The 57,671-nt window shown below is 44.6% G+C and carries 51 protein-coding genes, 1 tRNA gene, 3 pseudogenes, 1 CRISPR repeat array and 1 riboswitch (1 of these 57 running past the window's edge); of the genes and pseudogenes, 28 read left to right on the forward strand and 27 right to left on the reverse strand.

The genetic code is table 11. The annotated features are described in order from the left end of the window. Positions 1-186 precede the first annotated feature (186 nt). Both QTN95_RS09835 and rnt read right to left on the reverse strand, forming a co-directional pair. Positions 187-1,512: a Na+/H+ antiporter family protein gene (locus QTN95_RS09835; protein ID WP_331417352.1), complete on the reverse strand. Its 1,326-nt coding sequence runs from the start codon at positions 1,510-1,512 to the stop codon at positions 187-189. A 28-nt stretch (positions 1,513-1,540) separates the two neighbouring features. Then, positions 1,541-2,200 (reverse strand): ribonuclease T, encoded by a 660-nt coding sequence (gene rnt / locus QTN95_RS09840; RefSeq protein ID WP_138972075.1) that lies wholly within the window; start codon positions 2,198-2,200, stop codon positions 1,541-1,543. Between the two features lie 236 nt (positions 2,201-2,436). Between rnt and motY the strand changes: the two genes are divergently transcribed. After that, positions 2,437-3,282 (forward strand): flagellar protein MotY, encoded by an 846-nt coding sequence (gene motY, locus QTN95_RS09845; protein WP_331417398.1) that lies wholly within the window; start codon positions 2,437-2,439, stop codon positions 3,280-3,282. A gap of 66 nt (positions 3,283-3,348) precedes the next feature. On the opposite strand, the gene QTN95_RS09850 is transcribed toward motY, so the two are convergent. The 13 genes and pseudogenes from QTN95_RS09850 to QTN95_RS09910 all read right to left on the reverse strand — a co-directional run bounded on the left by QTN95_RS09850 (position 3,349) and on the right by QTN95_RS09910 (position 13,581). After that, positions 3,349-3,786, reverse strand: coding sequence for a DUF2753 domain-containing protein (locus QTN95_RS09850; protein WP_331417353.1), 438 nt, complete (start codon positions 3,784-3,786; stop codon positions 3,349-3,351). 116 nt (positions 3,787-3,902) lie between these two features. Beyond that, positions 3,903-4,319: a lactoylglutathione lyase gene (gene gloA, locus QTN95_RS09855; RefSeq protein WP_269376200.1), complete on the reverse strand. Its 417-nt coding sequence runs from the start codon at positions 4,317-4,319 to the stop codon at positions 3,903-3,905. Positions 4,320-4,331: 12 nt separating this feature from the next. Then, entirely contained in the window at positions 4,332-4,973 is a 642-nt protein-coding gene (gene nth, locus QTN95_RS09860; protein WP_331417354.1) for an endonuclease III, read from the reverse strand. Positions 4,974-5,027: 54 nt separating this feature from the next. Continuing rightward, positions 5,028-5,720: an electron transport complex subunit E gene (locus QTN95_RS09865; RefSeq protein WP_138973628.1), complete on the reverse strand. Its 693-nt coding sequence runs from the start codon at positions 5,718-5,720 to the stop codon at positions 5,028-5,030. Beyond that, a complete protein-coding gene (rsxG, locus tag QTN95_RS09870) occupies positions 5,713-6,348 on the reverse strand; it encodes an electron transport complex subunit RsxG (protein WP_269376197.1) in 636 nt (211 codons plus the stop codon). The genes QTN95_RS09865 and rsxG overlap by 8 nt, the downstream gene beginning before the upstream one ends. A 9-nt stretch (positions 6,349-6,357) precedes the next feature. Beyond that, the gene (rsxD, locus tag QTN95_RS09875; RefSeq protein WP_138973626.1) at positions 6,358-7,404 is read right to left on the reverse strand and encodes an electron transport complex subunit RsxD; all 1,047 of its coding nucleotides are present in this window, start codon (positions 7,402-7,404) and stop codon (positions 6,358-6,360) included. Further along, entirely contained in the window at positions 7,404-9,593 is a 2,190-nt protein-coding gene (gene rsxC / locus QTN95_RS09880) for an electron transport complex subunit RsxC (protein ID WP_331417355.1), read from the reverse strand. Before rsxC ends, rsxD begins: the two co-directional genes overlap by 1 nt. An 8-nt stretch (positions 9,594-9,601) precedes the next feature. After that, positions 9,602-10,186: an electron transport complex subunit RsxB gene (gene rsxB / locus QTN95_RS09885; RefSeq protein ID WP_138973624.1), complete on the reverse strand. Its 585-nt coding sequence runs from the start codon at positions 10,184-10,186 to the stop codon at positions 9,602-9,604. Further along, positions 10,186-10,767 (reverse strand): electron transport complex subunit RsxA, encoded by a 582-nt coding sequence (gene rsxA, locus QTN95_RS09890; protein ID WP_006878603.1) that lies wholly within the window; start codon positions 10,765-10,767, stop codon positions 10,186-10,188. The genes rsxB and rsxA overlap by 1 nt, the downstream gene beginning before the upstream one ends. Before the next feature lie 114 nt (positions 10,768-10,881). Next, positions 10,882-11,130, reverse strand: a complete 249-nt coding sequence (locus QTN95_RS09895) for a hypothetical protein (RefSeq protein WP_331417356.1) — start codon at positions 11,128-11,130, stop codon at positions 10,882-10,884. A gap of 54 nt (positions 11,131-11,184) precedes the next feature. Beyond that, positions 11,185-11,991: an Ig-like domain-containing protein gene (locus QTN95_RS09900; protein WP_331417357.1), complete on the reverse strand. Its 807-nt coding sequence runs from the start codon at positions 11,989-11,991 to the stop codon at positions 11,185-11,187. An 8-nt stretch (positions 11,992-11,999) separates the two neighbouring features. Further along, entirely contained in the window at positions 12,000-12,992 is a 993-nt protein-coding gene (locus tag QTN95_RS09905) for an OmpA family protein (RefSeq protein WP_331417358.1), read from the reverse strand. A gap of 257 nt (positions 12,993-13,249) precedes the next feature. Further along, a pseudogene (locus tag QTN95_RS09910) lies at positions 13,250-13,581 on the reverse strand (PBPRA1643 family SWIM/SEC-C metal-binding motif protein). Positions 13,582-13,853: 272 nt separating this feature from the next. Between QTN95_RS09910 and QTN95_RS09915 the strand changes: the two are divergent. The 3 genes from QTN95_RS09915 (at position 13,854) to QTN95_RS09925 (ending at position 16,210) form a co-directional block, all read left to right on the forward strand. Next, positions 13,854-14,885, forward strand: a complete 1,032-nt coding sequence (locus tag QTN95_RS09915; RefSeq protein WP_331417359.1) for a M23 family metallopeptidase — start codon at positions 13,854-13,856, stop codon at positions 14,883-14,885. Continuing rightward, entirely contained in the window at positions 14,771-15,226 is a 456-nt protein-coding gene (locus QTN95_RS09920; protein ID WP_138973620.1) for a bactofilin family protein, read from the forward strand. Before QTN95_RS09915 ends, QTN95_RS09920 begins: the two co-directional genes overlap by 115 nt. A gap of 114 nt (positions 15,227-15,340) precedes the next feature. Further along, complete coding sequence (locus tag QTN95_RS09925; protein WP_331417360.1) at positions 15,341-16,210, forward strand: mechanosensitive ion channel family protein; 870 nt, start codon at positions 15,341-15,343, stop codon at positions 16,208-16,210. A gap of 111 nt (positions 16,211-16,321) precedes the next feature. Here QTN95_RS09925 and QTN95_RS09930 read toward each other — a convergent pair whose 3' ends face one another. Then, the gene (locus QTN95_RS09930) at positions 16,322-17,188 is read right to left on the reverse strand and encodes a universal stress protein (RefSeq protein ID WP_331417361.1); all 867 of its coding nucleotides are present in this window, start codon (positions 17,186-17,188) and stop codon (positions 16,322-16,324) included. Between the two features lie 529 nt (positions 17,189-17,717). Here QTN95_RS09930 and QTN95_RS09935 point away from each other — a divergent pair. The 7 genes from QTN95_RS09935 (at position 17,718) to cas6f (ending at position 27,025) form a co-directional block, all read left to right on the forward strand. Then, positions 17,718-18,554, forward strand: a complete 837-nt coding sequence (locus QTN95_RS09935) for a WYL domain-containing protein (protein ID WP_331417362.1) — start codon at positions 17,718-17,720, stop codon at positions 18,552-18,554. A gap of 114 nt (positions 18,555-18,668) precedes the next feature. Continuing rightward, positions 18,669-19,658, forward strand: a complete 990-nt coding sequence (gene cas1f / locus QTN95_RS09940) for a type I-F CRISPR-associated endonuclease Cas1f (protein ID WP_331417363.1) — start codon at positions 18,669-18,671, stop codon at positions 19,656-19,658. After that, a complete protein-coding gene (cas3f, locus tag QTN95_RS09945) occupies positions 19,655-23,044 on the forward strand; it encodes a type I-F CRISPR-associated helicase Cas3f (RefSeq protein ID WP_331417364.1) in 3,390 nt (1,129 codons plus the stop codon). Before cas1f ends, cas3f begins: the two co-directional genes overlap by 4 nt. Continuing rightward, complete coding sequence (gene csy1 / locus QTN95_RS09950; protein ID WP_331417365.1) at positions 23,029-24,381, forward strand: type I-F CRISPR-associated protein Csy1; 1,353 nt, start codon at positions 23,029-23,031, stop codon at positions 24,379-24,381. The genes cas3f and csy1 overlap by 16 nt, the downstream gene beginning before the upstream one ends. Position 24,382: 1 nt before the next feature. Beyond that, positions 24,383-25,375, forward strand: a complete 993-nt coding sequence (gene csy2, locus QTN95_RS09955) for a type I-F CRISPR-associated protein Csy2 (protein WP_331417366.1) — start codon at positions 24,383-24,385, stop codon at positions 25,373-25,375. An 18-nt stretch (positions 25,376-25,393) separates the two neighbouring features. Then, the gene (csy3, locus tag QTN95_RS09960; protein ID WP_331417367.1) at positions 25,394-26,377 is read left to right on the forward strand and encodes a type I-F CRISPR-associated protein Csy3; all 984 of its coding nucleotides are present in this window, start codon (positions 25,394-25,396) and stop codon (positions 26,375-26,377) included. A 9-nt stretch (positions 26,378-26,386) separates the two neighbouring features. Continuing rightward, complete coding sequence (cas6f, locus tag QTN95_RS09965; RefSeq protein ID WP_138973612.1) at positions 26,387-27,025, forward strand: type I-F CRISPR-associated endoribonuclease Cas6/Csy4; 639 nt, start codon at positions 26,387-26,389, stop codon at positions 27,023-27,025. 154 nt (positions 27,026-27,179) lie between these two features. After that, positions 27,180-29,608: direct repeats of the CRISPR family, unit length 28 nt; unit sequence GTTCACTGCCGCACAGGCAGCTTAGAAA. A 209-nt stretch (positions 29,609-29,817) separates the two neighbouring features. Here cas6f and QTN95_RS09970 read toward each other — a convergent pair. The 3 genes and pseudogenes from QTN95_RS09970 to QTN95_RS09975 form a co-directional block, all read right to left on the reverse strand. Next, positions 29,818-30,513 carry a tyrosine-type recombinase/integrase gene (locus tag QTN95_RS09970; protein ID WP_331417368.1) on the reverse strand — a complete coding sequence of 232 codons (696 nt, stop codon included), beginning with the start codon at positions 30,511-30,513 and terminating at the stop codon, positions 29,818-29,820. A 30-nt stretch (positions 30,514-30,543) separates the two neighbouring features. Continuing rightward, positions 30,544-30,753, reverse strand: a pseudogene (locus tag QTN95_RS21255) (Arm DNA-binding domain-containing protein); the annotation flags it as partial. 35 nt (positions 30,754-30,788) lie between these two features. Beyond that, a tRNA-Asn gene (locus QTN95_RS09975) sits at positions 30,789-30,864 on the reverse strand. Positions 30,865-31,401: 537 nt separating this feature from the next. Between QTN95_RS09975 and uvrB the strand changes: the two genes are divergently transcribed. The 3 genes from uvrB to luxU all read left to right on the forward strand — a co-directional run bounded on the left by uvrB (position 31,402) and on the right by luxU (position 35,433). Continuing rightward, complete coding sequence (gene uvrB, locus QTN95_RS09980) at positions 31,402-33,432, forward strand: excinuclease ABC subunit UvrB (RefSeq protein ID WP_331417369.1); 2,031 nt, start codon at positions 31,402-31,404, stop codon at positions 33,430-33,432. 265 nt (positions 33,433-33,697) lie between these two features. Then, positions 33,698-35,092 carry a quorum-sensing sigma-54 dependent transcriptional regulator LuxO gene (luxO, locus tag QTN95_RS09985; protein WP_331417370.1) on the forward strand — a complete coding sequence of 465 codons (1,395 nt, stop codon included), beginning with the start codon at positions 33,698-33,700 and terminating at the stop codon, positions 35,090-35,092. Further along, positions 35,092-35,433: a quorum-sensing phosphorelay protein LuxU gene (gene luxU, locus QTN95_RS09990; protein ID WP_331417371.1), complete on the forward strand. Its 342-nt coding sequence runs from the start codon at positions 35,092-35,094 to the stop codon at positions 35,431-35,433. Before luxO ends, luxU begins: the two co-directional genes overlap by 1 nt. Here the strand turns inward: luxU and QTN95_RS09995 are convergent. Continuing rightward, on the reverse strand, positions 35,419-36,306 hold the full coding sequence (locus tag QTN95_RS09995) for a YvcK family protein (RefSeq protein WP_331417372.1): 888 nt from the start codon (positions 36,304-36,306) through the stop codon (positions 35,419-35,421). The genes luxU and QTN95_RS09995 overlap by 15 nt on opposite strands. Positions 36,307-36,474: 168 nt before the next feature. Then, a riboswitch (molybdenum cofactor riboswitch) is annotated at positions 36,475-36,611 on the forward strand. Here QTN95_RS09995 and moaA point away from each other — a divergent pair. The 9 genes and pseudogenes from moaA (at position 36,600) to udp (ending at position 43,972) form a co-directional block, all read left to right on the forward strand. After that, positions 36,600-37,589 (forward strand): GTP 3',8-cyclase MoaA, encoded by a 990-nt coding sequence (gene moaA, locus QTN95_RS10000; RefSeq protein ID WP_331417373.1) that lies wholly within the window; start codon positions 36,600-36,602, stop codon positions 37,587-37,589. It overlaps the preceding riboswitch by 12 nt. Positions 37,590-37,665: 76 nt before the next feature. Next, a complete protein-coding gene (moaB, locus tag QTN95_RS10005) occupies positions 37,666-38,178 on the forward strand; it encodes a molybdenum cofactor biosynthesis protein B (RefSeq protein ID WP_138973605.1) in 513 nt (170 codons plus the stop codon). Positions 38,179-38,193: 15 nt separating this feature from the next. Next, positions 38,194-38,673, forward strand: coding sequence for a cyclic pyranopterin monophosphate synthase MoaC (gene moaC, locus QTN95_RS10010; protein ID WP_331417374.1), 480 nt, complete (start codon positions 38,194-38,196; stop codon positions 38,671-38,673). Continuing rightward, positions 38,670-38,915 carry a molybdopterin synthase sulfur carrier subunit gene (gene moaD, locus QTN95_RS10015; protein ID WP_331417375.1) on the forward strand — a complete coding sequence of 82 codons (246 nt, stop codon included), beginning with the start codon at positions 38,670-38,672 and terminating at the stop codon, positions 38,913-38,915. The genes moaC and moaD overlap by 4 nt, the downstream gene beginning before the upstream one ends. Before the next feature lie 2 nt (positions 38,916-38,917). Next, the gene (moaE, locus tag QTN95_RS10020) at positions 38,918-39,376 is read left to right on the forward strand and encodes a molybdopterin synthase catalytic subunit MoaE (RefSeq protein WP_331417376.1); all 459 of its coding nucleotides are present in this window, start codon (positions 38,918-38,920) and stop codon (positions 39,374-39,376) included. A gap of 317 nt (positions 39,377-39,693) precedes the next feature. Further along, on the forward strand, positions 39,694-40,110 hold the full coding sequence (locus QTN95_RS10025; RefSeq protein WP_138973601.1) for a CBS domain-containing protein: 417 nt from the start codon (positions 39,694-39,696) through the stop codon (positions 40,108-40,110). Positions 40,111-40,297: 187 nt separating this feature from the next. After that, positions 40,298-40,600 (forward strand): annotated as a pseudogene (locus tag QTN95_RS10030) (MATE family efflux transporter); the annotation flags it as partial. 57 nt (positions 40,601-40,657) lie between these two features. Further along, entirely contained in the window at positions 40,658-42,958 is a 2,301-nt protein-coding gene (locus tag QTN95_RS10035; protein ID WP_331417377.1) for a zinc/cadmium/mercury/lead-transporting ATPase, read from the forward strand. A gap of 255 nt (positions 42,959-43,213) precedes the next feature. Beyond that, the gene (gene udp, locus QTN95_RS10040) at positions 43,214-43,972 is read left to right on the forward strand and encodes a uridine phosphorylase (RefSeq protein WP_045953819.1); all 759 of its coding nucleotides are present in this window, start codon (positions 43,214-43,216) and stop codon (positions 43,970-43,972) included. Between the two features lie 95 nt (positions 43,973-44,067). Here udp and QTN95_RS10045 read toward each other — a convergent pair whose 3' ends face one another. The 4 genes from QTN95_RS10045 to metG form a co-directional block, all read right to left on the reverse strand. Continuing rightward, positions 44,068-45,267: a type III PLP-dependent enzyme gene (locus QTN95_RS10045; protein WP_331417378.1), complete on the reverse strand. Its 1,200-nt coding sequence runs from the start codon at positions 45,265-45,267 to the stop codon at positions 44,068-44,070. A gap of 87 nt (positions 45,268-45,354) precedes the next feature. Beyond that, positions 45,355-45,558, reverse strand: coding sequence for a hypothetical protein (locus tag QTN95_RS10050; protein WP_331417379.1), 204 nt, complete (start codon positions 45,556-45,558; stop codon positions 45,355-45,357). Between the two features lie 184 nt (positions 45,559-45,742). After that, positions 45,743-46,555 carry a hypothetical protein gene (locus QTN95_RS10055; RefSeq protein ID WP_331417380.1) on the reverse strand — a complete coding sequence of 271 codons (813 nt, stop codon included), beginning with the start codon at positions 46,553-46,555 and terminating at the stop codon, positions 45,743-45,745. 199 nt (positions 46,556-46,754) lie between these two features. Next, positions 46,755-48,830: a methionine--tRNA ligase gene (gene metG, locus QTN95_RS10060; RefSeq protein ID WP_331417381.1), complete on the reverse strand. Its 2,076-nt coding sequence runs from the start codon at positions 48,828-48,830 to the stop codon at positions 46,755-46,757. A gap of 157 nt (positions 48,831-48,987) precedes the next feature. On the opposite strand from metG, the gene apbC reads away from it, so the two are divergent. The 4 genes from apbC to QTN95_RS10080 all read left to right on the forward strand — a co-directional run bounded on the left by apbC (position 48,988) and on the right by QTN95_RS10080 (position 55,349). Next, on the forward strand, positions 48,988-50,061 hold the full coding sequence (gene apbC, locus QTN95_RS10065; protein ID WP_138973595.1) for an iron-sulfur cluster carrier protein ApbC: 1,074 nt from the start codon (positions 48,988-48,990) through the stop codon (positions 50,059-50,061). A 247-nt stretch (positions 50,062-50,308) separates the two neighbouring features. After that, positions 50,309-50,950: a uridine kinase gene (udk, locus tag QTN95_RS10070; protein ID WP_331417382.1), complete on the forward strand. Its 642-nt coding sequence runs from the start codon at positions 50,309-50,311 to the stop codon at positions 50,948-50,950. Between the two features lie 154 nt (positions 50,951-51,104). After that, positions 51,105-53,258 (forward strand): AsmA family protein, encoded by a 2,154-nt coding sequence (locus tag QTN95_RS10075; protein WP_331417383.1) that lies wholly within the window; start codon positions 51,105-51,107, stop codon positions 53,256-53,258. Between the two features lie 480 nt (positions 53,259-53,738). After that, on the forward strand, positions 53,739-55,349 hold the full coding sequence (locus QTN95_RS10080) for a methyl-accepting chemotaxis protein (RefSeq protein WP_331417384.1): 1,611 nt from the start codon (positions 53,739-53,741) through the stop codon (positions 55,347-55,349). A gap of 48 nt (positions 55,350-55,397) precedes the next feature. Here QTN95_RS10080 and cobO read toward each other — a convergent pair whose 3' ends face one another. Further along, positions 55,398-56,003, reverse strand: coding sequence for a cob(I)yrinic acid a,c-diamide adenosyltransferase (gene cobO, locus QTN95_RS10085; protein WP_331417385.1), 606 nt, complete (start codon positions 56,001-56,003; stop codon positions 55,398-55,400). Between the two features lie 110 nt (positions 56,004-56,113). On the opposite strand from cobO, the gene QTN95_RS10090 reads away from it, so the two are divergent. Further along, positions 56,114-56,566 (forward strand): low molecular weight protein-tyrosine-phosphatase, encoded by a 453-nt coding sequence (locus QTN95_RS10090; protein WP_331417386.1) that lies wholly within the window; start codon positions 56,114-56,116, stop codon positions 56,564-56,566. 42 nt (positions 56,567-56,608) lie between these two features. Here the strand turns inward: QTN95_RS10090 and QTN95_RS10095 are convergent, their stop codons facing one another. Both QTN95_RS10095 and QTN95_RS10100 read right to left on the reverse strand, forming a co-directional pair. Further along, complete coding sequence (locus tag QTN95_RS10095) at positions 56,609-57,271, reverse strand: SDR family oxidoreductase (RefSeq protein WP_331417387.1); 663 nt, start codon at positions 57,269-57,271, stop codon at positions 56,609-56,611. A gap of 206 nt (positions 57,272-57,477) precedes the next feature. Continuing rightward, positions 57,478-57,671, reverse strand: the end of a protein-coding gene (locus QTN95_RS10100; RefSeq protein ID WP_331417388.1) for a VC2046/SO_2500 family protein. 310 nt of this gene lie beyond the right edge of the window; only the last 194 of its 504 coding nucleotides appear in the window; its start codon lies beyond the right edge, outside the window; the stop codon is at positions 57,478-57,480.

Below are 57,671 nucleotides of genomic sequence, written 5' to 3' on the forward strand. Positions count from 1 at the left end.
TGAGAGTTGCTCAACAGAGAATTGATGAACTTGGTTAAGTGCTTGTCTTAGAAACATAAAAAAATCCGAGTGTCTGGAATACACTCGGATTTTGACACCTTGAAAGGATCGTTCAACCGATCATTTAAGCCTTAACTGATCGGCATTAGACCTAAGGTCAGCTTTTTTTGTATGTGTTTGTCGTGATTACAACACCATTGCTGCAATCCAACCAAATACAATCAGTGGGATATTGTAGTGGATAAAGGTTGGTACCACGGTTTCCCAGATATGTTCGTGTTGACCATCAGCATTTAGACCAGATGTTGGGCCTAAGGTTGAATCAGAAGCCGGAGAACCTGCATCACCCAAAGCTGCTGCGGTACCAACTAGTGCGATAGTGGCCATCGGTGAGAAGCCGAAAGCTGCAGCGAGTGGTACGTAAATAGTGGCAAGAATTGGAATGGTTGAGAATGATGAACCAATCCCCATTGTTACCAACAGGCCAACAACCAGCATCAGTAGTGCCGCCATAGGTTTGTTATCACCAATACTGGTTGAAAGTGCTTCAACGAGAGATTCAACACCACCCGTTTGTTTCATCACTGCGGCAAAACCTGCCGCTGCAATCATGATAAAGCCGATCATTGCCATCATGTGAACACCTTTAGTGAACACGTCATGGGTTTCTTTCCACGCAATCACACCGCGGAAAGTAAACACCATGAAGCCAGCAAGGCCACCAATAATCATAGAACCAGTTGAAAGCTGAACGCTAAGAGCGGCAACAATACCGACAGCGGCAACCAATACGTTTTTCTTGTTGATCTCCTTTGGACCTTCTTCAACATGAGTCAGCTCAGTTTCTTTGTACTGGCGAGGCTTGCGATAGCTAAAGAAAATCGCAGTAACAAGACCAAACACCATACCAGCAGCAGGAAGCAGCATAGCAACAGGCACTTGGCTTGCAATGACGCTTTCTAGGCCGTTCTCGTGCAAGTTTTTCAGCAGAATGTTGTTGAGGAAGATACCGCCAAAACCAATCGGTAGCACCATGTAGGGTGTAACGAGACCAAACGTCAGTACACAAGCAATCATACGACGATCGAGGTTTAGCTTGGCAAACACGCCTAGTAGAGGTGGAATAAGAATTGGGATAAAGGCGATGTGAACAGGAATAATGTTTTGTGATGACATAGTCACCAAAACTAATGCAACCAGCACCGCGTACTTCAAGCCAGTTGACGCCGATGCGTTTTCTTTACCGTGAATACGTTTAATCACGCTATTTGCTAGCAGGTCTGTGATTCCAGAGCGAGAGATAGCAACAGCAAAAGTACCGAGCATTGCATAGCTTAGAGCGATGGTAGCGCCACCACCTAGACCACTTTCAAATGCGGAGATAGCTTGATTCAGTTCCATACCTGAAACCAAGCCACCGACGATAGCACTGAATGTCAGTGCGACCACGACATTGACTCGCATCAGTGCTAAAGCAAGCATGACACATACAGAAATGACAACAGGGTTCATAATTTACTCGTAAGTTGTGTTTACATTTTTATTTTATTGTTTCAGCATCCGATGCAACGAGTGGCCAGCCACCAAGAGCTTTCCATTTATTGACAATGCCGCAAAAGAGCTCAGCCGTTTTTTGAGTATCGTATAGAGCTGAGTGGGCTTCTTTATTGTCAAATTCCATCCCAGCCGTTTTGCACGCTTTAGCCAAAACAGTCTGACCGTAGGCCAAACCACTTAGTGTTGCAGTATCAAAGGTAGCGAAGGGGTGAAATGGGACACGCTTTAGCTTGCAGCGCTCACTCGCTTCCATCACGAAATTGTGATCGAAAGTTGCGTTGTGAGCGACCATGATGGCGCGGCTACAATCTGCAGCTTTTTGTTCCTTGCGCACAAGCTTGTAGATTTCCTTGAGAGCATGGTCTTCTGTCACAGCACCACGCAGCGGACTATATGGATCGCGAATCCCATTAAAGTCGAGCGCTTCTTTTTCAATGTTAGCGCCCTCAAAAGGTTCGACATGAAAATGAATGGTTGACGCGGGGACAAGATCGCCGTTTTCGTCCATCTTTAGAGTAATGGCACAGATTTCCAGTAGGGCATCTGTTTTGGCGTTGAATCCCGCAGTTTCCACGTCAATAACGACGGGAAAGTAACCACGGAATCGTTTTTTTAGCGTCAATGCTTCGTTTTCTATAGTCATGTGTGCTTCGTATTATGTGACAGGGCAGGCATTATTGCAGATTCTTTCAGCAAGAAAAACCGTTAATGCTGATTGAAAAAGAAACATTGGAAATTTGTACTATACAAATGTGTTGGCTAGATTTTTGCATTGTATTTGTCGCGGGCGATTGAGCGGCAAAAGCCACCTCGCTAGAGTTCAGTTAAGAGAAGAAGTATCGTATGAAGAAGTTGTTTGCAACCAGTTTAGCCTTGTCCATGACAGCGTTTACTGCCCAAGCGTATGCGTTGGATAAGCAGTATGTTGCAAAGCCTCAGCAATCGACGTGGCAAATGGTTGCCAATACACCATTGGAATGTCGACTCGTACATCCTATCCCTAATTATGGTGATGCGGTGTTTTCTTCTTACGCCAGTAAGAAAATCAATCTCGACTTTGAGCTCAAGATGAAACGCCCTATGGGGCAAACTCGTGATGTTAGCCTTGTCTCTATGCCTCCAGCTTGGCGACCAGGAGAAGGTGCAGACCGGATAACCAGTATCCGCTTTTTCCAACAGTTTGATGGCTATGTTGGCGGACAAACTGCGTGGAATATTCTGGGTGAGTTAGAGAAGGGGCGATACCCGACATTCAGTTATCAAGAATGGCGCAGCCGTGACGAAAGAATAGAGGTTGCACTCTCATCGGTGCTTTTCCAACGTTCTTACAATGTCTTTAGTGATTGTATTGCCAATTTACTGCCTTACAGCTTCGAAGATATCGCATTTACTATTCTTCACTATGACCGTACTAGCGTAGAGCTGAATAAACAGTCACAGAAACGCTTGGCGCAAATTGCTGAATATATTAAGCACAACCGAGATATCGATTTAGTGCTTGTCTCAACCTATACCGATGCCGATGATAGTAAGAGTTCGAGCCAAAACTTATCGGAACGACGTGCAGAAGTGTTGCAAGAATACTTTAAGTCGTTAGGCTTGCCGGAAGATCGTATCCGGGTTCAAGGTTATGGTAAACGTCGACCGATTGATGATAACTCATCACCAATTGGCAAAGACAGAAACCGCCGTGTCGTTATATCCTTGGGTCGTACTCAGGTTTAAACCGCTGAGCAACTCAATAGCTAAAAGCCAGCATATCGCTGGCCTTTAGCTATTGAGGGCACCAGATCAGTTTAATCTGAATTTAGCAATCAGATTACAATTGGTAGCAGTATCAATATCTTGCACCATTCTAGCGATGTTTGGATTAGGGTGTCTTTTCATAAATTCGATCAGGGCTTTCTTACAGCATCCCATCGAGTCAATGAAAGCATCGCACTGGGTATTTGGGCATTGTGGGACGAGAGTCAGTACTTTTTCTGATGCTAGTTGAAGATACTTCAGTTCATATTTCTCGTCGCCAATATTGCGCCAGAACATCGCCATGTTGTGGCACGATATCACTGAAATCATCAAACGATCTTCTACATCGACCTCGTCTTGCTCACTAATACGTTCACTCAGAGTGAGCGCTTGTTGGTAATGAAGTATGCCACGTAGATGGTCATCATCACTCATGGCTAGATCAGCCAGCAAGGTATGCTTCTCCCATTCGGTAATGTCCATGTTATCAATCTCCTCGGTGCGAACAGTTAGAGATTAAGTGATAATCATTATCAAGTAAAGTCTAAAAATTAGGACAGCGAGTTGCTGTCCTAATGTTTGATTGATGTTAGGGCGTTTTAGCCTTCCAAACCTGCAGAAGCTTGCTTGTTTTGGATCAGCTCGATCATGTAACCGTCTGGGTCTTTAACAAACGCGATATGTGTTGTACCGCCTTTAACAGGGCCAGGTTCACGAGTCACATTGCCTCCTGCAGCTTTGATCGCATCGCAAGTTGAGTAAATGTCGTCGACGCCAATAGCGATGTGTCCAAATGCTGTGCCTAGGTCGTATTCCGTCGTTCCCCAGTTGTAGGTCAGCTCAATCACAGCGCCTTGAGATTCGTCACCAAAGCCAATGAAGGCTAGCGTGTATTCGTACTCTTTATTTTCATTAGTACGAAGTAGCTGCATTCCCATTACTTCAGTGTAAAACTTGATTGATTTATCTAAGTCACCAACACGAAGCATCGTGTGTAAGATGCGTCCATTTGACATTGTTATGCTCTCCTAGTTTTCTGGATATACTTTTTCTTTAAATTCACAAAGGTCTTCTATGATACAGCTGCCACAACGTGGTTTGCGTGCTACACAAGTGTAGCGACCATGGAGGATTAACCAATGATGAACATCGAGTTTGAATTCTTTAGGCACAACTTTGAGTAGCTTCTCTTCCACTTGGTCAACGTTTTTCCCCATTGCAAGCTTGGTGCGGTTGGCAACGCGGAAGATATGAGTGTCGACAGCAATTGCTGGCCAGCCAAACGCGGTATTGAGAACGACGTTGGCGGTCTTTCGTCCCACCCCTGGCAGTGCTTCTAACGCTTCTCTATTTTCAGGTACTTCGCCGCCGTGCTGTTCGATTAAGATCTTACAAGTCTTGATAACATTTTCGGCTTTGGAGTTGAACAGACCGATGGTCTTAATGTACTCCTTGACGCCATCAACACCGAGATCGAGCAGCCCTTGTGGCGTGTTTGCAACCGGATAGAGCTTGTCTGTGGCTTTGTTGACACTGACATCCGTTGCTTGTGCTGATAACAGAACGGCAATTAAAAGCTCAAAAGGTGTGTTCCAGTTCAGCTCTGTTTGAGGGTTCGGGTTATCTTCCCTCAAGCGTTCCAGTATTAGTATTCGTTTCTCTTTGTTCATTTGAGGCTGCTTTCCAGTGTTTTATGCCACGCGAATAAAAGAATGCGCGGTTTTTTATTGGTTGGTTACGCGAGCTCGTTCAATAGTCTGTTTTTGTTGTTTTGGCTGACGAGCTTGGACTTGTTTGTCGATGACGTTTTTCGCTGCGATCAGTAGTCCCACGCCGATGAAGGCACCCGGTGGTAACAGCGCCAGTAGGAAGCTGTTATCGAAATGGAAAATTTCTATGCGCAAAGATGTTGCCCATTCACCCAATAGCAAATCTGCACCATCAAATAGAGTGCCGTTACCGATGATCTCACGCATAGCACCCAACACCACCAGTACACTCGTCATGCCTAAGCCCATCCAAAACCCATCTTGTGCAGAGGGCAGAACATCGTTTTTCGACGCAAAAGCTTCAGCGCGACCAATGATGATACAGTTGGTCACAATTAAAGGGATGAAGATGCCTAGTGATAGGTATAAACCGTAAGCATAGGCGTTCATCAACAACTGCACGCAAGTCACCAATGCGGCAATGATCATCACAAACACCGGAATACGTACCTCTTTAGGCACGTAATCACGGACTAATGATACGGTGACGTTTGAGCCAACCAGCACCAATAGCGTTGCGATTCCAAGTCCAAGTGCGTTGGTCACGGTAGAAGAGACCGCTAACAGTGGGCACAGACCAAGAAGTTGAACTAACGCAGGGTTGTTATCCCACATGCCGTTCTTAATCAGTGTTTTATGATCACTCATTGTTGCCTCCACATGTGAGTGGCTGAGCCAGTATTTGATCTCGGTGAGTATTGACGTACTCAGCCGTCTTTTTGACCGCTTTCACAACGGCTCGTGGTGTAATGGTTGCACCGGTAAACTGATCAAATTGACCGCCATCTTTGCGAACTTTCCAATCGGCTTGATTGCTATCAGTCAAAGACTTACCCGCAAACCCTAAAATCCAGTCGCTGATGCGTAGATCAATTTTATCACCAAGCCCAGGTGTTTCTTGATGGCTAAGAACACGAGTACCAGAAATCGTACCATCTTGTTTGATACCGACGATGATTTTAATCGCTCCGTTATAGCCATCTGGTGCGATAGCTTCAATTGCCATGGCGGAAGGTTGACCATTTAGTGTCGCCATGTACACAGGCATGTCAGCATCAGTGCCCAGAAGTGGGCTATTGACCAGAGTACAGGCCTTATAGAGCTCATTATCGTGCAGATCGTGAGGGATCACCTGATTGAGTACTGATAGCAATTGTTTCTGTTGCTGCAAGTTGATCTGATCTTTAGTCAGATAGTTTGTCAGTGCCACCACACCTGTAGAAGCGCAGGCAAAAATAGCCAGTACGGCACCATTTTTTCGAATAGCGTTTAACATGACGTAACCTTAATGCCCATAAGTTCTTGGTTTGGTGTAGTAATCAATCAGAGGTACACACATGTTGCCAAGCAGTACAGCGAACGCCACACCATCAGGGAATCCACCCCAACTGCGAATAATAAACACCATAGCACCGATAAAAGCACCGAAGATGAGACGCCCCTTAACTGTTGTTGACGCTGAAACGGGATCGGTTGCGATAAAGAAGGCGCCAACCATGGTTGCACCAGATAACAGATGTACGATAGGCGAAGCGGTTGTGCCAGGCATAAACAGCGCAAATAGGCTGCTGATTAGCGTTAAACCGATCAGAAAACCTACTGGGATGTGCCAATTAATGACTCTTAGTTTAATTAGCAATAGTCCACCAGCGAGATAGGCGAGGTTAACCCACTCCCAACCAATGCCAGCCAGACCACTAAATTGAGGTTGACTCAAAGCTTCGCTGCTCGTGTGGCCGGCTAAAAGTGAAGTTTTAAAGGCATCAAGTGGCGTCGCCATGGTAATACCATCAATGCCACTACGAATTTGCTGCAGCGACAGCCCTTCTAAATTTAGGCCTGTAAAAATCAGCGATAATGCATCACCACTGGAGATTGGTGTGGCTTGTAACTCGGCTGGAGAGATCCAACTGGTCATCTGTACTGGGAATGAAATCAGCAGTACAACGTAAGCAACCATAGCTGGGTTAAACAGGTTTTGACCGATACCACCGTACAAATGTTTTGCAATGATGATGGCAAAGATAAGGCCAATGGTAATCACCCACCAAGGAGACAAAGGTGGAATCGCGATGGCTAATAGCCAAGCCGTGACTAACGCACTGTTGTCTCTCAAGGCAGACATAGGATGGCGCTTTCGAGCGACCATCACCAAGGCTTCTAACGATAAACCAATCACAATTGCCATCATCAATTGGATGATGGTTCCCCAACCAAAGAAGTAGGTTTGGGCAGCCAAACCGGGTAGGGCGCAAAGCGCGACCCATTTCATAAGATCAGGAGTGCTTCTACGACTGTGCGCATGGGGTGAGCTGGCAATAAAAAAGGCCACTACTCTTTCTCCTCAAATTGTTTTTGTTGTTCTTGCTGTGCTTTACGAGCTTTAGCTCGGGCAATAGCCGCGGCAACCGCTGCCTTCTTAGGATCTTGCTCGGTTGTCGTACTTTCCTGAGATGGTTCCGGAGGTGTTTCAGATGGTAGCTCAGTCTCAGCACTATTTTGCTGCGCCTTACGTGCTTTAGCGCGAGCGATAGCGGCCGCAACGGCGGCTTTCTTCGCATCGCCAGCATCGGCAGATTCATCTTGTGCAGGTTTGTCAGCTTCGCCACTGTCTTGCTGCGCCTTACGTGCTTTAGCACGAGCGATAGCGGCCGCAACGGCGGCTTTCTTCGCATCGCCAGCATCAGCAGATTCATCTTGTGCAGGTTTGTCAGCTTCGCCACTGTCTTGCTGCGCCTTACGTGCTTTAGCACGAGCGATAGCGGCCGCAACGGCATCCTTTTTATCTTCTGATGCGCCCTCGACGTGTTGCGATTTCTCGGCTTTGCGTTCGCGGGCTTGACGTTTACGCTCTTCACGCAGTTTTGCCATTTCGCTGTTGTCTGGCTCAGATTTACCTTGTTGTTGGGCGGCAGCTTGCTTAGCTTTCGCTTTGGCAATGGCAGCGGCAACAGCAGGTTTGACCGCTTGACCTTCTTCAGCGTCAGCAGATTTCTGAGCTTTTACGCGAGCAATGGCCGCCGCAATGGCATCATCTTCGCCGCTGTTTTTCATCTCTTTACGACGATCTTCAGCCGCTTTCTTGAAGCGATTTTCACGTTGAGCTTTATCTCTTTCAAGACGAGCCTTCTTCTCTTCAAAGCGAATTCTGGCGCGTTCGGCCGCTTCAGATTCTTCTTTGCGAGTACGAATTTCGGCTTTAGCTTGGCGGTAATATTGAACCAGAGGTATTTCACTTGGGCAGACAAAAGCACAAGCACCACATTCAATACAATCCTTAATATTTTGCTCTTCACACTTATCGTACTCTTCCGCCTTGGCGTGCCAGACCAATTGCTGAGGAAGAAGTGAGGCAGGACAAGCTTCCGCACACTGACCACAACGAATACACGCCATCTCATATTGATTTGGCGAAATTTCTTTGCGCGTTGGTGCCAGAATACAGTTCGATGTCTTAGTGATAGGAACCTGTGCATGAGGCAAGGTAAAGCCCATCATCGGTCCACCCATGATCAAGCGTGGCAGCTTCTTATCAGCTTTGTAGCCAAATTCATCTAACAAAGCCTGAACTGGCGTTCCAATCAAAGCCCAGACGTTTCTAGGCTGCTTGAAGGTATCACCAGTTAACGTCACTACACGCTCAACCAATGCTTCACCATCACAAATGGCTCGTTTGATAGCCTGAAGTGAACCTACGTTTTGTACCAAGATACCGATATCTGCTGGGATACCACCATTAGGAACTTCTTTATTGGTCAGAATCTTGATTAACTGTTTCTCACCACCAGAAGGGTATTTGGTCGGAATAACACGGATGACAATATCTTTATCTTCGGCGGCTTGCTGAAGGGCCTCAACCGCTTGAGGTTTATTATCCTCAATCCCGATCACGGTCAGTTTTGGCTTTAGAATATGTTCAACAATTTCAATGCCTTTGATGATTTCATCTGCATGCTCACGCATCAGTACATCATCGGCGGTAATGTAAGGTTCACATTCAGCGGCATTGATGATTAAGATTTCAGTACGAGCAAGTCCAGATTGAATTTTCTTAGCCGTTGGGAAACCTGCGCCACCCATGCCGGAAACACCCGCCTGACGGATCTTTTCAATCAGTTCATCTGGCGTTCGCTGAGCGAAATCAGGCCAAGCCTCGCGTTCTTGCCATTGGTCTGTGAAGTCCGGTTCGATAACGATACAAACTTCGCTTAAACCCGACGGATGCGCGGTGGTTCGTGGTTCAATCGCCACCACAGTACCTGAGGTTGGCGCGTGAACAGGTAACATAAAGCTGGAGTCATACTTGGTGAGTGGCTGCCCTTTGAGAACCTTAGCTCCAACCTCAACTGCAAGGTTGCCCGGCTTACCGATATGCTGTTTGATAGGCAGGATAATTTGTGCCGGAACAGATGCGCGACTCAGCGGCAGCGAGACCGATTGAGCTTTGTTTTCCGCTGGGTGCACACCACCAGGGAAGCTCCAAAGTGCACCTGATTTTATTTTTTCGATTAGTGACAACATGCCAGTCCTTAATTCACACTTTTCTGCGCTGGCGCAGAATCGGTAATATCAACAACAGGAATGGCGTCCATCTGCCACTTCCAGCTCGCTGTAGTCGTTTCTACAGGGATCATTTCAATACAGTCAGTTGGGCACGGTGCGACACAAAGGTCACAGCCAGTGCATTCATCCTTAATGACTGTGTGCAGCGCTTTTGTACCGCCGACAATCGCGTCAACAGGGCACGCCTGAATACACTTAGTACAGCCGATACACATATCTTCATGGATAAAGGCGACGGTTTTTACCGCGTTCTCAAGGTCATGAGCAGAGTCTGTCGCTTCCACCCCCATTAAATCAGCCAGTTTTTCTATTGTCGCTTGGCCGCCTGGAGGACATTTGTTGATGTCATCACCATTGGCGATGGCTTCCGCGTAAGGGCGACAGCCAGGGTAACCACACTGACCACACTGGGTTTGAGGGAGAATGCTATCGATTTGATCGACAATAGGATCGGCTTCTACTTTGAAGCGAATCGAAGCAAAACCAAGCACGGCACCAAATACCGCCGCCAGCACAGCAATGGCTATAATCGCGATTAATATTGAGCTCATTACAACTTCACCAAACCTGTAAAGCCCATGAAGGCAAGCGACATCAGTCCTGCGGTAATCATTGCGATCGAGGCACCTTTGAAAGGCATAGGTACATCGGCCGCTGCAATTCGCTCACGCATAGAGGCAAACAAAATCAGAACCAGTGAGAAACCAACCGCAGCACCAAAGCCGTAAATGATCGATTCAATAAAGTTGTGGTTTTCATTGATGTTTAACAGAGCGACACCTAACACGGCACAGTTGGTGGTGATTAGGGGTAAAAAGATACCAAGCAGGCGATAAAGTGTTGGGCTGGTTTTGTGCACCACCATCTCTGTGAACTGCACAACGACTGCAATAACCAGAATGAAACTCATGGTTCTTAGGTATTGAAGATTGAGCGGATCAAGGATGTAGCTCTCCACGAGATACGCACACACTGACGCTAAGGTTAAAACGAACGTAGTCGCTAACCCCATTCCAATTGCTGTTTCTAGCTTTTTCGATACGCCCATGAATGGACATAAACCCAGAAACTTCACCAGTACAAAGTTGTTGACCAGCACAGTGCCAACCAACAACAAAAGATATTCGGTCATAATTATATAGTGTTGAAATTCCGATCCCGACATTATCCTGCTTTGCTCGTCCAATAACAACCAACGAAAGATAAGGTTTTCTATTGTTGAGTAAAAATTATACGGGATATTGAATCATTTGTGGGTAAATTGCTGGCATTTATCAACTAATGAATGCAAGGTTAACCACTGCTGGTTAATCTGTTTTGCCAGTTGAGCGGGCAGAACCTTAAACAGCCGTTCAATACCTTGTTGATCGGCGGTCAGACCAAGTGTTTTCATGGCCTGACTCCGTATATTTGCATGATGCTCTAACTGTTTAAGCAGTGGCGCTTGCTGATCAATGTTGTATTGCAAGCTGGTCGCATCGAAGGTCAGATACACATTGTAAACCTCCCCTAATGAGCGACTTTCTTGTTTTTATACTGAATGAGTTAATTAAGGCTCTGAGATACAGGATACGTAGAACGTGACACTTGGGTTTATGCTGATGATGATACCAGAGTTAAGATCTACTTCGTAATAAAGAGATCCGTCAGGCGTAATTGACCAGTAACTTTGGTAGGTCGGCCAACCATGCGCAGTAAACATGTTACCAAATCTATCAAACAGCTCCACTTTTAACTCGTCTTTTGTTGCTAGGCGCCAGTTAGTACGCCCACCGATACTATAGGTGTTATAGTTAACACATAGAGTGTTGGCGTTAGCCCAGTTGAATTGATAGAAATCACCTGTGGGGCCGTAACTCCCATTTTCAGTATAAGTTCCATTAGTTATGGCACCTACACTAATACTGTCTAAATAAGCTACAGATGGGGAGTTGGTAAACAATTTTCCATTACCGACATCGAAAATATCAATACATGCACCAGCTAGATCACACACATTGACATTCACCGTATTACTTATAACGCCACCTTTCATGGCAGTGACCGCGGTACTACCTTTAGCGATACCGGTTAATAAACCTGAAGCTGAAATTGATGCGATGGTTGGATCTCCAACTATCGCCCATGTCACAGAATCACTTATATCAAATTCAGTTCCATCGTCAAATTTGGCCAGAGCTACTAACTGTTTCGTGCGTCCTTTTAACACCGAAATAGGTGAAGGAGTTACTGAAATCTCTATCACTGTCGCGTCGACTGACGACTGAGGTAACGAATTGAATGCCCCCTCAGAATTACAGCCAACCAACAATGTCAAGCCCACTAGGGTAAAAAAATTATTAAAAAACTGAATCATAATTTCCGTTAAATTTTAAAATTGGTGATAGTAATTTCAACTCTGCGGTTTTTGGCTCTCCCATCTTCTGTATTGTTGTCAGCAATAGGTCGAGATTCCCCTTCTCCTTGCCATTCAAGTTGTGTCGGTGCTACTCCCAATTCAATCAGTTTACTGACGGATGTTTGTGCACGATATTCAGAGAGTTTTTGATTGTAAGATGCTGAGCCTGTCGAGTCAGTGTGTCCAACCACAACAGCTTTAGCGTTGGGATAAGTTTTTAACACTGCAGCAACTTCAGCTAACTGGTCAATAAAATCATTACTGTGCTTAATAGAATCCAAATCAAATAATCCACTCGTGCTTTTCGACGAAAAAACAAGCGTTTGAGGGGGGGGGTTAACAGTGGAAGTTTCCTTAACCGGAGTTTCTTCAATCATAGAAGTGGAAGTGTCCCCGACTAACGTAGGCTGACTTGTAACATCAAATGTGTACATAAGACCAAAAATCATTCCTTGACTATCATACCTTCCCGTATTTAACTTACCTATACTATCAATATACTGGTAGCCTGCTGATAAGCTGACGTTAGAATTAAAGTGATAGTGCACCCCAACCTCGCCGAGAGGAGAAAAACCAGAGGCCTCGAGCTTATCAGATAAGTTGATTGTTTTTTCCATATCCCAATAAGCAACGCCTAGTCGACCATATAAGCTCAAATTGTCTTGTAGATACCAATCGTAACGCAGGGCACTTTCTATTAACCAAGTTTTTACGTCAACTGATGTGGCAGTAGCTTTTAATTTCTCATGATGTTGATAGCCGACATCCCAACTCCAAGATGGAGTAAACTGCAATCCACCATATACACCAACGATTGTTCCTTCTGGATTTGATTGATTGTAAGTATCGTCTAGAGCCCATTGGTATCCGCCCTTTAGTCCAATGAAAAACCGAGGAGACTCATCCGTAGCCAATACAGGAACACTTAACATACTTGCGAGTAATATCATATTTTTCATGGCTTTTATAATTCAAATAGTAATTAACCGTAATATTAACGCTATTATATAGAAATATCATGACGTTTAATGAAAACACAGATTATTCCTACGCGCGATGTCGGTGAGTTCGGTTATAAGTTATTTAAATTATAAGGTTGAGGTTTAAACATAGGCTTTGATGCGTAAGTCAATGCAACTAGGGGGCTTAGGCGTCAATATAGGCAGGTTGGAGGTTTATAAGCGTTATACCGCCGCGTGAGGGCGGTATTAGGAATCTAAGCGCAGCACTTCTTGTATTTTTTGCCGCTACCACAACTACAAAGGTCGTTTCTGTTTGTTTTTTTTCGAAAACCGTTGTTTTTGCCTTGTTCAGGAGCGTATCTAGCTCGATCGTATTTTCCTCTTGGCTTTCATCTACAGTGATGTTAGCGACAATCGAATGCTCCTGAGTGATGGTCTCGATTTCTTGTTTGCGTAACTCTGTCGGAACAACGATATTGATCGGTGCTTCTTCAGTACCTGCTTTGATGGCACGATTAACGTTGTAGCCTGACAGTACGTGATTTTGTCGAGTTTCGATTCGACCTTTAAAAAACAGCTTAGACATGCAGATACTCTTTACTTGGTATGTAAGAAATTGAGCAGGGATTATACGTATCGTATTAAAATGATAAAGCTGAAATTGGTGAAAATTTAGTGTCGTAGAAAAGCGGTATAGCAATAAACTTGGCACAGTATCGGAGCTATGCTTGCCAATAGGCGACAAGTTTAAATCTGATATTAAACGGATTTTATAAGACTGGAATCGAGTCAACGAATTTGCCCTTCCAATCTGATTTAGAGGAATTAGATTGCTAGAATTGCCAGCCTTGAGAACAAATGAATGTAACCCCTTGTATTTTTGACGTTATGAAATCCAGTAATTTTACAGTGGCGGTCTCTAGTGTAACGGGAACTCAATTCCTAAACCTATCGCCGCAAACTATTCGTCGCATCAAACTCAGCTTATTATTTGTTGCGCTGGTGTTTGGCGCTCTGGTCACTGTACTGGTGATACAACTAACTAATGTTGCAGACTCTCAATATCAAGCGCAGCAGCTGGCAGATAAAACCCAGCGGCTTGAGCAGCAATTGGCAGATAAAACCCAGCGGCTTGAGCAGCAATTGGCTGCTAAAGAGCAACAATTGAAACAACAGGTTCAAGATGCTGAGTCGCTCAAGAAAGAGCTGGTGTATGTCGAGCAGAAACTGAGTGGAATAGAGAAAGCGATGTCACTGCCGGACGAAGAGTTAGAATTGCGTGAGCGCGCGGATCTCGCAGCACTCAGCACCGCTGCTCGTCACCAGATGTTGCAATTAATTCCCAGCGGCAAGCCAGTCAAAATTGGTTACCTGTCGTCTAAATTTGGCACGCGTACTCATCCAGTGAAAAAGACGCGATCTATGCACCGTGGTATAGATTATGCCGTCAACATTGGTACGCCAATTTACGCACCTGCTGATGGTGTTGTTGAGTTAACACGCAAGAGTAATCAGGGCTCAGGTAACTTTCTGCGCATCATTCACTCATTTGGTTTTACGTCATCGTATTCCCACTTAAAAGCTTTCAAAGTGAAGCCTGGAGAATACGTTAAAAAAGGCGACCTGATTGGTTTGTCTGGAAATACTGGCCTGTCGACGGGTTACCATCTCCATTATGAGATCCGTATGGTAGGACGCGCCCTTGACCCACTGCCATTTACTCAATGGGAAATGAATAACTTTGCCGCGATTTTTGAATCGAATAAGGACATAGAATGGGATTATTTAGTAAACAAAATAGAGAATCGAATCGCCACCTCACACAGACTGTCATCGCTGACGGAGCCGACATCAGCGGAGAACTCAAACTTACTTGTAATATCCAAATAGATGGCCGAGTCACAGGCAGTATTGAGACAGACCAAACCGTGACTATCAGCGCAACTGGTTCGGTTGAAGGTTCAGTGAAAGCGGATCGTTTGGTCGTTAATGGCCATTTTCGTGGCAAAGTGTACACCAAGAGTGTTGAGATACTGGGTGACGGTCGCCTAGAAGGTGAGGTTTCTGCGGGAGAGTTTACGATTCAAAAAGGCGGTGTATTCCTAGGTAACTCGAAAAACGTTACCGCAGAAGAAGTGGTCACCATTGATTCGGTAAAAAAGATTAACACCAGCCAAGCTAGTAAAGACAAACGCAACGATAACAAAGAAGCTGTCGGCCAGTGTGCTTGATTGCGCCAAAAGCAAAAGTTGTTACGGCGCATACCAATACCCCGCAGCGATAATCATGAGTTCATGATATAGATAACGACAAAACAAATAGGTGATGTACTAAGAGGGATGAGTATGTTGGAAAAGGTAATTTCTTGGTTGGAAATGACACTTTTTACCTTTAACGATCAACCAGTGACACTATGGGCTATTCTGGCGGTACCCACTTGGGTTGTGGTCAGTTTATGGGTCTCTAAGTTACTCATAAAAGGCGTTCGCGCAAAACTAACATCATCGGGTAAGGACCCAAATATTGTGCACTTAATCGAGCGAGTGCTCTTTGTTTTCGCACTTGGTGTTATTTTCCTTACCACGTTATCAATGCTGAACATTCCTATCACCGCATTTGCCTTTCTTTCCGGTGCTATAGCGATTGGATTTGGTTTTGGTGCGCAGAATATCATTAACAACTTTATCAGTGGCTGGATATTGATAGGTGAAAAACCGATTCGTATTGGTGACTTTCTGGAGGTTGAAGGGGCAAAAGGAACAGTGGAACAAATTAACACTCGCTCGACACGAATTCGACGTGTTGATGGGGTTCATATGCTGATTCCTAATAGTAAACTGCTTGAAAATACGGTGATTAACTGGACTCTGAGGGATAAATTGGTAAGAGGTTCAGTCATTGTTGGAGTGGCGTACGGAAGTGATGTTCGGTTAGTTGAGAAGTTAATGCGTGATATTACCATCAACCACCCCAAAGTACTTTCAACCCCTGAAGTTGCGGTTTTTTTCCAGGATTTTGGAGACAACGCATTAGTCTTTGAAACGTTTTTCTGGATTAACTCACAGGTAGAAGGCGGGGTTCGGGCAGTAACCAGCGATATTCGTTTTGAAATTGACGCTATGTTCAAACAGCACGACATAACAATCGCTTACCCACAACGTGATATACATCTAGATGGTGCCCTCACCATCGTTAGAGAGTCGAAAAAAGCCTAAGCGGAGTTGACGCCAAAAGAGTTACCATGCTCTTTTGGCGTTTTTTAATCGTATTGATAGCAATGATCGCTATGGTTGATCCATAGGCTTTGCCATCGTGCTTTAGGTTGCCTACTTGGTGATAAGCAATAAATCACATGGCGGGTTGGCTATCAAAACATCCACGGTGCTACCAGACCAATAGCGAGACAACGCGGTCCGTTTACACGCCCCCATTGCCAAAATAGAAGCGTCGAGTGAGTTTGCCGCATTAGGCAAACCTTCTTCTGGGTTCGCTTCAATCAGTCGCAAAGGAAGCTGATAAAACTTATTGAGATTGAGAAATTCTTGTATCGCTAGCTTTTGGTTGGAGAGAATCTCTTTTGAGTAACGATATAGATAAGGTGCGACATACTGACAGTAGACGAGTGTGGTACTGGCGTTGAGTCTAGAGCCAATGTCTAAACTGCGGTTGATAATCGCTTTATCAATTTCGGCGTTTTTGTCCCCACGATGAAGTGGGTCAATAGCGGTGGCGAGCTTCAATTTCTGTGACCATTTTTTTTCGGTCAGCAGTAGTATGTCGTTACTTTGACTAGAGAGCTTTCTAAGTATCTGTGGTGCCAGTACGCCTTTGGCGTAATCAATAAGAAACAGATCGTTGTATCCCTGACATTGGTGAGTGAGTTGCTTCTCCCAGTTACTGCCCGAAAGTAGTTCGAAATTTACTTCGAGTGCGGCCAGTTCATACTCTGCTCGAATCTCTTCGATTTGCTCTAAGACAGAATCACACCACTGCATAAAGTAATCATCGTAACGAACAGAACTTTCTTCAGAGTGAAGGAGAAAGTCTAGAAAGGTGTGCTCCTCACTGCGCCTGTAGTCTTCAGCGTAGATACGCAAGGACTTGTTGGATGCCAGAGCAAAAAGAACCGCTTTCTTTAACACCCGACGTGATGGTTTGGCACTGACCTTGGTCAGTAGGTAGACTGCATTCATTTCAATATCCATTTGCGATTAAATGCGACAATAAGTCTTTGTATAGAAGGGATTTAATCCTGTAACTAAGCTTAGTCAAGTTTTAATTGGTACACCAATAGAAATATTGGTGACCAGCCGATTGATATCATACTTCACCTAGCCTCATGACCTCGACCAATAGCAAAGCATGTTTTCCGCTAACGATAGGGGAAGATATAGAAACGTTTAATAATGGCTAGATTCACTTTAGCCAGTCGGCAAGGAACGAAGCTTACCTTCTACCTCCTTTTAAGACCAATTCTAACTCAACGAATGGTGCATCCAGTTTCGAATGCTTCAGTAAAAGTTGTGCCACTCTAAAATTCTCCATTATGGCTTTGGAGCAAAGTTGCAGTCGTTTTCAAAGTTATACTTTGAAATACATTCCTTGCTCGATATCCCTCATTCCATTATTGTGAATTTCGATGTGTAATGTCGAAATAATCACGAACACATCTTATTGATTATGTTACGTTATGCTCATTGTTAGACGATAGGCATATTCAGCGTGACCATACACACTCTTCAAGAACGGCATCGATTTTTAGAAATGCTTGCCGTGTGGCAAGGCTATGTTCGTAACAAAGATCTGGTCGATCAGTTTTCGATTACCCGCCAACAAGCCTATCAGGATATCCGAGCCTACCAAGAGCAACATCCTGAACGGTTAAAGAAGATGGTGTCTGGTCCTTATCAATTTAGCGCGCAATATCTCTTTGAAGCCCCCAAACACTCGCTTGAGCATTATTTGCAGTGGTTCAGCACGGGTCAGTTTTATGCACCTCAGTCATCATTCAATGCAGCACTGGGTGAGCACAGCTCCGTTCCACAGCGTTATGTTGCACCACAGGTGATTGCAGCGCTAACGGCAGCGATTCGTCAGCAAAAACGCCTTGAGCTTGGCTATGTGTCACTGTCCAATCCCGAATGGGAAGGGCGAATTTTCCACCCCCATACCTTGGTTAAAACTGGTTTGCGTTGGCATGTTCGTGGCTACTGTGAAAAATCGCAGGACTATCGCGATTTGGTCTTAAGCCGCTGCCGCGGTGATGTTGAGTTACTCGATGCTTCAGATCACACCAAAGAAGATGATCGGGTTTGGAATACGCAGGTGGGGTTAATTTTCGCCCCTGATCCACGCTTAAATGACGAGCAAAAAGAAGTCATCGCCCACGATTACCAAATGGAAAACGGACAACTGCGTATAACCACACGTGCCGCATTGGTTGATTACCTACTCAAAGAGATGCAAGTCAAAACCCACTATCTCGAAGGCACGCCAGAAGCCCAACAACTGATTTTGCTTAACCCACGTGACGTCAAACCCTGGTTATTTGAACGTTAAAACTCAGCCAAGTCACGCTTAGGTAAAGTTACTTTACCTGAATAAATGTGCAGGATTGAGCTTTAGCAACAATCACATAAAGTGTATGCATAACCGTGAAACATGGAGCAAGTTATGGACGATCTCTCACCCTCCGATCTTAAAGTCATCCTACACTCAAAGCGCGCCAATATGTATTACTTGGAATATTGCCGAGTGATGCAAAAAGATGGCCGCGTGCTCTATTTGACCGAAGCCGACAAAGAAAACCTCTACTTCAATATTCCGATTGCTAATACCACCGTACTCATGCTCGGCAACGGCACCTCCATTACTCAAGCCGCAATGCGCATGCTCTCACAGGCCGGCGTATTGGTCGGATTTTGTGGCGGCGGCGGTACGCCACTGCACATGGCTTGCGAGGTGGAATGGTTCACGCCACAGAGCGAGTATCGCCCAACAGAATACTTACAAGGCTGGCTCTCATTCTGGTTTGATGATGAAAAGCGCTTGGCCGCCGCCAAACAATTTCAAAACGCACGGATTGATTATTTGCAGCGTGTTTGGCGCTCCGATCGAGAATTAACCCATGAGAAATTTAATCTACAAGATGAAGTCATCAAGCAATCCCTTGATACCTTTTACCAACGTACTGAAGCCGCGAGTAAACCAGCCGATCTGCTCCTCACTGAAGCGCAACTCACCAAAGCTCTGTACAAGTACGCCGCCAATAACACAGGCAAAGAAGGCTTTACGCGTCAGCATCAGCCGGATAAAAAATGCACCGACAAAGCCAACGATTTTCTCAATCACGGCAACTATTTAGCCTACGGGCTTGCGGCAAGCTGCCTGTGGGTGCTGGGCATTCCGCACGGCTTTGCCGTCATGCATGGCAAAACCCGCCGTGGTGCCTTAGTATTTGATGTCGCCGACTTAATCAAAGATGCGATTGTGCTGCCGTGGGCGTTTGTTTGCGCCAAAGAGAACGCCAGCGAACAAGAGTTTCGCCAACAAATTCTGCAAGCCTTCATCGAACACAAAGCGCTCGACTTCATGTTTGACACAGTGAAACACGTCGCACTGAAAGGCAAAGAGGAAGAAGAGCGCGAGGCACACCAATTATGATGGTCACCTTTGTTAGCCAATGTGAGAAAAACGCTCTCAAGAAAACCCGCCGTGTACTGGATGCCTTCGCCAACCGCATTGGCGATAACACCTGGCAAACCCTCATCACCGAAGAAGGGTTACTCACGGTGAAAAAAATGCTGCGCCAAACCGCCAGCCGCAGCACTGCAGTGAGTTGTCACTGGATCCGCTCCCGCTCGCGCAGCCAGTTTTTGTGGGTAGTGGGTAATAGGCGGAAATTTACTTTGGAAGGTGTGGTACCAGTCAATAGAACCGCGCTAAATCTTGAACACAAAGAATGGGAACAAGGGTGGCAGCTTAATGAAGTCATATTGCTGGCAGCAAGCATAGCAGGTTTGTTTCATGACTTCGGTAAAGCCAACAACTTATTTCAAGCTAAACTAGCCGGAAAAACCAAGCAAAAAGGTGAACCGTATCGCCATGAATGGGTATCACTGAGGTTATTTGAAGCCCTTGTCAAAGGTAAAGCAGATGAAGCTTGGCTCACAGAATTGGCAACGCTTTCTGCTACAAAAGCGGCAGAGTTAGAGCAATCTATGCTCAGAAACCTGTGCAAGGATCACGAAAAGCAACAACGTGTGTTTGAGCATTTATCGCCTTTGGCAAAGCTTGTCGCTTGGTTAGTGGTGTCACACCACAGACTGCCCTTAGATCACCGTTGCGAATCACGAATAGAACAAATGGATCAATGGTTAAACACATGCGCTTCCAGCCATTGGAATTCAGCGAATGCCCTTGATCTAAATGTTTACAGTGCAGAAGCGGTTACGCAAAACTGGCTGTTTAAATTTGGCACACCTTTATTAAGCCGTACTTGGCAAAATAAGGCACAAAAACTGGCGATAAGAGCACTAAAAAATCCGATTTTTAGCGCTAAGAACTCAGATTGGTTAGGCCAAAGCTTTGTTTCCCATATTGCGCGAATGAGTTTGATGCTGGCAGACCACTATTATTCATCATTGCCTATTGAAAAATGTAAAACGGCATGGCGTGACATAAATTACCAACCTATTGCAAACACAGATAAAACAGCAAGCTCGGGAAAAAGTTCGGCGAAGCAACAGCTTGATGAACACAACATTGGCGTAGCGTCTAATACGCAGCGTTTTATTCAAAATTTACCAGCGCTTAAAATGACTTTGCCCGCTATTACGCAACACAGGTTGTTTACTAAAAGTGCCGAACAAGCAAAGTATCGTTGGCAAGATAAAGCGTTTGGCGAAATTAAAACGGTTGCAAAAGAATCCGAAAAAAGAGGTTTTTTTGGAGTCAATATGGCGTCAACTGGCTGCGGTAAAACCATTGCAAATGCTCGTATCATGTACGCTTTGGCTGACGAAAGGGAGGGTTGCCGATTTTCAGTAGCATTGGGATTGAGAACGCTCACTTTACAAACGGGAGATGCCTACAGAGATCTTTTAAAATTAGGCGATGATGAATTGGCGGTACTTGTTGGCTCTCAAGCGGTAAAAACCCTTCATCAGTTAAGCAAAGAACAAGAAATCGTTGGGTCTGGGAGTGAATCGGCGGATGACTTATTTGCTGACCTTTATGTTAGCTACCAAGGTCAAATTTACGATGGTCGGCTCAAGCATTGGCTAAGTAGTAGCCCCAAGCTAGAGCAGCTAGTTAGTGCTCCTGTTGTTGTCAGTACGATAGATCATTTAATGCCAGCGACTGAAAGTAAGCGTGGCGGTAAGCAGATCGCACCTATGCTACGTTTGTTAACCTCCGATTTAGTGCTCGACGAGCCAGATGACTTTGGTTTAGAAGATTTACCAGCACTATGCCGGTTGGTGAACTGGGCGGGGATGCTTGGCTCTCGAGTGCTACTGTCATCGGCTACCTTGCCACCAGCATTGATTAAAAATCTATTTGATGCCTATCAAAGTGGAAGGCAACAGTTTAATCAAGCGCAGTTTGGCGACAATCAAAATGGCTCTGTGGTGTGCGCATGGATTGACGAGTTTTCGAGTATAACAAAAGAAATCAGTGACAAAGACAGTTACCTTGAGCAACACAAAATCTATGTAGATAAACGCATTGCAAAACTGCAAAAACAGCAGAAAGTGTTGAGGAAAGGCCAGATTATTAAACTAGAGCCAGCTAAAGCGAGTTCCGTGTATCAACAAGTCGCTCAGACGATTTACACCAACATGCATCGACTACACGCTGCGCACCATACACAAAGCCCATGTGGTAAAAAGGTGTCGCTAGGGGTCGTGCGACTGGCAAACATTAATCCGATGGTCACCACGGCAAAAGCACTGCTTGCGATGCCAGCCATACCAGATCATGAAATATATTATTGTGTGTACCATTCTCAATATCCTTTGGCACTTCGCTCTTATAAAGAAACACGCCTCGATAATATATTGTCACGACATAATGAGAGTGATCTTTGGCAGCAGCCAGAAATTAACAAGGCATTAAAAGCCAGCAAAGCAAATAACTTAGTTTTTGTGGTCATGGGTACGTCGGTAGTAGAAGTTGGACGTGACCACGATTATGACTGGGCAATAGCTGAGCCAAGCTCAATGCGATCATTGATCCAACTGGCAGGCCGTATTCAACGCCACCGCCAACAAGTGCCAAGCGATAATAATTTGTATGTGCTGAATCAGAATATTCGCGCTCTGAATGGTGAATCAACGGCCTATTGTAAACCCGGTTTTGAAAGTAAAGCCTTGCCGCTTGCTGAGCACGATCTTAATCATTTGCTGGATACGGAGCTTGAAAATATATCGGCGATATCGCGAATCACTGAGCCTAATTTCAAGGGTGGAGATTTTATGTTTGACGTCCACAGCACTGGTAAACAAGCCAATAAAGTGACGAACTTTTTGGTACAAGAGCATAGAGCGCTTAGATTTACGTTAGAAAAGATAGGCGGAGATAATTATCAAAAGCAGTTTTACCGCAACGACAAAGAAGCCAACCTTTGGTGGCGCTCAACTCACCCACATGATGCCCACTGGAATGCCGAATTTATTCGCCAAACGGAATTCAGACAATCGCAGCCACAAGAAGCGTTTGTTTTGCGCGTCGAAGATGAGGCGCTATGTTGGAGCCAACTTGATACCAGCAAAAAACCGTATTGTTACGTCAGCAAAGAAACGCGTTTTACACAAGATAACCCCCCTTTAGCACAAGGGTGTCATTGGTGGTTTTCACACAGTGTGCTCGATACTTACCAGCATTACGCTAATGCACTTAATTCAACCTTACAACGGGCCAGTGAACAACTCGGCGAAGTGAGTTTGCGGGCAGAACAAAATGAACAATCTATTACCTGGAGTTGGCACCCACAACTGGGTATTTATCAGGATATAACAACGAAGGAAGACGAATGGACAACACCTTGAGCGATGCCATTGCCGATTATATCGAGCAACGCAAGCAAACTAAGCTCGAGCCACTTTTAAAAGCCTTAAACAAAGTGCTCGATAAAAGCGACGATCCGGTTGAGATAGCAAAAGCTAAAGCCGATTATGCAGAGCAAGCAACGCCAATTGAAGAGGCGTTTAAACCTGCTATCTGGTTAACTGATGCAGCAAAACGTGCCAAGCAAATCAGTTTGGCAACTCACGCTGCAAAATTTACTCACAGTGATGCTAAAGCTAGCAGCATATTAGTGACACAGTATGAGGTGAATAGCAGTTACGTAACAACAAGTTGCCTTAAAACAAAAACCATTGATGCGGTAGGTAATGCGGCTGCTCTTGATGTGGCAAAATTGTTAAAGATAGAAGTAAAAGGCGAAAGTTTAGTAACACAATTACAAGCGAATCACCTTAGTGCTTTAAAACCGTTTACCCAAGATGAGTGGTTGTTAAACGAATGGCAATCGGGCTTTAACGAAGCGCTGGGCGATGCAAAACTCGCCGGGCATACTTTAACCAAGCAGCTTTATTACCCAGTGAAGCAAGGTAACCAAGATGCACAGGCATATCACTTATTAGTGCCATTAACCTCTTCAGCGCTTGCCCATAAACTGCATAATGCAATTACTCAAACCCGTTTTGGCGATGAAGCTAAAGCAATAAAAGAAGCGCGTAAAAAAGGGCATTATCACCCACAAGATTCTGTCAGTTTTGTCGCGACTGCTATTCAGAATTTTGGAGGCTCAAAGCCACAAAATATCTCGCAGTTAAATAGCGAGCGTTATGGGCAAAGTTTTTTACTCAATTGTGCGCCGCCTACGTACCAAGCCCAGATCACATCACCAGCGCAACACACTAGCTTTTTTAATCGAGAGTTCAGTTATCAAACTGCGCAACACATTAAAGAGTTTAAAGCATTTTTAGCCAACTCAAAGGACAGTGACCGTAACTTTAAAACCCGTTACAAGCGTGACTTCTGGTACACACAGCCCATATTAGACACCATGTTTGAACGTGCTGCTTTACTACAAAACCAAACCGAAATAACAGGCTGGTCGACAGAGCCTTCAGCCAAAATGAAAAAAGCACATCGTTTGTGGCTTGATGTATTTAATCGTCACCCTGCGTTTCAAGCAGAGCGCGAAAAAGGTGAATGGTTAGAGGAAGTTGCCAACGATTTTGCCACTTGGTTGCTGAGAAAGTTAGAAAACAAAGATGTCTATATCCTAGGAGACAAAGAGCATCACTACTTCAAAAAATTGTGTTTTCAGCAGTTAAAAGCGTTTGAACGGCACACGCCAAAATGGGGAGGTCAATAAAATGAGCCAATATGTATTAATCAAAAAGCTCAATGTGCAAAACGCTAACGCCATTGCAGGGCTTACCTATGGTTTTCCAGCAATCACCAACTTTTTAGGTTTCGCACATGCCCTTTCTAGGAAGTTACCGTCAATCTTGAATGTTCATTTAGGTGGTGTCGTGGTAGTGAGTCACAAAAATCAAGTCCATGCTCGTCAACCCAAAGGGTGGGGAGATTTTGTTTTTGCACTAACACGTAACCCGCTTTCTCACCAAGGTAAAACGGCCCCGATTAATGAAGAAGGCCGCATGAACATGCAAGTGTCTTTATTGGTTGAAGTCAAAGGGCTAGTGGCAGGCGACACACTCACAGAAGCCGAGCTTAAAGCTCAGCTTAATCAGTTGATCCCAACCTTAAGGTTGGCAGGTGGGCAAATACTCGGCTTTGAATCTTGCGAGCTGTTAAATACCGAAGAAAAGCAAGCCTATGCAGTGCGCCGTTTAATGCCGGGGTTTGTGCTTATCGATCGCCATGACTATCTTGCTGAGCACTATGAGCAATTAAAAGCGGAACAAGATGATGCTTGTTTATTCGATGCATGGTGCGATTTTGCTCAGTTAACCTATCGTGCCAGTCAAACTGAATCCGAACAATTTGAAGAAAATCGCGATATAGAGGCGACAGCTATCAAAGCGCAATGGAGCTATGTAGCCAAGCCAAAGCCGGGCTATCTAGTACCAATTGCTACAGGATATTGTGCCATTTCCCCCTTATATGCATCTGGCGAAGTGGCCAACGTCCGAGACAACACTGTACCTGTGACTTTTGCTGAAACAACATACAGTGTGGGGGAGTGGCTAAGCGTACACCGCCTGCAAAGCATCGAAACTGCACTATGGCATTACGTGGACAATCACCCTTGGTACATTGCGACCACAAATAACTTTATACAACCCATCATTGAGCCTGACTTCATCGATAGCGAAGCGGCGTTTAACCCAGATGATTTTTAAGAATATGGAGATTTAACTATGGCAGACGTAAAACTAACAACGCCTTCGGTATTGGCTTTTGAAGCGAAATTACTCCCTTCTGATGCACTAATGTTTGCGGGCAATATGAATGAAGCCACTTGGCTGCCTATTCTCGTGGGTGAAAAAGCCGTTCGAGGCACGATTTCTAACCGTCTAAAGGCGGCAACGGCCAATGACCCTGCAAAATTAGATGCCGAAGTATCAAAAGCGAATTTACAAACCGTTGATGTCGCCGCATTACCTCATAATTGCGACACGCTTAAATTAGTTTTCACCCTACGTATATTAAGTGGTTTACATGTGCCGTCTACCTGTAATAACCCTGCTTACCAAGCGGCACTCGGTGAGATCGTAAAGCAGTACCAAATAGAAACGGAATTTAAAGAGCTGGCAAAGCGCTATGCCCACAATATCGCAAATGGGCGCTTTTTATGGCGTAATCGCGTTGGCGCTGAGCAAGTTAAAGTTGTCGTGAGCGTGGGTGAAAAGCAATTTAGCTTCGATAGCTACGAGTTTAGTTTAAGAGACTTTGACAGCGGTGAAAAACTGAACGAGTTAGCTCAAATTATTCAGCAAGGTTTGATTGAGCGTCATGCATTGATCAAAGTCGAGGCTTATAGCCAATTAGGGCAAGGTCAAACGGTTTTCCCTTCACAAGAGTTAGTAATGGGGGCAGGTAAAGGTGATAAGAGCAAGTTTTTATATCAACTTGACGGTCAGGCAGCAATGCACTCGCAAAAAATTGGCAATGCCCTAAGAACCATTGATACATGGCATCCGCAAGCTGATGAAATAGGCGCGATTGCCGTAGAACCTTACGGCTCAGTCACGAATCGTGGCGCAGCATATCGCCAGCCAAAGGAAAAAACGGATTTTTATAACTTGTTAGATGCGTGGCTACTAAAAGGGAAAACACCATCGTTGGAGTCGCAACATTATGTCATGGCGATGTTGATCCGCGGTGGTGTGTTTGGTGAATAAGGAGTTGTCATGAACTACTACCAAGAGATCACTCTATTGCCAGATGCCGACATTGCCTTGGGCTTTCTCTGGCAAAACGTCTTTCAACAGGTGCATATTGCTTTGGTGGAGCACAAAGTGGCTAGTAACCAATCTTTGGTTGCGGTCGGTTTTCCTGATTATCGTCAAGCGCAGTTTCCGCTTGGCAGTAAGTTGCGTCTCTTTGCAAAAGAGCAAGCGACATTGGAAAAGTTGGATATCCACCGCTGGCTAACTCGGCTAGAAGACTATGTGCACATCAAAGGGGTCAAACCCGTACCAAACGATGTGACTTACGTAAGCTTTGTACGCAAGCAGGTGAAATCGCCCGAACGAATAGAGCGGGATATGCAGCAAAAAGCCGAACTATGGGCAGCAAAATCCGGTAAACCGCTGGTGGAATGTTTAGCGGATTTGCAACAAAGCAAGCCGAAAGCTTTGTGCTCCTTGCCCTTTATTTACTTGCATAGCCAGCAAACCAAGCAACGCTCACCAGAAAGAAACAGCAAGTTTCCGCTGTTTATTCAGATGCAGCAGCAAAGTACATCACAAGATGGGAGCTTCGATTGCTATGGTTTGAGCAGCAAAACGCATGGGCAGTCAGTATTGGCGACCGTACCGCACTTTTAAATTGAACGAAAAAAGGTAGTTTTACCCTTTATTTTTACTCTTTAAAAATGTGCTTTAAATACAAATGGTTGCAGCAGGCGGTTTTTAACAAGGTAAAATGACAATTTTTATCCTAATAGCCTGTTGCAGCTTATTTTTATTGGTTTATTCTATTGTTCACTGCCGCACAGGCAGCTTAGAAATTCAGCGTCATTGTGGGTATGGCTAATCACTGGTTCACTGCCGCACAGGCAGCTTAGAAATAACCCTGCCGAACGGAAATTATCCCTATAGAGTTCACTGCCGCACAGGCAGCTTAGAAAAGGGACAAACCAAGCATCATTAATCGAAAATTGTTCACTGCCGCACAGGCAGCTTAGAAAAAACCCAGAACACTTTGAAGAAGGCCATACAAGTTCACTGCCGCACAGGCAGCTTAGAAATATAGACTCCATCAGTGGCGGCTGCGTCAGATGTTCACTGCCGCACAGGCAGCTTAGAAATTGATAGCGGATTTAGTTGGATCGTCCAAATAGTTCACTGCCGCACAGGCAGCTTAGAAACCGTTGCGCCTGTTGTATGGCCTTCTTCAAAGGTTCACTGCCGCACAGGCAGCTTAGAAAATTTACCTGACGAGATTGGATCATTACCTTTGGTTCACTGCCGCACAGGCAGCTTAGAAATGCGATAAATATTGCTCGGGAATGGTTTTAATGTTCACTGCCGCACAGGCAGCTTAGAAAATAGCCGACGAACGATTGCCAGCTCGCGTATTGTTCACTGCCGCACAGGCAGCTTAGAAATTTCAGTTGTGCCGGGGCCTCGGCTGTGCCTAGTTCACTGCCGCACAGGCAGCTTAGAAATTATCGATGGAGCTACAGACCAAGGCCAATTTGTTCACTGCCGCACAGGCAGCTTAGAAAAATAACCATTACTAGGAGGTGAAAGCCTCCTTTGTTCACTGCCGCACAGGCAGCTTAGAAATGCTACGCCGTTGTTGTTGATTAATCCTGATTGTTCACTGCCGCACAGGCAGCTTAGAAAAGATAGCTCTGTCGTTGTGTCTCTTAGTGGAAGTTCACTGCCGCACAGGCAGCTTAGAAATAAGATAAAGAACGCACCATCAAGCTCAGTCTGTTCACTGCCGCACAGGCAGCTTAGAAAAGTTGGTGAAAAACCAACGTCCGGCATCGTTCGTTCACTGCCGCACAGGCAGCTTAGAAATTCTGGTGCTCCCTTGATCGCTCTGTATCCAGGTTCACTGCCGCACAGGCAGCTTAGAAAACATAGCATCACGAAACTCTGCTTCGTTAGCGGTTCACTGCCGCACAGGCAGCTTAGAAAAAGAGTCTGGTTCTTTGAAAGAACGTCCTTATGTTCACTGCCGCACAGGCAGCTTAGAAAGTACATTCTTATGATTTCGTCGAATGATTCATGTTCACTGCCGCACAGGCAGCTTAGAAAAGAAGAGTTCTCAACTCAAGGATTTACTAACTGTTCACTGCCGCACAGGCAGCTTAGAAATGGTATGATTGCGGCTTACATCATTTCAATGAGTTCACTGCCGCACAGGCAGCTTAGAAATGAAGGTCAGCAGCAGATGATTGACAAGGTTCGTTCACTGCCGCACAGGCAGCTTAGAAAAGTGACGTTACGGATTTCTAGGTCTTTATCAAGTTCACTGCCGCACAGGCAGCTTAGAAAGGAATCAATAAGCTTCAAGCAGTTCTGCGAAGGTTCACTGCCGCACAGGCAGCTTAGAAAGATAACTGTATCAACTGAAGCTCGTACAGTTCGTTCACTGCCGCACAGGCAGCTTAGAAAACGCAGTTAAAAACAGTAGTCACAAGAAAAGAGTTCACTGCCGCACAGGCAGCTTAGAAAATCCAAGTATGCCAGTTACATCACGTATTGGTGTTCACTGCCGCACAGGCAGCTTAGAAATTCCAGACGGAAAGGCAGCAGCTAACATTTCAGTTCACTGCCGCACAGGCAGCTTAGAAAGCTATATTGGCGCATCAATGGAACGTTTTCACGTTCACTGCCGCACAGGCAGCTTAGAAATTATGGATTCTGGTTATTCAATTGATGAAATCGTTCACTGCCGCACAGGCAGCTTAGAAAATCCGCATGCGTTAACTATGACGAATTTTCCAGTTCACTGCCGCACAGGCAGCTTAGAAATTACCACCGCAAAACGGACACGGTTTTAATTCGTTCACTGCCGCACAGGCAGCTTAGAAACCAATCACATGTTTAATCTTATCCAACAAATAGTTCACTGCCGCACAGGCAGCTTAGAAAGTACACGATAATCTCGTTTGTCGCTGGAATACGTTCACTGCCGCACAGGCAGCTTAGAAAGTCCGTAATGTCGCGGAAATACTCAGCGTAAAGTTCACTGCCGCACAGGCAGCTTAGAAATAAAATCATGGGTAAAAACAATGCGAGCAGATGTTCACTGCCGCACAGGCAGCTTAGAAAGCTAACCGTGTCTTATGATAGGATTGACGACTGTTCACTGCCGCACAGGCAGCTTAGAAATGTTAGCATTCCTAGTTGTTTTTTCATTTAGTGTTCACTGCCGTATAGGCAGCTTAGAAACCTAGTGATCAAATATGAGACGGATGGAGCTAGCGAAACACGCCAATCTGACCTAAGAAATAGGTATCTCTGCCTACTTTTTTGAGTTTGGAGTATGACAGAGAAAGAGAAGTACATTCACAAATAGTTAATATTGTTATAATTCTGATACCTATACAAATCAGGTTGTCAGCGATGTTGGCAGCCTAATTCACGATGAATGTTATTGACTAGCTAGTTGCACAAATGGAAAAGTTCCCCTTCGAAGCCTCTTCGATATGGTTACTCCACCAACTTAGCATTTCTCGACGTTGATTAAGATATAATGCCCGGTTGTAAATACCTCGAACCTGGTTTTTGTCCACGTGAGCTAGTGCTAGTTCAATTACGTCATTATGAAAGAGTTTAGTTTCATTTAGCGTAGTGCTAGCCAGAGCTCTTAGACCATGGGAAACCAAACGGTCTTTAAGGCCCATACGTTTAAGGGCGATGTTAGCAGTTTGGCTGTTACTCGGCCTCATCGGGTCTTTATAGGAAGCGAATATGTATTCGCTTCCACCATTTATTTTTTTCATCTCATTCAACAGATTTAAAGTCTGCGGGGTTAGAGGCACTAGGTGATCCCTTCTTTTTTTCATTCTATCTGCTGGAATAACCCATAGATTTTCATCCCAATCAATTTCGTCCCAACGAGCTTGCGCTGTCTCAATAGGTCGGGTCATGGTATGCAGTTGCCATTCAATCATACATCGAGTGGTATACATGATACTGGCCCGTCCTAGGGTTCTCATTAACTCAGGAAGTTCGTCGGTACTTATTGATTTCATATTGGTGACGGTAGGTTTCAAGAACGCAGAACTGATTTTGGCTAAAGGGTTGTACTCAATAAGTCCCTTATTCTGAGCAAAACTCATAATTTCGTTCACACGTTGGCAGATCCTTTTCAGTGTTTCTATCGCACCTAGAGCCTTCTTTCGTGCATTTGTTAGGAAAAGGCTAGGGTAACTACCAAACGTCATGTTGGCGCGTTTACCGTTATGTAGACATGTATAGTTGAATAACCACGTTTTTGTACCTATTTGTGTACCTAAACTTCTAAGCCAGTACGAGTCAGGAAAAGACGTTAAGAGAACGCAATCCCTTGAAATAGCTAGCTTTAGATACAAAAAAAGACGTCCTAGGACGTCTTTCTTCTTGAATTTGGCTCCCCCTGCGGGACTCGAACCTGCGACATACGGATTAACAGTCCGCCGTTCTACCAACTGAACTAAGGGGGAATTGCATTTTGCGCTGCGAATGTTAGCGAGCACCTATTCAGGTGTCAACTATCAAACGGCAAAATAAGTGAATTAAAATGTAGAAAAAAGTCTTTACTTTTCTGTAGCCCTTATCCACCAAGGGCTATATTTACTTATCCACCAAAATTGTGGATAAGTGTGTGTGTTAAATTTGAGTAAGTCAGATTTATGCAAACTTGATGGAATTGATACTCAAAGAACACGGGATCTAATCGCTTGCTAAATAAGGACTTTTAGAATTTATTCACTTAGATTACCGACGTGAAAATCTCGGCTGTAATTGTGGATTGAATGCAAAAATGACGAAAAATGTGAATAAGCTGTGAGTATTTATTCGGGGTTTTTAGAGGGAGATCTCTAGCAGGGCGAAGAATAATATCAGGATTGAAGTGAATGATCTAGCCATAAGGTACGACTTTAAGCAAAACAGCGATTAATTTTATAATCGGCTCTTGAGTCTGTATATATATACAGACACAATAGAAGCCTTCCCTCAGCCAAGGACAGAGATGCGTCATGAGTAAAGTATTTGATTTAGTGTCTGATTATCAGCCTTCTGGTGATCAGCCGACTGCGATCAGCCAGTTGCTAGATGGGCTAGATGCGGGTTTAGCTCACCAAACTTTGCTGGGTGTGACAGGGTCGGGTAAGACATTTACGTTAGCTAATGTTATTGCGACGGCGCAACGTCCCGCTATTTTACTTGCCCCGAATAAAACGTTGGCCGCCCAGTTGTATGGCGAAATGAAATCCTTTTTCCCTAACAATGCTGTTGAGTTCTTTGTCTCTTACTACGATTATTACCAGCCAGAGGCTTACGTTCCAACGACAGATACGTTTATTGAAAAAGATGCTTCCGTCAATGCTCATATTGAGCAGATGCGTCTCTCAGCAACAAAAGCGCTGTTAGAGCGTAAAGATGCCATCATTGTAGCATCAGTCTCTGCGATCTATGGTTTGGGTGATCCTGAGTCTTATCTAAAGATGATGCTTCACATTCGTCGTGGAGACATGATGGATCAGAGGGATATCCTGCGTCGTTTAGCGGAGCTTCAGTACAGTCGTAATGATGTCGCATTTGAGCGAGGTCAGTTTCGAGTCCGTGGGGAAGTGATTGATATTTTTCCGGCAGAATCGGATCAGGACGCAGTGCGTATCGAGATGTTTGATGACGAGATTGACTGTATCAGTGTCTTCGACCCGCTTACTGGGGCGGTCAAGCAACGTGACTTAGCGCGATATACCATCTATCCCAAAACCCACTATGTTACGCCGAGAGATCGAATTCTTGATGCCATCGAAGAGATTAAGGTCGAGCTGGAAGGGCGCAAAAAATATTTACTGGAAAATAATAAATTGCTAGAAGAGCAGCGTATTTCCCAGCGTACCCAGTTTGACATTGAGATGATGAATGAGCTTGGGTTTTGCTCAGGTATCGAAAACTATTCCCGTTATCTTAGTGGCCGCAAAGAAGGCGAGCCGCCTCCGACGCTCTTTGACTACTTACCTCACGATGGCCTGCTCATCATTGATGAGTCCCATGTGACTGTGCCGCAAATAGGCGCAATGTTTAAAGGTGATCGCTCTAGAAAAGAAACGCTGGTGGAATTTGGCTTTCGTTTACCTTCCGCACTGGACAACCGCCCACTGAAGTTTGAAGAGTTTGAATCTTTGGCTCCCCAAACTATCTTTGTTTCTGCGACTCCTGGTAACTATGAGCTGGAGAAGTCGGATGGCGAAGTGGCCGATCAGGTAGTGCGTCCAACGGGTTTGCTTGATCCCGAGTTGGAGGTTCGTCCGGTTGTAACTCAGGTTGATGATCTTCTCTCAGAAATTCGTATTCGTTCGGCCAAGGATGAACGAGTACTTGTGACGACGTTAACTAAACGTATGGCTGAGGATCTCACAGAGTACCTCACTGAGCATGATGTAAAGGTTCGCTACCTTCACTCAGATATTGATACTGTAGAACGGGTAGAAATCATTCGTGATTTACGTCTTGGTGAGTTTGATGTGCTTGTCGGTATCAACTTATTGCGAGAAGGTCTTGATATGCCTGAAGTCTCTTTAGTGGCGATTTTGGATGCGGACAAAGAAGGCTTCTTACGCTCCGAGCGCTCACTGATTCAGACCATAGGTCGTGCAGCGCGAAATGTTGCTGGCAAAGCGATTTTGTATGCGGACCGGATCACTAAATCGATGGAAAAGGCGATGGATGAGACCAACCGTCGTCGAGAGAAGCAGCAAGAGTACAACCAGAAAATGGGTATTGAGCCTCAAGCGCTTAAGCGTAATGTCAAAGACATTATGGAACTGGGTGATATTGCTAAGAGCAAGAAGCAGCGAGTGAGCAAAACCGTGCCGTTGTCTAAAGTGGCTGAGCCCTCACAAAGCTACGATGTAATGACACCTCAGCAGCTTGATAAAGAGATCGCGAAGCTCGAAGCGCAGATGTATCAACATGCTCAAGATCTGGAGTTTGAACTGGCGGCGGAGAAGCGTGATCAGATAGATCGGTTAAGACAAAAGTTTATTACTAACAGCTAATTGGTTGGTGCAGGACTAAAAAAATAGCCAATAGAAATCTTTAATCTATTGGCTGTAATTTGTGAATATAAAATTCACTAACAACGTCAGTTGGCTAGGTGACCCGTTAGGGTCATTGAAATTGATAGCATATAGTGTGCCAAAATTTTTGCGGTCAAAATGAGCCATATTTCACTCAAATAGGTCATTTTTGGGTATTTGAATTGCAAATTGCAAAGCGCAATGCAATGATTGTACAAGATGCAAACAAACCATTGGCTAGGTTATGCAACATAATACTCAAACACAAAAATCAAAATATCTGCTTATGGTAGAGGATACGGCTTCCGTGGCTGCACTCTACCGCTCATATCTTACTCCACTTCAGATCGACATCAACATCGTCGGCACTGGGCGTGATGCTATCGAAAGTCTCAACTTTCGAACCCCTGATTTGATCCTTCTTGACCTACGTTTGCCTGATATGACAGGCATGGATGTACTTCATGCGGTCAAAGAGAAGAACCCAGATGTTCCAGTTATCTTTATGACTGCACACGGTTCAATTGATACTGCGGTTGAAGCAATGCGCCATGGCGCTCAGGATTTTTTGATTAAGCCCTGTGAAGCGGACCGTTTGCGTGTCACCGTGAACAATGCTTTACGCAAAGCGAATAAGTTAAAGAACGAAGGTGACAGTCTTTCAAGCCAAGGTTATCAAGGTTTTATTGGCAGTAGCCAAACCATGCAAGCGGTCTATCGAACCATAGATTCCGCAGCGGCGAGTAAGGCGAGCATCTTTATTACTGGCGAAAGTGGCACCGGTAAAGAAGTGTGTGCAGAAGCGATTCACGCGACAAGTAAACGTGGGGATAAACCTTTTATAGCGATTAACTGTGCTGCAATCCCGAAAGATCTGATTGAAAGTGAGTTGTTTGGTCATGTTAAAGGGGCATTTACTGGTGCTGCGACTGACCGACAAGGTGCGGCTGAGTTGGCAGATGGAGGTACGCTATTCCTCGATGAGTTGTGTGAGATGGATCTAGAGTTGCAAACGAAACTGTTGAGATTCATCCAGACAGGTACCTTCCAAAAGGTCGGATCCTCTAAGATGAAAAGTGTCGATGTACGTTTTGTATGCGCAACGAACCGCGACCCTTGGAAAGAGGTGGAGGAAGGGCGTTTTCGCGAAGACTTGTACTACCGCCTCTACGTTATCCCACTTCATCTACCTCCTTTGAGAGAACGTGGTGATGATATCATTGAGATTGCGTACTCTCTATTGGGCTTTATGTCTAAAGAAGAGGGGAAAGATTTTGTCCGGTTAGCACCGGATGTTGTTGAACGTTTTGCTCGCTACGAATGGCCTGGTAACGTGCGTCAGTTACAGAACGTATTGCGCAACGTTGTAGTGCTCAACAACGGCAGGGAAATATTGTTAGAGATGTTGCCACCACCGTTGAATAAGCCTGCGACCAATGAGATTAGAGTCCCATTAGCTCAAAGCGAAACGGTCTCGGTACAAGATATCTTCCCTCTATGGTTGACCGAGAAAAATGCGATAGAGCAAGCCATTAAAGCGTGTGATGGCAATATTCCCAAAGCCGCTGGCTATTTAGATGTCAGTCCGTCGACTATCTACCGTAAGCTACAGGCTTGGAACGCGAAGGAAGTGCAATAGTGGATATTTTGAACCAAAGTAAGATTGACAGGCTGGCGAGTGAGATTGGCCCTGAAAACGTGCCAGTGTTGCTAGAGATATTTTTGAACGAGCTTGCTATGTATATTGAGACCTTATCTCAACAAGAAGGAGAAGGGCAGCAGGCGTATCTCAAGGAAATCAGCCACGCTTTAAAGAGCAGCGCCGCAAGTTTTGGGGCAGAAGCGTTGTGTGCTTACTCGATTGAACTTGATGCGCGAGGAAAGACGGGCGCGACGCTTGAGCTTGCTGATCACAAAGACAAAATGTTATCTCTGCTCAATCAAACTGAGCAGAGATACCAACAATTACTCACACAGTAAGTACTCTATTGCTTGCTGGAGTTTGCTTCGATCATGGCGCCAATCACGGTTTGGTGATGCTAACGGCGTCGTGATGCAGTTCCACTCTTCAAGTTCTGGATGAGGCTCTTCACCCAGCACTACGTCAATTCGTCGGCCTTGGCATGAGCGCTCACACCATTCGAGCTTCTCTTGAAGTGTCATTTTTCCTGCAGGGCCGTGTTCGGCAGAGAGGTTTTCTACGAAGACCAATTTTGCCTTACGGTTATTGGCAATAGCACGACCAATCTCCGGCAGCAGTAATGGCGGCATGATACTGGTCAAAAAGCTACCTGGGCCGAGAATAATAGCATCGGCCTGTTCGAGTGCGATAACACCTTCTTTTGTGGCGGGCACTTCGGGTTCCAAATCCAGCCTGAGAAGTTTATCCGGCATCTCGTCAACACTGGTTTCTCCGGTCACCCAACGACCGTTTGGTGCCAATGCCTTTAGATCTGAAGGATGTTCCGACATAGGAATGATATTCACATCGACTTTCAGCATATTGCGTATAAGATTTGTGGCGTCTAATGGACGAACGGAAAGGTTGTCAAGTGCCGTTAGCATCAGGTTGCCGAGATTATGGCCATCGAGTTCGCCCGCGCCTTTAAATCGATATTCAAACATCATTGAACTGATGGAAGGATCGGTAATCAACTGGTTGATACAGTTACGTGTATCTCCCCAAGCTATTCCTCCCTGACAATGGCGGATCCGCCCTGTCGAACCACCATTATCTGTGGTTGCAACGATACCCGTGGCGTTGCTGCCAAAATCTTTTAGCGCCGCAAGCATGCGACCAAGGCCATGGCCTCCACCGACTGCGACGACTTTCTTGCTAGCGTAAACTGTCATGCTGAGCTTCTATTTTATTCATAACCAACTACAATTTAGATTATTGCATTAACATCAAATACTCAATAATAGGTAATTTGGGCTCTAAGCATGATTTTTTCGTTTAGAGGGTAGAATCACGTACAATTATTAGGTATTTTAATGGAAAGCTACTACCCAATATAGGGGTAGTTGCCATAACTCCGAGCTCACAAGGCTAAGTTCATACTGAATAAGCGTTTTGAGCCAGTGACGCGTTGTCACAAGGGCATAATTGGAAATGATTATGCCTCCCGTGTTTGGAAAGGTGTTCCGTGGCGCAACAATTCGAAGATAGATTTCATCGCAAGTTTTACTACTTGCGTCTTTCTGTTACAGATGTCTGTAACTTTAAATGCACATACTGCCTGCCTGATGGTTATCAACCTTCTGGGCAAAAAAACTCGTCTTTTCTAGCCTTACCAGAGATTAAGCGTGCCGTACGCGCGTTTGCTGATTGTGGCACGTCAAAAGTTCGTATCACTGGTGGTGAGCCGAGCTTACGCAAAGATTTCACCGACATAATTCATACCATCGCCTCGACTGACGGTATTCAAAAAGTTGCAACTACGACCAATGGCTATCGTATGGAGAAGCAGGTCGCTGAATGGAAGCAAGCTGGTCTTACTCACGTCAATGTGAGTGTTGATAGCTTAGATCCTCGTATGTTTCATCAGATCACAGGTGAGAACAAGTTCACTCAGGTTATGGCAGGAATTGATCGAGCGTTTGAAGTGGGCTATGAGCAGGTCAAAGTAAATGTTGTGTTGATGAAAGATCTCAATGCTCACGAGTTACCTGCCTTTCTAAACTGGATTAAAGACAGACCGATTCAATTACGTTTTATCGAATTAATGAAAACCGGTGAAATGGATGAATTATTTAAGCGCCACCATGTTTCAGGCGTTGCGATTCGTAATCAACTGATTGCAAATGGTTGGTTACTTAAAGTCCGTGATAAAAACGATGGTCCGGCGCAAGTCTTTGTCCACCCTGATTACCAAGGCGAAATCGGCTTGATTATGCCGTATGAAAAAGATTTTTGTGAAAGCTGTAATCGTTTGCGAGTATCGGCAACGGGTAAGCTTCACTTGTGTCTATTTGGTGATCATGGCATCGAGTTACGCGACTTGCTTCAGCAAGATACGCAAGAAACCGAGCTAATTGAACGAATTCAAGCACAGCTGCAAACCAAGTCGGTCAGCCACTTCCTTCACGATGGAAATTCAGGTATGACTCCGCACTTGGCCTCAATTGGCGGCTAATACACATCAACAAACATATAACGCACTTCAGTGACAGCAGGGTGCGAACATTACTTTGAAAAATATAGGTGAACAAATGGGTCACGCAGAAAGCAAATTCCAACCAGCAAACATTGCAGTTTTAACCGTTTCAGATACTCGTACTGAAGAAAACGATACGTCAGGCGGCTTCTTAGTTGAAAACGCTAAAGAAGCAGGTCATAACGTGGTTGATAAGCAGATTGTTATCGATGATATGTACAAAATCCGCGCTATCGTTTCACAGTGGATTGCGGATGAAAATGTTCAAGCGATTATGATTACTGGTGGTACAGGCTTTACTTCTCGTGACAGTACACCAGAAGCACTGAAGCCATTATTCGACAAAGAAGTTGAAGGCTTTGGTGAATTGTTCCGTATGGTTTCATACGAAGAGATTGGCACGTCAACCATTCAATCACGCGCGATCGCCGGTTTTGCTAACCACACGGTTATTTTTGCGATGCCTGGTTCGACAGGCGCTTGCCGCACGGGTTGGACTAAGATCATCAAGCAGCAGCTAGATGCTAGCCACCGTCCTTGTAACTTTATGCCTCACCTATCGGTATAATTTTTGGAGCGAACAATGAGCGAGTTGACTCATATTAACGCTTCCGGTGAAGCAAACATGGTTGATGTATCGGCTAAGGCAGAAACAGTGCGTGAAGCTCGTGCAGAAGCTTTTGTCCACATGGCCGCTGAAACTCTAGAGCTGATTGTCTCTGGTCAACATCATAAAGGTGATGTATTTGCTACGGCGCGAATCGCAGGGATTCAAGCAGCGAAGAAAACGTGGGATCTTATTCCACTGTGCCACCCTCTATTGCTTTCTAAGGTTGAAGTACAGCTAGAAGCGGTTGAAGCAGAAAATATGGTACGAATTGAATCTGTATGTAAGTTGTCAGGCAAAACTGGCGTTGAGATGGAAGCGTTGACTGCTGCATCTGTCGCGGCACTGACGATTTACGACATGTGTAAAGCGGTGCAGAAAGACATGGTCATTGGACAGGTTCGCTTACTGGAAAAAACAGGTGGCAAATCGGGTCACTTTAAGGTGGAACAATGATTAAAGTTCTTTTTTTTGCACAGACGCGTGAACTTGTTGGCAAGGATGAACTCGAGCTAGAGGGTGACTTTGCTACTGTTGAAGCCATTCGCGCGCATCTCGTTCAGCAAGAAGGTAAGTGGGACTTAGCTCTGGAGCCGGGTAAACTGCTGGCCGCGGTTAATCAATCGATTGTACCTTTGGATCATCCGACTCAATCTGGTGACGAAGTGGCCTTCTTCCCGCCAGTTACTGGGGGATAAACATGGACAGTCGTGTATCGGTTCAGTTTGAAGATTTTTCTCTCAGTGATGAATATCAGGCGTTATCGGATGGTACTTCAGCTGGTGCTGTGGTGACGTTTGTTGGTAAGGTTCGTGATATAAACTTGGGCGATAATGTTACTGGCTTATCGCTCGAGCATTATCCTGGTATGACTGAAAAGGCACTAGGTGAAATCTGTGATGAAGCAGAGCGACGTTGGCCACTTTTAAATATCCGAGTCATCCACCGTGTTGGAGATTTGGATATCGGTGATCAAATCGTGTTTGTTGGTGTGTCGAGCGCGCACCGTGGAGCGGCCTTAGATGCGTGTGAGTTTGTGATGGATTATCTTAAAACCAAAGCCCCCTTTTGGAAAAAAGAACGCACCACAGATACCACGCGTTGGGTCGAGTCAAGAGACTCTGACGCCAAAGCTGCTGAACGCTGGCAGCAGAAATAGTGACAGAGCGAGTTGCGAGAATGAAAGCTTCCTTAGGGAAGCTTTTTTATTGTTTATTACAACAGCGAAAGAGTCTCTCTGGCAAGATCTGAAACTGTGGTTGTTGGATTATATTTTTTCTAGTCATAGCATGTCATTTGCAGGGCATTTGATAGGCGGATGGCGAGCGAATACGGATGTTCAGAAGCATTGTAAGTGGTGGCGTGAGGTTTAATAGACGTAGCCTATTGCAAAAATTGTTGATTTCCATTTAGTAAAATCAAGAAATTAGACAACAATTACAATATACAGCAAAGCTTGCACGCAAGGAGACACAGATGGAATCATTAAAAGTAAAAGACTACATGACCCTGCAAGCGGTAACCTTTACCCCAGAGATGTCATTGACGGCAGCTCTCGACAAGGTAATGAATTCACGCTATCTAGGTGGTCCAGTTATTAACGAGCAGAAAGAGGTCATCGGTTTTCTTTCTGGGCAAGATCTACTCGATAAACTCATTAATGTGAGTTACTACTGTCAGGACAGTCACATTGTTGCAGATTGTATGCATCGCGAAGTGCTATCCGTTACGTCTGATACATCGATTATTGAGTTGGCAGAGATGATGAAGGTAGGGCGTCCGAAAGTCTATCCTGTCATTGACGCGGGTAAACTGGTCGGCATCATTACGCGACGAGATGTGCTCAGAGCGATAGGCAAAAATATTGAGGATTGCTTTAAACATCCTGTATAACAGTTAGAACATGAAAATAATAAGAGGTGCCACGTGCACCTCTTGTTGTTTTTCCATCAAGCTCAAAAGGGAAGCGAATGTCCGATCAGAGTGCTAAGTTTGTTCAGGGGTCAACCATGCGTCACATACTCGTGATGTCGGGGCTGGCGCAGGCATCCGTTTTCGCTCAATTTACTGTGCTGTTTTTCTCAATCTTGGTAAAGCAACGTTGGGGACGCTGCCCTTTGTCCACTTGGGGGCAATGTGGTTTGGTGCGCTGGGCGTACTTTATGGTCAAGCGCTTAGCACGGTTGTTTTTGGTTTGATCGCCATCGTGGTGCTTCGTAAGCATATTAATGATTTGATGCGTTCGGCGTGTCTTGAACATGCGACCTCTGATCCCGCTATTACCAGTGTGAACAGCCAGCCTTTCTGTAGTCATGATGCTGTGCTCATTGATGATGTTGCCGCAACCACAGATGTTACACAACAAAATCGAGAAAAAGGTTGACCTTGGAGCTAGCTCTAAGGTTTACACTTCGAGTGTACAGTGAACGGAGATAAACATATGTGCACAAAACACAAAGCATGCCAATCAACCAAAATGGCACCAGTTCCAAGCCAATCTGGTTCTTGCGCTAGCCCAAATATTTCGTCAATTAAAATGGCCGGTGTCGAAACTACAGAAGCGGGCTGTTGCAGCTCGAACAGTTGTAGCAGCGGCTCAGACCCTAGTGAAGATGAGGGTGAGCCCAGTCTTTCTACACGTTTTACTCAAAGCTGGATAATTGAAGGGATGGATTGTCCATCTTGCGCAAGAAAAATTGAGACCGCAGTAAACCGAGTAAGTGGTGTTGCTGAAGCCAAGGTACTGTTTGCGACCGAAAAGCTCATCATTAAAACCGATAGCGCTAGTGTCATTCAGTTAGTTGAGCAAGCCGTCATTGATAGCGGATTTACATTTTCTAGCGCTAGCACGCGTGAAGACAAAAAACGTTCACAGGGCTGGAAGTCAGTATTTATTCAGAACAGTCAAATCATTGCGATAGCCTCTGCTATGGCGGTCGCCGCACTAATCAGCCCCTCATTTCCGCTCATCAGTGAGTGGATGTTTATCTTCACCTGTCTTGCAGGTCTTTATCCAATCAGTAAAAAGGCGATCGCCCTTGCTCGTTCGGGTACCCCTTTCGCTATTGAAACCCTGATGAGCGTTGCGGCACTTGGTGCTCTCTATTTGGGGGAGACTATCGAAGCGGCGATGGTATTACTCTTGTTTCTCATTGGCGAGCGGTTAGAAGCGTTTGCTGCCTCAAGGGCACGAAGTGGTGTGCAGGCATTGATGGAGCTAGTTCCTGAAAATGCAATCCAAATCATCGATGGTAAACGTGTTGAGGTATCAGCAAGTCAGTTGCTTCCTGGCGATGTGATTGAAGTGTCACCCGGTTCTCGTCTTCCTGCTGATGGCAAGTTATTGGCAGAGGTCGCTAGCTTCGATGAAAGTGCTTTAACAGGCGAATCTGTGCCTGTTGAACGATACCAAGATGAATCTGTCATGGCTGGCGCGGTTGTCGTGGATAAAGTTGTTCGACTGACCATTACCTCCAAACAGGGTGAAAACGCTATTGATCGTATTCTCCACCTCATCGAAGAGGCGGAATCGCGTAAAGCACCATTAGAACGTTTCTTGGATAAGTTCAGTCGTTGGTATACCCCTTTGATGATGTTGGTGTCACTACTTGTCATCATCACGCCTCCGCTTCTGTTTGCTCAACCTTGGGAAACTTGGGTCTATCGAGGTTTGGCATTACTGCTTATTGCCTGTCCCTGTGCTTTGGTTATATCTACACCGGCAGCGATTACGTCTGGGCTTGCGGCTGCAGCAAGGCGTGGGGCGTTGATCAAAGGTGGGGCAGCTTTAGAGCAGCTTGGAAAAATCGACACAGTCGCCTTCGATAAAACGGGTACCTTAACCAAAGGTAAACCAGAAGTGACCGATCTTATTGCCTTTGGTGAATGGACCGAAATGACCTTGATGGAGAAAATTGCTGCTATTGAAATCGGCTCAAGTCATCCATTGGCGGTGTCTCTAGTGAACAAAGCCAAACTCATGGGCATTGACATTCCCGAAGCCCAAGATAAGCAAGCTTTGGTTGGCAGTGGTGTTCGAGGTGTCGTTGATAATGTTGAATATCAGGTTACAGCACCAAGTAAAGTGACCCTTCCACTTAGTGAAAATTGGCTGACGCAGATTGAAGGGTTAGAGCAGCAAGGTAAAACCGTTGTGGTCGCGATTGAAAATCAAGCAAGAGTAATGGGGGTAATTGCGTGGCAAGATACCTTGCGAGATGATTCAGCACAAGCGGTTAAAGCGTTACAAAAATTGGGTGTTCGCTCTATCATGTTGACGGGTGACAACCCTCGTAGTGCACGGGCTATTAGCTCAATGATCGGTATTGACTACCAGGCTGGTCTGCTGCCACAAGATAAGGTGAGTTACGTTGAACAGCTATCGGCGGTCGATAATGTCGCTATGGTTGGAGACGGTATTAACGATGCTCCTGCGATGAAAGCGTCAAGTATTGGTATTGCCATGGGTGGTGGTACTGATGTAGCACTAGAAACGGCCGATGCAGCTTTGACTCATAACCGCTTGACTGAGCTTGCGGGAATGATTGAGTTATCGAGATCAACGTTAGGCATAATTCGTCAAAATATCGCTTTGGCACTCGGTTTAAAAGGTGTCTTCCTTATTACCAGCTTGCTCGGCTTAACGGGTTTGTGGGTGGCGGTACTGGCTGATAGTGGCGCGACAGCGATAGTGACACTCAATGCGTTGCGATTGCTAAAGTTTAAGTCCCAACTCGATTAGTGGATAGAACAATAAATAGCCCTTACATTTATGATGTAAGGGCTATTTTTTATGCAACTGACAAATTGGATTTACTAAAAATTGTGACCGAAAACGATTTTGTTTGCAATGTGCATTCTTGTTGCGATCGTTGTTGCGATCAGTGTCACTATAAAGCTCTTGGTAGTTGGTTACAGTATGTTCTGTACCCGATGAATTTATAGAGCGAATGGTAAAATTTAATCAACCAAATTTCGCCACAATAAGGAGTCCCCTATGTCTCAAGCTGTATTCCACCTTGGTGTTACTGAATCTGATCTCGCTGGCGCAACATTAGCGATCATTCCTGGTGACCCAGCACGCGTTCAAAAAATTGCAGAAGAAATGGAGAACCCAGTTTTCCTTGCTAGCCACCGTGAATACACACTTTACCGTGCAGAGCTTGATGGCAAGCCTGTTGTCGTATGTTCAACTGGTATTGGTGGCCCTTCTACTTCTATTGCAGTTGAAGAATTAGCGCAACTTGGCGTTCGTACCTTCCTACGCGTAGGCACGACTGGTGCAATTCAACCACACGTTAACGTGGGTGACATGATTGTCTCTACAGGTTCTGTTCGTCTTGATGGTGCAAGTTTGCACTTTGCTCCAATGGAATTTCCAGCGGTAGCAGACTTTGAAGTTGCGACAGCAATGAAAGCAGCGGTTGAAGAAAGTGGCGCTACGGTTCATATGGGTGTAACGGCATCAAGTGACACATTCTACCCAGGCCAAGAGCGTTACGATACTTTCTCTGGTCGTGTTGTTAAGCGCTTCCAAGGCTCTATGAAAGAGTGGCAAGAGATGGGCGTTCTCAACTTTGAAATGGAATCTGCAACACTTCTTACTATGTGTGCAAGTTCTGGTCTTAAAGCTGGCTGTGTAGCGGGTGTAATCATCAACCGCACTCAGAAAGAAATCCCGGATCATTCAACTCTAAAAGAGACAGAAGCTCGTTCAATCAAAGTGGTAGTTGAAGCTGCACGTAAGATGCTGTAAAGATTACAGTGACTGAATAGATAAGGCCCTGCGTTGATACGCAGGGCCTTTTTATTTATTTCGGATTATCGGTTACGCGCCGGATTTGTTTGTTTTTAACCAAGCAAGCGAGCTTGCTCAGCTGCTTCTTCATTAAGCAGAATGGTTTGTGCACGCTTGAAGAAGTTAAAGTCAGTTGCTGTGGCACTCGTGTAAGCGCCCATCATGCGGCTGACAATTAAGTCACCATTGCTCAGTTTTGGCAGCATGATGTTTTCCGCAATCACATCAATGCTATCGCATGTAGGGCCTGCAAGAATGCTCGGTAGCCACTCTCCATCCTGTTTTATCGTCGTGAGAGGGTATTTAGCATCATCAAACATCAAACCACTGAATGAACCGTAGATACCATCATCTAGGTAGTACCAAATCTGTCCATCACGCTCTGCTTGTCCCATCACTGATGCAACACCCGTCATTGCTTGAGCAACAATAAAGCGCCCTGGTTCGGCAATAACCTGAACCGTTTCTGGTAGCTGGTTTAAAGCCGCATTGATCGGCTGGCAAAACAGTTCAATCGGCATTACCTGAGTGTTATAACTCACAGGGAATCCGCCACCGATGTCAAGAGTACTTAACGCAGGTAAACCATGCTCAACAACTTGCTCCATTAGGTGCTTACAGGTGTCGATTGCGTCAACGTATTTCTGTGGATTCATGGTTTGTGACCCAACGTGGAACGAGAGCCCCTTAATACGAATATTCCACTCTTGAGCTTGCGCAATTAGCTCTAGCGCTTGTTGAGGAGTACAGCCAAACTTCTTCGAAAGATCTGCGAATGCTTCTGAGTTACGAAAGCTCAGGCGCACGAGCAATTCCACTTCGTCACGGTAGGCGATGAATTTTTCTAACTCGTTAATGTTGTCGACGACAAAAACACGGCAACCATACGCCAGTGCGTCACAAATATCACGGTCACGCTTGATTGGGTGAGTATGGATAGTACGCTCTGCTGGTACACCTTGCTCTGCCACTAGGTCAACTTCACCACTGGTTGCTAAGTCAAAACTGGCTCCTTCAGCCAATAGTGTCTGTACAACGGCTGGGTGTGGAAGTGGCTTAAGCGCAAAATGCAAAGTGACATTAGGTAGTGCGTTGCTTAGGGCACGATATTGTTGGCGAACAATATCACAATCTAGCAGCAGCAGTGGTGCGCCAAATTGCTCTACCGAGGATTGAATAAGTTGAGATTCTGGTGCAGATAGAGCACCAGCAGAATAAGATTGAAAATCTAAAACAGAGTGAGCAGCAGCCATAGCCAGTCTCCAACAAGTTATAGGCATGTTTCAATGTGATGACAAAGAAACATGGAGCGTCAAAAAATGCGCAAAGCGCAGTCAAAGTCACTCTTGGATAGTTGCTCTATCGCCTTGCCACAAATCTGCTGTGATGTACTCGGATTGGCTATCATCAAGAAGCAAAGTGATAGTAAAAGCATCAATCTTTGCAATCAATAGCTGGATGAACAAAAGAAAGTGAATAATTTTTGTTGTTACGACAGGGAATGTTTGTTTTGCAAGCAACTCTTCTCCACAAATGCTCTCCAAAAAGGGTACTCCCTCCACTAATGGCGACAAGTTCGATGTGGTCCATAAGATGATATGGGATACCATCAAGCTGTTTATTGGCCTTACGACAAGTCTTGAGGCGTTTGTCCTCTCAAGAAATAGAAATGGGTAGCGTGCTTGCTACCCATTGTTGAGTGTAGTGTTGAGGGCTTAGCACTTGGCGTTAACTAAATGCGATTTTAGGTAACGGCAGATAGAGACTTTCTGTCATGTCAGACAACATTTGGTCATACACTTGCGAGATAACCAAGGATATGTCTGTGGTTAGTTGGTAAAGCTCGTCACTGGTCATCTCTAGTGCATCATTGGCGTTGAGTTCTGTCAGTGTATGCATTGCCTTGGAACTCAATGGTGACGCAACAGAAAGCGGGCTAATCAATGAAAGTTGGCTCAGTTTGCGTCGAGTTTTATCACAGTAGTATTTCACTCGCATCATACCTTCAGGATGGTCAAGATCCTGAACTGATATTCTTAGTTGGGTGAGCGTCTCCATACTATCGAGTACCTGCTGCCAGTTCATATGATATTCGTCACTAATGTCTTCTCGGCCAGATTCAATCAGCCATGCAATCGCGATTTCATCCATTAAAAACATACAGTGGCGAATGGTTTTGCCGTGAATAATCTGATTCCGTGCCACTGTTCGGTATTGCCACTCTTGGTGCAGAGATTTGAGCTTTAATTGCAAAATTCGATACATTGGCTTGTTTTCGAACTGGGCTGTAGCGATAAGTGTATTGGAGTGGTCCATCATCGAATCGAAAATGCCCGCCAGTGTGTTTTGTTGGCGCTCAAAATCTTGGCTAGTCAATGCTTGATGTGTGATGGCTCTATGTTGTCGGCTAAGCAGCAACAGTTGGCGCAGCAGAACTAAAATCTCGAATTTTCGTTCAAGACCGGAATGACGTTTCTTTGAATGGTGAAACAGGGTTGCAAGAATCGTCAGGGACAAGATTAGTGAAAAAAGCACAAACATAACTTACTCCTTGTTAATGTTAACCTACAAAGTGGTAGAGCAGATATGGTGCCAATTCTAATTTTCTTAAAATTCAATCACTTAAATTTTGTTATTGAATTATTTTGAACCGATTTGGTGCATAAAGCACTGATAATGTGAGGGACATAAAAAAGCCCCACTCGATGAGTAGGGCTATGAGTTAGACGATTTATTCAGTTTACATGACGCGCATGCCAGGCTGAGCGCCTTCGTGTGGTTCAAGGATCCACAATTCGCTGCCACCAGGGCCAGCGGCTAGGATCATACCTTCAGACATACCAAACTTCATTTTGCGAGGTTTTAGGTTTGCTACCATTACGGTTAGCTTACCTTCCAGTTCTTCAGGTTTGTAAGCCGATTTAATGCCCGAGAAAACCTGACGAGTTTCACCGCCGATATCAAGCTGGAACTTGAGTAGCTTGTCTGCTTTTGGCACTTCTTCACATGAGATAATACGTGCGATACGCATGTCCACTGCGGCGAAAGCGTCAAATTCAATCTCGTCAGCGATTGGATCTTTGTCGAGTTCTGTTTGGCTAGCTTGGTTCTTTTCAGCTTCAGCTTTCTCTTTCGCTGCTACTTCAGCGGCAGCATCTTGCTTAGACGCTTCAACCATATCTTCAACTTTTTTAGGATCGATGCGGTTGAATAGTGCCTTGAACTTCGTGATTTCATGAGCGGTCAGTGGCGTCGCAATGCCATCCCAAGTGAGTTCTTCGTTCAGGAATGCTTCAGTGCGCGCAGCAAGCTCTGGCATCACTGGCTTGAGGTATGTCATCAGTACGCGGAATAGGTTAATACCTACAGAACAGATGTCTTGCAGCTCTTGGTCTTTACCTTCTTCTTTCGCCACTACCCACGGTGCTTTCTCGTCAACATACTGGTTCGCTTTATCTGCTAGTGCGGTGATTTCACGAATAGCACGACCAAACTCACGAGTTTCGTAAAGTTCTGCGATACGATCTGCCGCCGCCGCAAACTCGTTGTATAGCTCAGGTTCAGCGAAGTTTGCCGATAGCTTGCCTTCAAAACGTTTAGAAATGAAGCCAGCGTTACGAGAAGCAAGGTTCACAATCTTATTAACTACGTCAGCATTAACGCGTTGAGTGAAGTCTTCAAGGTTAAGATCCAGATCGTCGATACGGCTGTTGAGTTTCGCTGCATAGTAGTAACGCAGACATTCAGGATCTAGGTGCTCTAGGTAAGTCGCTGCCTTGATGAATGTGCCTTTCGACTTAGACATTTTTGCACCGTTAACCGTTACGTAGCCGTGTACGAATACGTTATTTGGTTTACGGAAACCACTGCCTTCTAGCATTGCTGGCCAGAATAGAGAGTGGAAGTACACGATGTCTTTACCGATGAAGTGGTATAGCTCGGTCGTGCTGTCTTTTTTCCAGTACTCATCGAAGTCTAGGTCGTCACGTTTGTTACATAGATTCTTGAATGAAGCCATGTAGCCAACTGGCGCGTCTAGCCAAACATAGAAGAATTTGTCTTTCTCGCCTGGGATCTCGAAGCCAAAGTAAGGCGCATCACGCGAGATATCCCATTGTTGAAGACCAGATTCGAACCACTCTTGCATCTTGTTTGCAGTTTCAGCTTGTAGCGAACCAGAGCGAGTCCACTCTTGTAGCATGTTTTCAAACTGAGGTAGGTCGAAGAAGAAGTGTTCAGAATCTTTCATTACAGGTGTTGCACCAGATACTGCTGATTTGGGATCAATCAGTTCAGTAGGGCTGTATGTCTCACCACAGTTGTCACAGTTGTCGCCGTATTGATCTTCAGACTTACACTTAGGGCAAGTACCTTTCACGAAACGGTCTGGAAGGAACATCTCTTTTTCAGGATCGAAAAGCTGAGAGATAGTACGGCTAGAGATAAAGCCATTTTTTTTCAGTTCCAGATAGATGTGAGATGCAAGCTCACGGTTCTCTTCTGAATGAGTGCTGTGGTAGTTATCAAAGCTAATATCGAAGCCAGCGAAGTCTTTTTGGTGTTCTTCACTTACTGCAGCGATCATCTCTTCTGGCGTCATACCCATCTGTTGTGCTTTTAGCATGATTGGCGTGCCGTGAGCATCGTCAGCACAGATGAAGTTTACAGTGTTGCCGCGTAGGCGTTGGTAGCGAACCCAGATGTCAGCTTGAATGTGCTCAAGCATGTGACCTAGGTGAATCGAACCGTTAGCGTACGGAAGGGCACAAGTGACCAGCAGTTTCCTTGGATCAAGAGTTCTTGGATCGTTTGCCATACTTAATATTCGCTTCTTAGGATGTATAAAAAAATAGAGAGTAATACTACCTTATCCAACCAGTGACTCCAAGGTACCAGTTACAGGAATACCCTAGTTTTTTCATGGTTCAGTCTAGGCTGACAGAGTGTTACGATTAGATGCATAAGGAGGACCTATGCGTCAATTCAGTTCAAAGCAAGATTTTTGTGATTGGTTAAACCAATTTGAGCATTCAAGCTTAGCGCCACAGTGGGCGTCAGTAGCCAAGATCGTTAGTGTTGAAGCGGCGGGCTTTAAGATAGAAATTCCTTTTGCAGCTAACGGTTTAGTTGAGGAGCTGACTGACTGGATAGCGGCTGCTCAATCGAAAGGTGAGGTGGCGTCGTTTTCGTATGACATTCTTGTTGCACCAAAAGCCCTTGAGACACACGTTGCCTCACAGGTGAAAGGGGTAAAAAATGTTATTGCTGTTACGTCAGCAAAAGGTGGAGTAGGTAAATCGACGACATCGGTAAACCTTGCACTTGCGCTGTCAAAATCTGGTGCAAAGGTCGGATTGCTTGATGCAGACATCTATGGCCCATCGGTTCCTCTTATGCTAGGGCAGACAGAGGCTCAGCCAGAAGTTAGAGATGGCAAGTGGATGCAGCCGATTGTTGCCCATGGTATTTACACACATTCAATCGGTTACTTGGTTTCAAAAGATGAAGCGGCTATTTGGCGTGGCCCTATGGCGGCGAAAGCGTTGGCTCAACTTCTCAATGAAACCGAATGGCCTGAGCTAGATTACTTAGTTATCGATATGCCGCCAGGTACGGGTGATATCCAGTTAACGCTTGCCCAGCAAGTCCCAGTCACGGGTGCGGTTATCGTCACGACACCGCAAGACCTAGCGTTGGCCGATGCGCGTAAAGGTGCAGCCATGTTTCAAAAAGTAGACGTTCCTGTGGTTGGCATTGTCGAAAACATGAGTTACCACATCTGTAGTCACTGTGGCGAAAAAGAGCACATCTTTGGTGCTGGTGGTGCAGAAAAAATGTCCAATGAGTATGGCTTAGACTTGTTAGCTCAAATCCCTCTACACATTCAAATGCGAGAAGATATCGACCGAGGCGAGCCGACAGTCGCTGCTCGACCTGAGTCTGAGCATGGAAGACAATATCTCACCTTGGCGGAAGCAGTAAGCTCGAGATTGTACTGGCAGGGCAAAGCAAAACCCGATTCAATACTGTTTACCATGGTCGAATAATCGGTAGTGTGGTCAAAAAAAGAGCGTTCATTTAGCGCTCTTTTTAATTCTTATTCCGTGTAATCGATTGCGCTGAAAACTTTTATTCCATTTACGTAAATCGGCTTAATAGCGACTGGCAACTCACCTCTTAACTCCCTATAATCAGGCGGTTTATCTAAATTTGTCCTAATACACAGAGCTCGGTTCGATGAGCACTGCTAGTATTAGCATATGACACCAATCTAATTCATCGGGTGCAAGAATAATGTCTGATAATAATCAATGCGTCATCGTCGGTATTGCTGGCGCGTCTGCTTCTGGAAAAAGTTTAATCGCTAGCACTATCTACAACGAATTACGTGCGAAAGTGGGCGATCATCAAATTGGTGTGATTACGGAAGATTGCTATTACAACGACCAAGGCCATCTGAGTATGGATGAGCGTGTAAAAACCAACTATGACCACCCAAGCGCACTCGATCATGATCTGCTGTGCCAACACCTAGAGCAGTTAGTTAAGGGACAAGCAGTAGAAGTGCCTGAGTACAGCTACACTAAGCACACCCGTACAGAAAACACCACAACAATGACGCCTAAGAAAGTCATTATCCTTGAAGGTATCCTTCTTCTGACCGATCCTCGTCTACGTGACCTGATGCACGCGACGGTATTTATGGATACGCCGTTGGATATCTGTCTGCTACGTCGTGTAAAACGTGATGTAGAAGAGCGCGGCCGCACAATGGATTCAGTGCTTAAACAGTATCAAGAAACCGTTCGTCCAATGTTTATGCAGTTTATCGAGCCATCAAAGCAATATGCAGACATTATTGTACCTCGTGGCGGTAAAAACCGTATCGCGATTGACGTGCTAAAAGCTCACATTGCAAAACTTTTGAAAGCTTAATACCGAATAAACGCTTAAGACTTTATTTTTTATGAGATAAGTGGCACTTTTAGTGCCACTTTCTTTTTATGGTCGTCTGTTATTCTGCCACGATCATTTATACTTGGAGCTTGCCTCTTTTTTTTGGTGTGCTCACCAAGCAAGGATACTGCTGATGAAGAAACTATTACTAATAATAGCCATCCCTGTAATTGCTATTCTTGGTGCGATTATCGCGTTGGTTACCCTCGTTAACCCCAACCAATTTAAACCACTAATTGTCGAACAAGCCAAAACTCAAACTGGGTTAGATCTGGTCATCGACGGTGATATTAGCTGGAAGTTTTTCCCATCGATTGGCTTTGAGCTAGGTCAGACTGAATTGCGTAACCCGCAAGGTTTTGAACAGCTGAATATGTTTAAAGTCGATACGGTAGGGATTGATGTCTCTGTCATGCCTTTGTTTAACAAGCAGCTCGAAATTGGCAACATCACACTGGATGGTGCTGCGTTCTCATTAGAAACGCTAAAAGATGGTACGCGAAATATTGATGCTCTTACTCAGGCACAAAACGCTCAGGCAGATACCGCCACTTCAGCGCCGACAACAGATGTTGCTTCTGAGCTAGCCGAGCAGAGCTCAGAAACCCCAAGTTCCGCGCCAGCTTGGAGTATCAATTTAGCGGGTGTCACAATCTCTAACGCTTCGGTTGATGTTCAGGATAAACAGGCAGGCTCGTTTACTAAACTTTACGATGTATCACTAAATCTGTCTGAATTTACCGCAGAAAAATGGACCAAAGTCGAGTTTGCTGCCAAAGGTGAAAACAATCAGCAGAAGTTCAGTGCTAAAGGTGATGCTGAATTCAAGCTGGCTACAGGTTTCACGCAATACGCTCTGCGCAATATAAATCTCGAGGCAAGCATGAGTGATCCTGCCACTCGTATTGATAGTGTTAAGCTCGGCCTAGAGACGTTCGAGTTTGATAAAGCCAATGCGTTAACCTACTCAGTGATAGGTAATGCGGCTGGTCTTGATATTGATATGAAAGGCTCTGCTTCGTTAACCGTTGATCAGGCGATTACCAAAGTATTAATGAACAAATTGATACTAGATGCACAATTCAAAGGCGAGACTTTGCCACAATCGCCGATGAAAGTGGATATGGCATCAGACCTATCGTTTGACCTAGTTAAAAGTCACTTAAGCTTTGTACTAGAGAAATTAACTGCCAACGCACTGCAATTTGACGGTAAAGCGGATGTGACGCTCGTGGAGATTCCAAAAATTCGTTTTGCGTTGCACAGCCCTAATATTGATTTAGATGAGTTTTTAGGCCTTCATCAGCCAGCCGAAGAGCAGAAACAAGCTTCTTCTCCAGCACAAAAATCTGAACAGAAACCATCTGAAACATCGCCTAAGAAACCTGTTGAAGAGGTTGAACCTGATTTAACGGCATTAAAAACGTTGGATATAGAAGGTGATATTAGTATCGACAAATTCAAAGCGAGTAATGCCAAAATGCAGAATGTGAAAGCAAGCTTCTCTGTGAATCGTGGTGTTGCTGAACTGACTTCGTTTACGTCCAATTTGTATGAGGGCTCAATTAGTGCAACAGCACGTTTAGATGCACGTAAATCACCAGCCAGCTATACGGCTATAAAACGCATCAAAGGTGTTAAAGTGCTGCCTTTACTGAAGGATGTAGCTAACAATGAGACCTTAGAAGGGACGGGTAACATTGATGTTGACGTAAAAGGTACTAGCCTGACGCCAACTGGCATTAAGAAGAACTTAGTCGGCAATGTGGTGATTAACTTCGAAGATGGTGCAGTTAATGGTATTAACGTCGCTCAGTTAATTCGTGAGAACTATGCAAAGATCAAAGGCGAAAAAGTTGAGTCCGTTGATGAAGTGCAAAAAACTGACTTCAGTGCGATGAAAGCAACACTTAAGCTTAACAAGGGCAATGTGTCGACTAACGATTTGACCATGCAATCACCATTGCTGCGCATTCGTGGTACAGGCAGTGCCAATTACCTCAATGAAACGGTTGATTTTACCGTCAGTACATCGATTGTCGGCTCTTTAGAAGGGCAAGGTGGCAAGGACATTGATGAACTCAAAGACGTTACCATTCCTATCAATATATCTGGTCACTGGTCTGAACCTAAGTTCAAGCTCGTGTTCGATGATGTGCTAAAACAGAAAGCGGAAAAAGAAATTGATCGTGGTCTGAAAAAGCTCGATGAGAAATTAGGTGACAAAATCAAAGATGAAAAAACCAAGGAAGCGGTTAACAGCTTAATTAAAGGCTTGTTTAACTAACATCTTAAATTTTGTTATATAAAAAAAGGGCTTCTAATTTATTAGAAGCCCTTTTTTACAATTGTAAGGTTATTCTGGTCAGGTTGTTGGCTTAGTTTTCTAACCTAAGTCAATTAAATTAGAGTACCACGCATATATCATCAATATTATCTTTATCATAAAGTTGTCCTCGCAACAGTACCCGTGATATTACAACGCAGATATGAGTATATTCATACTCGTATCCATTGAGAGTGCCATTACTTGTCGAGAATAAACTTAAATAATAACAATCTAATAGGTTTTTTTTTTGCTTGGGGATGCATTGTTTGGAATAAATCTCTTTGGGAATAAACCCTTTTCGGGATAGGTTTTAAGTGATGGTTCCTACATTGATTTCGGTATTATCCTACAGATTCGTGCGTTTTTTGTTGTTATCATGTTAAGTAACTCGACCGTATTTAATAAGGCGTACATGTGTACGAATAGTTGGTGTAATAAATGAGAAATTTCATTCATGGATTAGGTATAAAAAGTAAGTTAAATATTTCTTTTATCGCTATATTAATTTCATTTTCTTCAGTTTATATCCTTAAGCAAGGACAAATGAACGACGAGATAGTCACTTTGTCTGATATTTCTCACTCAGCACTCACCTCCATAAATGCAATTAATGACAACGAAATACAGCCAACCTATGAGATCTGGTTATTATTTCTTAAAGCATCAACGCGTAAGGAGCTTGAGAGTGAGTTTTTAAAGTCATTGGCTGAATGGCACCAAAACTTTGAAAAGGGCTTCATTGATGATGGTAAGGCAACCACCGCTGCTCGAAAAAACAAGTTTAATAATTACTATGAACATGTAAAAGAGCTGGTAAACTATAAGAGGAAATACTCAACGGATAGTGACGAGCTTGACTTGTACTTGCAAAAATCTGATATGTTGGCATTGGAATTAATTACATCACTTGCAGATTTTTCTGATGAGATGAATGCCAGTATTAGAAATGAATTTAAACAATCAAATCAAGATGTAAAGGAAATTACCACTAATAGCTATATAGAAATATCTGTTATATTTATTGTCGCTTTGATTTTCTCTTGGTATATATCAAATGGTTTATCAAGATCTATTAATAACATTGTTCTAGATTTGCAAAAAATGGCAAGTGGAGATTTTACTGTTGTTAGTTCGTATGAAGGTAACAATGAAATAGGCCTTTTGTCGAAGTCTATTAATCAGCTATCAGAATCCGTTTCTAAAATTATCAAAACGATGAATTCGAACGGGCTTAATGTGGCTTCATCTGCGACTGAGCTATCATCGGTGATGCAACAATCAAAAGATAATGCGATACAAGAGCGAGAGCAGTTTAATCAAATTAGCGTTTCAATTACGGAGTTGTCTTGTACCGCTAAAGAGGTAAATAGCAACGCATCTCTTGCAGAGGAAGCATCGAAAAAAGCGCAGCAACATATTTCACTGGGTCGAAGCCGAGTTGATTGCTCTCAAGAAATTGGATTGAAGATCTCTGGTTCTATTCATGGCTCTGCCCAAGTGATGATGGCGCTGAAGGAACATTCGAGCAATATTGGTCAAGTAGTAGAAGTAATCAATGGTATTTCAGAACAAACGAACTTGCTGGCTCTCAATGCAGCGATAGAGGCAGCTCGAGCCGGAGAGCAAGGAAGAGGTTTTGCTGTTGTAGCAGATGAAGTGAGAAGCTTAGCGGTTAGAACACAAGAATCAACATCAGAGATTCAGAGTGTTATTGGGGCGCTTCAAGATCAAGCTGAAACGGTCTATAGACAGATTCAAGATAATTTAGAGTTGCTAAAAGAGAGTGAAGACATTTCCCAGCAAGTTTTGAATGCTTTTATGGATATCGACTCCTCTGTGCAAAAAATTTCTGAACAAAATACGCTAGTCTCGGCGGCTTCGTCAGAGCAGGTGCAGGTGACGGAATCTATTTCAGAGAACATTACGCTTCTATCTGGGCTCGTAACAGATAACAGCGAAAGCATTGAACATTGTTTTGAAGCTTCTGACGAACTTGCTCGTTTATCTGAGGATCAAAAGGAGCTATTAGGTCGTTTCATTGTCGAGTAGCTTTGTACTCCAAACACCTAGATTCTTACATCTAGGTGCTTGTCTAGGTTACCAGTCGACGCCTTTGAGGGCTTTTACACCTGACTCAAAAGCATGTTTGACGTTTTTCACTTCGGACACCGTATCTGCAAGCTCGATCAATGTACGATGAGCGGCGCGACCTGTGATCACTACAGATTGCATCTTAGGACGGTTAGTCAGCGCATCGACAACCTCATCTAAGTCTATGTAGCCGTAACTAACCATGTAGGTCAGTTCGTCAAACAGGATAACGTTGATCGACTCATCTTTAAGCATTCGTTTACACTCCTGCCAGACGATTTGCGCTGCTTCTGTATCGGCTGCTTTATTCTGTGTTTCCCATGTAAAGCCTGTAGCCATTACTTGGAACTCAACGCCGAGCTTTTCAAGAAGATTACGCTCACCATTGTCCCATGTCCCTTTAATAAACTGAGCAACGGAACATTTGAGGCCATGGCCTACTGCTCGTGCAATAGTACCAAATCCAGAAGTGGATTTTCCTTTGCCATTGCCAGTAATCACCAACAACAAGCCTTTCTCTTCCTGAGCTGCCGCGACTTTCGCATCGACCTCTTGTTTTACTTTTTGTTGCCTTACTTTGTGACGTGCTTCTTTGTTGCTCTCAGAGACCATGGTTATTCCTTTTTTATTAAGTCACTTTGTGGATATGATAACCGATTCAAGTTGATGCAAACACCTACCAGTTTTATGGACAACTAATAGCTAGCGAGGAGGCTAGGTCGATGGCGAAGAGAATACTCGTCGTATGTATGGGAAACATATGTCGTTCACCAACTGGTGAAGCTATATTGAGAGCTAAGGCAAGCCAGCGAGGTATTGACGTTGAAGTTGATTCCGCAGGTACAATTGGTTATCATCAAGGCAATCCACCAGATGCGCGTTCCAAAGAGGCGGGAGAGAAACGCGGCTATTCATTTAAAGGCATTCGCTCAAGGAAAATTGTTAGCAGTGATTTTGAAGCTTTTGACCTCATTCTTGCTGCAGACAGAGACAATAAAGCGGATCTTATTTCCCAGTGTCCGGCCCATTTTCAGTACAAGATTCGACTATTTTTAAGCTATACCAATTCAAGCTACGATGAAATTCCAGATCCATACTATGGCGGTGATAGCGGATTTGAGTTGGTGTTGGATCTCATTGAAGAAGCGTCTGAGAAAATTCTAGATTCTCTATAAACAACTGTCGCTCACCATTTTCAATACCTAGTGGTGAGCACTCTAAGCAGCCATCACACGACCACTAAAGTAGTCATTAGAGACAATATATTCTGTGTTCCGAATCAACTCATCTTGTACTTTAGCCCAATGGGTATCGTCATGATCAAGAGCAGGCACAACACCAGCAACTCGAATGTTAAATGGCGTTAGTTCACGAGCCCAGCTTTGGGTGAAGCCAACGACCATCGAGGTGGCATTGTCAAAACCTGATAAATCCTGATATTCCGGATGTGCAATGACATTAACAATCACGCCATTTTTCTTCTCTTGTCGCATGCGTTCTGCGGTTGCTTGACCAAAACTGAACATGGTTGCTGCCATTAGGGAGAGCTTTTGGGTAAACAATGCACTGGCTTGTTGATCAAAAATGTGTGGCATGGCTTCTGCCGTCAATGCATTAATTAATACATCTGGTGAGCGTTTGACGGAGCTATCCATAAAACAGAACAGGTCTTGAATTGAGCTTAGTGAGTGATCTTGAATCGTGAACTGGAATACATTGTCGGAGATCTCACTGCACAGACGATAGGTCTGTTTTAATTGTGGATTGTTTACATCACACAAAACCACGGTCGCCCCAAGCGAGGTGAAGTGATACGCAAGAGTACTCCCGATCTGAGAACCTGCTGATGTGATTAAAACGACAGCTTTTTTTATATCCATTAGCTTACCCCCCATAAGCAATGTACGCGCAAAAAGGTGTCCACATATCATGGTAGATTAACTGTGACTTAGTTGTGAATAAGGTCAAATAACCTTAGTGAGATGGAAGGTTATTTACGATTCTTTGGCGCTATTCACACATTGGCGGGATCTTGCTAGTGGAGTAGCACATTTAAGACAAAAAACTGTGAAGTAGAATGATGGTGCTAAGCTTGTGCTTGAATTTGGAAAGTACGCTGAGCTTTGATTAATTGGTTATAAAGATCGATAGGCATCAAAGACTTAGGTTCTTTTTCACTGAGCAGCCTTCGCTGATGACCCGACAGGTTATGGTAGACCTCTTCTGGCAAGTCATGAGTCTCTTCTGGCAGATAGGTCAGAGCGTCAGGTTTTAAGTAAT

It is taken from the genome of Vibrio sp. M260112, assembly GCF_036533775.1.
In the GTDB taxonomy this organism is placed as follows: domain Bacteria; phylum Pseudomonadota; class Gammaproteobacteria; order Enterobacterales; family Vibrionaceae; genus Vibrio.

Coding starts and splice junctions, on each gene's coding strand:
- QTN95_RS09900 (WP_331417357.1), bottom strand. CDS start 11,991: ATGATTCAGTTTTTTAATAATTTTTTTACCCTAGTGGGCTTGACATTG.
- QTN95_RS09850 (WP_331417353.1), bottom strand. CDS start 3,786: ATGGACATTACCGAATGGGAGAAGCATACCTTGCTGGCTGATCTAGCC.
- gloA (WP_269376200.1), bottom strand. CDS start 4,319: ATGTCAAATGGACGCATCTTACACACGATGCTTCGTGTTGGTGACTTA.
- luxO (WP_331417370.1), top strand. CDS start 33,698: ATGCAACATAATACTCAAACACAAAAATCAAAATATCTGCTTATGGTA.
- moaC (WP_331417374.1), top strand. CDS start 38,194: ATGAGCGAGTTGACTCATATTAACGCTTCCGGTGAAGCAAACATGGTT.
- csy2 (WP_331417366.1), top strand. CDS start 24,383: ATGAGCCAATATGTATTAATCAAAAAGCTCAATGTGCAAAACGCTAAC.
- QTN95_RS10025 (WP_138973601.1), top strand. CDS start 39,694: ATGGAATCATTAAAAGTAAAAGACTACATGACCCTGCAAGCGGTAACC.
- QTN95_RS09905 (WP_331417358.1), bottom strand. CDS start 12,992: ATGAAAAATATGATATTACTCGCAAGTATGTTAAGTGTTCCTGTATTG.
- moaD (WP_331417375.1), top strand. CDS start 38,670: ATGATTAAAGTTCTTTTTTTTGCACAGACGCGTGAACTTGTTGGCAAG.
- metG (WP_331417381.1), bottom strand. CDS start 48,830: ATGGCAAACGATCCAAGAACTCTTGATCCAAGGAAACTGCTGGTCACT.
- QTN95_RS10055 (WP_331417380.1), bottom strand. CDS start 46,555: ATGTTTGTGCTTTTTTCACTAATCTTGTCCCTGACGATTCTTGCAACC.
- QTN95_RS10045 (WP_331417378.1), bottom strand. CDS start 45,267: ATGGCTGCTGCTCACTCTGTTTTAGATTTTCAATCTTATTCTGCTGGT.
- cas3f (WP_331417364.1), top strand. CDS start 19,655: ATGATGGTCACCTTTGTTAGCCAATGTGAGAAAAACGCTCTCAAGAAA.
- cas6f (WP_138973612.1), top strand. CDS start 26,387: ATGAACTACTACCAAGAGATCACTCTATTGCCAGATGCCGACATTGCC.
- cas1f (WP_331417363.1), top strand. CDS start 18,669: ATGGACGATCTCTCACCCTCCGATCTTAAAGTCATCCTACACTCAAAG.
- csy1 (WP_331417365.1), top strand. CDS start 23,029: ATGGACAACACCTTGAGCGATGCCATTGCCGATTATATCGAGCAACGC.
- nth (WP_331417354.1), bottom strand. CDS start 4,973: ATGAACAAAGAGAAACGAATACTAATACTGGAACGCTTGAGGGAAGAT.
- rnt (WP_138972075.1), bottom strand. CDS start 2,200: ATGACTATAGAAAACGAAGCATTGACGCTAAAAAAACGATTCCGTGGT.
- QTN95_RS10095 (WP_331417387.1), bottom strand. CDS start 57,271: ATGGATATAAAAAAAGCTGTCGTTTTAATCACATCAGCAGGTTCTCAG.
- rsxG (WP_269376197.1), bottom strand. CDS start 6,348: ATGTTAAACGCTATTCGAAAAAATGGTGCCGTACTGGCTATTTTTGCC.
- QTN95_RS09930 (WP_331417361.1), bottom strand. CDS start 17,188: ATGAATGCAGTCTACCTACTGACCAAGGTCAGTGCCAAACCATCACGT.
- QTN95_RS09920 (WP_138973620.1), top strand. CDS start 14,771: ATGGGATTATTTAGTAAACAAAATAGAGAATCGAATCGCCACCTCACA.
- QTN95_RS09925 (WP_331417360.1), top strand. CDS start 15,341: ATGTTGGAAAAGGTAATTTCTTGGTTGGAAATGACACTTTTTACCTTT.
- rsxA (WP_006878603.1), bottom strand. CDS start 10,767: ATGACCGAATATCTTTTGTTGTTGGTTGGCACTGTGCTGGTCAACAAC.
- rsxB (WP_138973624.1), bottom strand. CDS start 10,186: ATGAGCTCAATATTAATCGCGATTATAGCCATTGCTGTGCTGGCGGCG.
- QTN95_RS10075 (WP_331417383.1), top strand. CDS start 51,105: ATGAAGAAACTATTACTAATAATAGCCATCCCTGTAATTGCTATTCTT.
- cobO (WP_331417385.1), bottom strand. CDS start 56,003: ATGGTCTCTGAGAGCAACAAAGAAGCACGTCACAAAGTAAGGCAACAA.
- rsxC (WP_331417355.1), bottom strand. CDS start 9,593: ATGTTGTCACTAATCGAAAAAATAAAATCAGGTGCACTTTGGAGCTTC.
- QTN95_RS09835 (WP_331417352.1), bottom strand. CDS start 1,512: ATGAACCCTGTTGTCATTTCTGTATGTGTCATGCTTGCTTTAGCACTG.
- uvrB (WP_331417369.1), top strand. CDS start 31,402: ATGAGTAAAGTATTTGATTTAGTGTCTGATTATCAGCCTTCTGGTGAT.
- QTN95_RS09915 (WP_331417359.1), top strand. CDS start 13,854: ATGAATGTAACCCCTTGTATTTTTGACGTTATGAAATCCAGTAATTTT.
- csy3 (WP_331417367.1), top strand. CDS start 25,394: ATGGCAGACGTAAAACTAACAACGCCTTCGGTATTGGCTTTTGAAGCG.
- moaE (WP_331417376.1), top strand. CDS start 38,918: ATGGACAGTCGTGTATCGGTTCAGTTTGAAGATTTTTCTCTCAGTGAT.
- QTN95_RS10090 (WP_331417386.1), top strand. CDS start 56,114: ATGGCGAAGAGAATACTCGTCGTATGTATGGGAAACATATGTCGTTCA.
- moaB (WP_138973605.1), top strand. CDS start 37,666: ATGGGTCACGCAGAAAGCAAATTCCAACCAGCAAACATTGCAGTTTTA.
- motY (WP_331417398.1), top strand. CDS start 2,437: ATGACAGCGTTTACTGCCCAAGCGTATGCGTTGGATAAGCAGTATGTT.
- udk (WP_331417382.1), top strand. CDS start 50,309: ATGTCTGATAATAATCAATGCGTCATCGTCGGTATTGCTGGCGCGTCT.
- QTN95_RS10035 (WP_331417377.1), top strand. CDS start 40,658: ATGTGCACAAAACACAAAGCATGCCAATCAACCAAAATGGCACCAGTT.
- udp (WP_045953819.1), top strand. CDS start 43,214: ATGTCTCAAGCTGTATTCCACCTTGGTGTTACTGAATCTGATCTCGCT.
- QTN95_RS10080 (WP_331417384.1), top strand. CDS start 53,739: ATGAGAAATTTCATTCATGGATTAGGTATAAAAAGTAAGTTAAATATT.
- QTN95_RS09865 (WP_138973628.1), bottom strand. CDS start 5,720: ATGAGTGATCATAAAACACTGATTAAGAACGGCATGTGGGATAACAAC.
- apbC (WP_138973595.1), top strand. CDS start 48,988: ATGCGTCAATTCAGTTCAAAGCAAGATTTTTGTGATTGGTTAAACCAA.
- QTN95_RS09995 (WP_331417372.1), bottom strand. CDS start 36,306: ATGACAGTTTACGCTAGCAAGAAAGTCGTCGCAGTCGGTGGAGGCCAT.